Here is a 57,671-nt window from a genome sequence, read left to right on the forward strand (position 1 = left end):
TCTTCTGTCCGCCCGCGTCGGTGCCCTTGGGCGGGTGGTCGGCCTTGGACTTGGCCGTCGTCAGATCGCCGCTCTTGGTCTCGGCCTGGTGCAGGAGCTTGTCGGCCTCGGTCTGCACCGATTCGAGCTCGGTGTAGTACGTCTTCAGGGCGGAGGAGGCGTCGGCGTAGCGGTCGTGCGCCTTGCTGACCGTCTTCGCGGTGTCGGTCGCCTTCTCGGCGAAGGCGCGGCCCGCCTTGGAGTCCCAGCTCTCCAGGTTCCCGAGCCTGCGCAGCGCCTCGGCGGTGTCGGAGATGGTCTTCGCCGTGAGTTCGAACCGGCGGGCGAGCGCGGTCAGTTCCGTGACGTCGCCGGGCACCGGGTCGGCGGGCTCCCCCAGTACCTCCCAGCGCTGGTCCGCGGGCCGGGTCACTTCGTCTTCCCCTTGCCTGTGAGCGCGTCGTACAGCGCGGTGTCGACTTCCTTGTAGGCCTTGCCGGCCTCGTGGGCGAGGGTGCCCAGGCCCTGGATCTCCTCGATCATCTTCTTGCGGTTGTCGTCCCAGCCGTCCGAGAAGTCCTGCAGCCGCTCGTGCAGTTGCTTGTGCCCGACGGTGCGCAGGTCGTAGGCGTCCATGAGTTTGTCGAGCCCGTCGAGCTCGGTCGCCACCGTCCGCAGGCCGGTACCGGCCGTGTGCAGATCGTCCGTGGAGACCTTGAGCTTTCCCTCGTCGCCGCTCACTCCCGCTCCCCCTTCGTCTCTCCGCCCGGGCGCTGCCAGCGCAGGGTTTCGGCCACCGCGTCGAACAGCCCCACCATGGCGTCCGCGATCGGCTCCAACGGCGTGCTGAACGTCAGCATCAACACCTCGTCGCGGTCCGGCACCGGCACGAAGTACTCGACGACGGTGTCCTCGAACTCGGAGCCCAACTTCCGTGCCTGCTTGGTCCGCTGCCGCCGCAGCAGCCGGGCCGCGCGCCCGGCCTCGGGCAGCGTGACCACGCCGACCTCGCCGGTGCCGGCCAGCGCGGCGACGGCGTCGAGGCTGTCGAACTTCCGGTGCAGATGGGAGACGAGCAGCGAGGCGGACAGCGGGATGCCACCGGCTTCGAGGAACGACAGGTACAGCACCACCCCACCCTGCTCCACCCCTGCCTCGGCGGTCCCGCGCAGCTGCTCCTCCGCCTTCCGGCGCAGGATCGGCTGATCGTCGACCCCGGCGAACTGCCGCTTGATCAACGCACTCATGGACGCTTCACGCCGCTCCCGCGGCCGCAAGGGAATCCGATACCAGTCCCCGGGCGTGATCAGCCCGAACACCGGGACCGCCGCACCCGACGCCCCTTCGGACGCCGTCTCCGCGTCCGGCTCCGCACTCGGCACCTGTCTCACTGTCGTTCTCCTGCCCCCGTCATGCCTCGCGCATCTTAGCCATCGACGGCCGAAATCCACCGGGCACTCATCAATCCGTCACGGCTTCCGACGCCGTTCGCCACCGGGCTTGCGCCGAACCCGCCGCGGAACTTATCGTTTATCGATAGCATCGATAAACGATAAGCGAGGCGGTACGGCATGCCCGAGGACCGGAAGCTGCTCGAACCCATGGCCACGGTCGTGTCCGTGGTCCTGCGCACCCTGCTCGCCCTCGTGGCGGCAGGACTGATCCTCAACGTCGTGCACGGCGGCCTGGCGGACGTCAGCGTCTGCGTCACCGACGACTCGACCACCAGCTCGGAGTCCCCCGCCGGTCTCCTCCCCGAGCCCGGAGCGCAGGTCGACTCCGTCCCCCGCTACTGCGCCCAGAACCCCGACGCGACCCTGCGGCTGCTGAACCAGCTCGGCGACCTGCCCTCGACGCTGCTGCTGATCAGCGGTCTCTTCCTGTTGCACCGGCTCCTCCAGGGCGCCGTGCGGGACGGGGTCTACACCGCGCGGACGGCGGCCCGGCTCCGTCTCCTCGGCTGGTGGCTGCTGGTCGGGAGCCTGGTCGCCGAGATCGTCGAGGCCAACGTCCGAGCGGCCGTGCTCGCGGATCTCGCCCAGGCGGCGGATTTCACGGCGATGACCTGGCTGGGTCTGTGGTCGCCCCCCTACCTGGCCGTGCTGACCGGCCTCGGGCTGCTCACCTTCGCCCGGATCACGCGGGCCGGCGCGGCCATGCGCGAGGACCTCGAAGGGGTCGTCTGATGGCGGCCGACGACCACGAGGGGGCCGAGGGCCACGACATCGAGGTGCACCTGGACCGGCTTCTCAGCGAGCGCGGGATGACTCTGACCGAACTCGCCCACCAGGTCGGCGTGACCAACGTCAATCTCTCCGTCCTCAAGAACGGCCGCGCCAAGGCGATCCGGTTCACCACCCTCACCCGGATCTGTGACGTGCTGGGGTGCCAGCCGGGTGACCTGTTGAGTTACCGGAAGGGTTCGTCGGCCTCCTGAGCCGCCGGGTGTCGCACGGTCACCGGTGCTTGCGCGCAGGCGTGCCCTGGTGCCCGTCCGGCCACAGTTGCGGGCTCCGCTTCGCCGCCACGTCCTCCATCCAGCCGAAGCTGACGATGCAGGTGGCGATGAGCATCCAGACCAGCACCAGGACCGGCCACGAGCTCTCCAGCAGCCACGCGTAGTGCTCGCTCAGGACGTCGAAGCCCCACAGCCGGTCCCAGAGGGTCGCGGCGATGAGGATGCAGAGGTTGTGCCACAGATAGATCGTCACCGCGCGGGAGTTGAGCAGGGTGATCAGCCGGTCGAAGGGGCGCAGCAGCCGTGGCCACTCGGTCCACGAGGGGCTGACGTGCAGGAGCAGCAGCACGGTGGCGAAGGACCACAGGGACTGCGCGAACGGGATGTCGTCGAGGTCGTGCCCCGCCTTGAAACCGTGCGTCAGCGCGTACCAGAGACCGAAGGCGGCGACGAACGGCACCAGGGACGGCACCACGTAGCGCGGCAGGCGCTTCAGGATGCCTTCCTGATGGGCCATGCCGAGGATCCAGCACGCCCCGAACGTGCTGAAGTCGGTGACCGCCGAGTCGATCCGCACGCTGGGGATGTGCACCCACCCGAACTCCAGGGCCGCGGCCAGCGCGATGGGCGACAGGATCGTCGACCAGGGCAGCGCCCGCAGCGCCTTGAGGATGAACGGCGACAGGAGTACGAACCAGAGGTACGCGCGGATGTACCAGAGCGGTCCCGCCAACTCCGCGCCCCAGTCCTCGCCGAGGATGTGGTGGAGGCCGGGCAGGCCGTCGGCGTAGGGCGGGTCGCTCAGCGGGACGATCCAGTAGGTGAGGTGCAGCCACCACCAGCCGGGATGCCCCTCCGCGTCGGGCCCCCAGCCCTGGAGCACCATGCCCGTGACGCCGATCGCGCCCAGCAGCCACAGCGGCGGCAGCAGACGGCGCATCCGGCTGCGTACGACCTGGGCGGCCGGGCGCTTGAGCGAGCGCGCCATGAGGTTGCCGGCGAGCGCGAACATCACGCCCATGGACGGGAAGACCACCGGCAGCCAGGACCAGCCCATCAGGTGGTAGAAGACGACCCGGAACAGGGCGACCGCGCGCAGGAAGTCGAAGTAACGGTCCCGGACGGGTGCCCGCTTCGGCGCGGCGTCGGCGGCGGGAGCGGGAGCCTCGGTCGGTGCCGGGTCCGTGCGCAGGGCCGTGTCCGTGAACACGGTGCCGTTCGTGGCCCGTCCCGGGTGCGCCGGGGACGGCGTCAGGCCGAGCGTGGGGCCGCCGGTGCTCGGCGGCCACGGCGACGGTGACTGCGGGGGCAGCGCGCTCATCGGATGGACTCCCGTTCCTCGTGCGCGACGCGTCGGCGCTGTGTCGGCACACCCCCGGGGGTGGCCACCTGTCCGCTGCGGCGGAGTTTCTGCCAGCGCAGCCGGCCGCCGGTGAGGGCGGTGATCCAGGACTGCAGCAGCACGACGTACATGAGCTGGCGGTAGAGGATCTGCTGCAACGGCATGGAGATGAGCGGCGTGAGGCGCTCGCGGTCCAGCGTGAAGGCGTACGCCGCGCACACCGCCTGCAGTGCCAGGACGCCCAGCCAGGCCAGGATCGTCTTCTCGGTCGGGCCGAAGACGACCCCGTAGAACAGGAAGATGTCGATCAGCGGCGCGAGCAGCGGGGCCAGGACCATGAACAGCGACACCAGCGGCAGACCCACGCGGCCGAAGCGGCCCGAGGGGCCCCTCTCCACGATCGCGCGGCGGTGCTTCCAGATCGCCTGCATGGTGCCGTAGGACCAGCGGTAGCGCTGGGACCACAGCTGTTGCACCGACTCCGGGGCCTCGGTCCAGGCCCGCGCCTTCTCGGCGTAGACGACCCGCCAACCGTCGCGGTGCATCGCCATCGTGATGTCGGTGTCCTCGGCGAGCGTGTCGTCGCTCATCCCGCCGACCCGCTCAAGTGCCGAGCGCCGGAAGGCGCCGACCGCACCGGGGATGGTGGGCATGCAGCGCAGCAGGTCGTACATGCGGCGGTCGAGGTTGAAGCCCATCACGTACTCGATGTGCTGCCAGGCCCCGATGAGGGTGTCGCGGTTGCCGACCTTCGCGTTGCCCGCGACCGCGCCCACGCGCGGGTCGCCGAAGGGCTGGACGAGTTCGCGGACGGTGGCCGGTTCGAAGACCGTGTCGCCGTCCATCATCACGATGATGTCGTGACTGGCGTTGGCCAGACCGCGGTTGAGGGCGGCGGGCTTGCCCGCGTTGAGCTGGCGCACCACCCGCACGTTGGGCAGCCCCAGTGCCTCGACGATCCGCGCCGTGCCGTCACTGGAGCCGTCGTCGATGACGATCACCTCGACGGGATGCTCGCTCGCCATCAGTGAACGCACGGTGTTCTCGATGCACTTGGCCTCGTTGTACGCCGGCACCAGCACCGTCACCGGTTCGGTGATCGGCGCTCCCCAGCCGAAGTCCTTGCGCCGCACCCGGCGGGCGTGGGCGCCCGACAGCAGCAGCATCAGCACGAAGCGGCCGATGACCAGGGCGCCGATCACCGCGAGACCGACCACCATCACACCGGTGATGCCGTCGGATGCGCCGACCAGGAAGATCCACGCCTTGCCCTTCCACAGCTCGACGCCGGTGACCGGGGTCGAGGCGCTGGGCGCGTCGAGGGCCTCGGTGAGGTTGTCGAACTCGTACCCCTTCTTCTGCATCTGGGGCAGGAACTCGTCCAGGGCCTGGACCGTCTGGTGCCGGTCGCCGCCGGAGTCGTGCATCAGGACGATGGCGCCCTTGCCGCCCTTGGGGGTGGCGTTGCGGATGATCTGGCGGACGCCGGGCTTGCGCCAGTCCTCGCTGTCGGTGTTGTTGACGACGGTGAGGTAGCCCTTGGTGCCGATGTACTGCGTGATCGGCCAGGACTTGTTGTCCATGGCGTCGGCGAAGGACGAGTAGGGCGGCCGGAAGATCGAGCTGCGGATGCCGGCCGCGCCCGCGAGCGCCAGCTGGTTCTGGGACAGCTCCCAGTCGATTCGCTTCTTCGACTGGTAGGAGAGGTCGGGGTGGTTGAAGGTGTGCAGGCCGACCTCGTGGCCCTCGGCGATCATCCGCCGGACCAGCCCCGGGTAGCGGGAGGTCATGGTGCCGGTGACGAAGAACACCGCGTGGGCGTTGTGCTTCTTCAGCACGTCCAGGACCTTCGGCGTCCAGGTCGGGTCCGGACCGTCGTCGAAGGTGAGGACGAGCCGGTGGTCGGGCACGTTCAGGCTGGTGGTGCGGCCGCTGCGGGTGTCGATGACCGGGCCGCCGTCGAGGATCTTCGGCGGCACCTTGTCGGTGGAGGCCTCCGGCTGGACGCGGTGGTCGGCGAGGATCTCGCTGTGCACGTAGCCGCGCAGCATCAGCATCGCGACGAGCGCGACCAGCAGCAGCATGGGCAACAGCAGGCGCATGGGCAGGCGGCGGCGCGAGGAGCCGTCCGGGGGCGCGGCCCCTTGACGGCGGGTGCGGGATGCCATCAGAGGATGTGCTCCGGGGACGGGGAGTGGGTCGCGGGACCGGACGGGTCCACGGCGATCGGGCTGGGCTCGCTGGGACCGTCGGCGACCGGACCGCCGGGGCCGCCGCCCGCCGTGGACGGGCTCGGATCGGGCGAGGTGGTGGCCGGACCGCTGGGGTCGGGCGACGTGCTGACCGACGGGTCGACCACCGGGTCCGAGGAGACGGGGGCGCTCGGGCCGGTGCCCGGGCCGGTGGTGGTCCTGGTCGCCGTCGGACCGGGGTCGGCGGAGGCGCCGGGACGGGTGCCGTTCCCGCCGCTGGCGGTGCCGGCGCCGGGGGCGGTGCGGCTGGCGCCCGGGGTCGGGACGATGCCGTTGTCCGCGGTCGGGGTCGTGCCGGGTACGACACCGGCGGCGCCGGAGGGTATGACCGACGGCGTGGGCTGCGGCGAGGTGTCGACCTTGCCGGCCGGCTGGTCGTCCTTCTGGCCCGGCACGGGCAGCCAGGGCGCGTCCGAACTGCCGGACAGCAAGGTGACGACGATGACGACGGCGTAGACCGCGCAGGCGAGGCCGACGGCTATGCCGAGGCGGCGGAACCGGCGGCTGCGGCGGCCCGACTCGTCGACGAAGACCGGCCTGTCGGACGCGTCCGCGCCGGCGGCCGAAGCACTGGCCGGGGATGCGTCGGCGGAGCCGTCCGTCTCCTTCAGGCGTCTGCTCTGCTGGAGCGCGACGCCGTCGAGCTGGACGGTCACCTCGTGCGGGTCATGGGTGTGATCGGCGTCGGCCGAACTCCCCCAGGGATCACGCGGAGCGGCCGGACGACCGGCCTCCGGGAGACCTTCGGTGGCCGAAAAGTGGCCCGCCTCTCGGGTCTCCGCGGGCGCCTTCGGCACCGCGGTCCCGTCGGCTTCGGCGAGGCCTCCGCCCCGCCCTCCGGTTCTCCTCGTCTCAGAGATCACCTCAGGGAGATCCGAGAACGTCGTCTCGGGGAACTCCTGGGTGGCACCTGCTGGTTGAGACCCGACGCGGGGCCCTGATGCAGACTCGGGCCACTCCGGTTGGGTGTCTTCTCGCCACTTCTTCACGCGCACACTCATCCCCCCACGGGACTGTTCCGGGTGCGCCTACGACTCGAGCACCCGTCGACCGAACCAGGCCCCCACCCGGTCCGAGCGCCCCCTTTAGCACACGGTGCTCAGGCGGAGAATGTAGCGCACACGCGGGTCCCGTGTTCGCAATGTGTCAATTGTGGGTCCGAACAGTGTACGAATCCATGGCTGGAATCCATCCATCATCTGGCTTGCTCAGCCACCCCTCCGCCGCCGCGAGCTCGCCCGCGGCTCGCCGCAGCGCCGCGAATCCCGGGTGCACCAGCCCCTTCCGCCAGACCAGTGACACGAGTGACAAGGGAACGGGATCGATCAAGGGACGGACCACGGTCCGAGGCATGGCCGGAAAATCCACCACGGCCAGGATCGGATTCCGCGTCTTGGCCATGATCCGCTCGAACTCCTCGTCACCGACCGCGAGGGGCACCGGTGGCGCGATCTGTATGCCCCGCCCTTCGAAGAGCCGGCGCGCGAGATCGGTCCACTCCGGCGTACGGGGATTGCCCGCGCCGGCGTACACGGTCTCGCCCGCCAGCGCGTCGAGCGGCACCTCCGCCAGCGCGGCAAGCCGGTGGTCCTCGGGCAGCACGACCGCCATCGGCTCATACCGCACGGGCTGCTGCTCCAACTGCGCCCGCAGCACCGGATCGAGGCCCGCGAACCGCCCGAAGGACGCGTCGAGCCGCCCGGCGAGCAGCTCACCGGCCGCACCCGTCAGACCGCTCTCGAAGCGGGCCATCAGCTCGCACTCGGGGGCGAGTTCACGGGCCCGGTGCAGCACCCGGCGCCCGGTGACCAGACCCGGGGAGTTCAGATCTACGAGCAGCGGCCGGGCCTCCCCGAACGCGGTGAGCAACGCGTCCTGCGCCTCAAGAACCCGCCGCGCATACGGCAGCAGCCGCTCTCCGTCGGCCGTCAGCGTCACCTGCCGGGTGGTCCGCACGAACAGGTCGGCGCCCAACTCCCGCTCCAGCCGCCGCACATCCCGGCTCAGCGCCTGCTGGGCGACGAAGAGCCGGGCAGCGGCCCGCGTGAAGTGCAGTTCCTCGGCAACGGCGACGAAGGCCCGCAGCAGGCGGGTGTCCAGGTGAGCGGCCATCCGGCGAACCTACAGCGGACCCGACTCACAACGAAAGTGCGTGAATCGGCCCGAAGAAGGTGTTGGACCCACCACCCGGCCGGGGACGACGGTGATGCCCATGCAGCACCAGACCCCACCACCGCCCTGGGACGCCCCGAAGCACCCGGACCCCTCGGATCCCCGGAAGATCCTCTGCACGGTCACCGCCGACGCCCTGGTCGCAGTCGACTTCGGCCCCCGCTTCGGCCACCGCGACCGCACTCGCCCACCCGGCCCCTACCGCCGCCTCTTCGCCGTCCCCGGCGCCCGCGCCTTCACCCTCGGCAACCTCCTGGCCCGCCTCCCGATGGGCATGTTCGGCATCAGCGCGGTGGTGATGATCGCCGGTACGCGCGGCTCGTACGCCCTCGCCGGCGCCGTCACCGCGACGGGCCTGGCCGCCACGGCCGTCGTCGCCCCATGGACCGCGCGGCTCATCGACCGGTACGGCCAGGCCCGGATCGCCGTGCCCGCGACGGCGATCGCCGCACTCGGCTCCCTCGCACTCCTGCTGTGCGTGCACTACGAGGCCCCCGCCTGGACCCTCTTCGCCTCCTACGCCGCCACCGCGACGACCCCGAACACCGGCGGCATGTCCCGCGCCCGCTGGGCCCACCTGCTCAAGGGCGACGACAACGCCCTGCACACCTCGAACTCCTTCGAGCAGGCCGCCGACGAGCTCTGCTTCATGCTGGGCCCGGTGCTCGCGGCCTTCCTCTGTTCGGCGTTCTTCCCGGAGGCGGGCACGCTGGTCGGGGCGGGGCTGCTGCTGACGGGCGTGCTGCTGTTCGCCGCCCAACGGTCGACGGAACCGCCGGTGCACGCGCGCGTGCTGGCCGGCTCTCCCTTCCGTGCTCCCGGCATTCCGCCGCTCCTCGCCGGTTGCCTCGCCATGGGCGCGGTCTTCGGCTCGATGGAGGTCGTCATGATCGCGTACGCGGACTGGCAGGGCCACCGAGCGGCGGCCGGGGTGATCCTCGCCCTCCAGGCGGCGGGTTCGTGCGTGGCGGGCCTGCTGTTCGGGGCCCTGCGGCCGACGGGCCGCGCGGAACACCGCCTCCCCTGGTGCGTGGCGGCGATGACGGCCCTCCTCACGCTCCCGCTCCTGGCCGCCGCCCGCACGGACTCGCTCCCGCTGCCGGCCCTCGCGCTGCTGATCTCCGGCATGGCGACGGCACCGACGATGATCACCACCATGACCCTGGTCCAACAGCGCACGCCTGAAGGCCACTTGAACGAGGGCATGACCCTCGCGGTGACCGGCCTCCTGGCGGGCATCGCCTGCGGCTCGGCGATCGGCGGCTGGACGGTGGACCGCGTATCGCCGACGGCGGGCTTCGGCGTACCGGTGGCAGCGGCGGCGACGGCATTGATGATCTGCCTGACCTGGCGGACTTCCGAATCCACCGAGGGGGCATGACAGAGGCCCCGCCACTCGAAAGTGGCGGGGCCTCTGTCACTGAAAACATGGGATGAGTGGAGATGGCGGGAATCGAACCCGCGTCCACCGGTGCAGAATCAGGGCTTCTCCGTGTGCAGTTCGCTGTGATTTTCTCGGCCCCGGCGATCACGCGAACAAGTCGCCGACGGGCCCAGTCACTGTTTGATTTCCCATCGAACCCCGTGACCGGGCTCGATGGTTTAGTTCCCTAGATTATGCCAGGATCCGGGTCGGGAACACTCCCGGGCTGACACCCTTTTAGGGTCCTTCAGTCGCTGTTATTAGGCAGCGAGGGCGAAGGACTGGGAATCGCTCTTGGAATTGGCGATTATTGGTTGCGACATATGGTTAACGAGATCATTGTCGCTTCCTCGACACGCTTCCCCTGCTTCGACAGCCGCTGTCGAAACCGATCATCCCCATGTTGTTTTTTCAAGTCCCTCGGAAGAGGGGGCCGCACCCGCTGTGGGGTGCAGTTGCCATCGTACGTGACCAACGCACACCGATGCCACCGTATTCCGGGCGGTCACCCGGAGGCCTTCCGGGAGCCTCTCGGCGGCTACTCGCCCCGCTGCCGCCGCTTCGCCGCCGCGATCGCCCGGTCCGACTCCCGCCGGTCCTGCTTCTCGCGCAGGGTCTGGCGCTTGTCCCACTCCTTCTTGCCTCGCGCGAGCGCGATCTCGGCCTTCGCGCGGCCGTCCTTGAAGTACAGGGCGAGGGGCACGATCGTGTGGCCCGTCTCCTCCGACTTGGACGCCAGCTTGTCGATCTCCTCGCGGTGCAGGAGCAGCTTGCGCTTGCGGCGGACCGTGTGGTTGGTCCAGGTGCCCTGGCTGTACTCCGGGATGTGGGCGTTGTGCAGCCAGGCCTCGTTCCCGTCGATCTGGACGAAGCCGTCGGTCAGGGAGGCGCGCCCCTGGCGCAGTGACTTCACCTCGGTACCGGTCAGGACGAGCCCGGCCTCGTAGGTGTCGATGATCGCGTAGTCGTGCCGGGCCTTCTTGTTCTGCGCGACGATCTTGCGCTTGCCGTCCTTGACCTTCGCGGTCCCTCCGCCCTGCTTGGGCTGGGACTCCTTGGGTACGTACATTCCCTTGCTCATAGTGCCGTCCATTTTCGCACTACGGAGGGGGCGAAGGGAAAGCCGATTACGAAGCGTCCCCGAGGCCGCTCAGTACGGTCTCGGCCCGCTCGACGGCCGCCTGTCCCTGGGAGGTGACGTCCAGGTCGGGGGTGATGCCCCGGCCGTCCACGCTGTGGCCGGAGGGGGTGCGGTAGTGACCGACGGTCAGCTCCGCGACTCCGCCGCCGGGCAGCTTGCTCGGCATCTGGACCGAGCCCTTGCCGAAGGTGCGGCTGCCGACGACCACCGCGCGCCCGCGGTCCTGGAGTGCGCCGGTGAGCAGTTCGGCCGCGCTCATCGTGCCGCCGTCGACGAGCGCGACCAGGGGTCTGGTGGTGTCGCCGCCGGGATCGGCGTGCAGGGCGCGCTGCTCGCCGTCCACGTCGTACGTGGCGACGAGGCCGCCGTCGAGGAAGGCGGAGGCGGTGGTGACGGCCTCGGTGACCAGGCCGCCGGAGTTGCCGCGCAGGTCGAGGATGACGCCGGCGTCGGGCGGGGCCTGCTGCACGGCGGTGCGGACCACGTCCCCGGAGCCCTTGGTGAAGGCGGCGATCCTGATGACGGTGATCCCGCCGGCTAGCCGCTCCACGGTGACCGAGTCGGTGGACAGCTTGGCCCGGCGCAGCGTCTCGTTCCACGCGTGCGTGCCGCGCTCCAGGCCCAGCCTCACCGCCGTACCGGCCGCCGCGTCCGTGGCGTCGCCGCGCAGTAAGGAGACGACCTCGGTGACCGGGCGCCCGTCCACGTACGACCCGTCGACACTGCGCAGCCGGTCGCCCTTGCGGATCCCGGCGGCGGCCGCGGGCGACCCCGACTGCACCTTGGTCACCTCGATCCGCCCGTCCCGCTCGCGCCGGGCCCAGAGCCCGACGCCGGTGTACCGCCCGTCGAGGGCCTCCTCGAACTCCTCGTACTCCCCCTCGGAGTACACGGCCCCCCACCGGTCCCCACTGCGGCTGACGGCCCGCTCGGCGGCCTCCATGGGTGACTTGCCGTCAGCCATGGCGTCGGCGGCGGCCTTGGCGACAGCCTCATGGTGACTGGCCGGCGTGGTCGAACGACCCTGCCCGGCAGCGGATTTCCGCTCCCCCTCGGGCAGCGACCCGGTCGCCGCCCCGGCCACCAGCACACTCGCGAACACCAACGTCAGGGCGGCCCCGCGGCGCCTGCGGCGGGGCTGACAGAACAGGTCTCGACCTGACATGCCGGTGAGTCTAGGACAACCCGAAGGACCGTACGGGCGGTTGACCGTACGGCCCTCTTGTCATGCGTCACACCTTCAGGTACTTGCGCAGCGCGAAGAACGCCGCCAGCGCCGGCATCAGCAGGCTCGTGGCCAGGATGAGGGGGAGCTTGGTCAGGACGGCGTCCCAGCCGATGAAGTTGATGAGGTTCAGCTTCTCGGACAGGGCCAGGCCGTGGTCGATGATGAAGTACCGGGCGACCACCAGGAATCCGCAGGCGACCGACCCGCCGATGAGGCCGGCGACGGCGGCCTCCATGATGAACGGGGCCTGGATGTAGAAGCCGGAGGCGCCGACCAGGCGCATGATGCCGGTTTCGCGCCGACGGCTGAACGCGGAGACGCGCACGGTGTTGACGATCAGCATCAGGGCGACGACGAGCATCAGGGCCATCACCGCGCGGGCGGCCCAGTTCATGCCGTTGAGGAGCCCGAAGAGGTTGTCCAGGATGCCCTTCTGGTCCTGCACGGACTGCACGCCGTCACGCCCGTCGAAGGCGGTCGCGATGACCTGGTACTTCTCGGGGTCCTTCAGCTTGATGCGGTACGACTCCTGCATCTGGTCCGGCGTCAGGGAGCTGGCCAGCGGCGAGTCGCCGAACTGCTGCTTGTAGTGCTTGTACGCCTCGTCCTGCGACTCGTACGTCACCTTCTGGACGACCGTGGTCATCTTGTCCAGGTCGGAGAGGATGTCCTTCTTCTGGTCGTCGGTCACCGCGCCCTTGGCGCAGTTGGGGTCCGACTCGGCGTCGCTCTTGTTGCAGAGGAACACCGAGACGTTGACCTTGTCGTACCAGTAGCCCTTCATCGTGCTGACCTGATCACTCATCAGCAGCGACCCGCCGAACAGGGCGAGCGACAGGGCGACGGAGACGATGACGGCGAACGTCATGGTCAGGTTGCGGCGGAGACCGACACCGATCTCGGAGAGTACGAACTGGGCGCGCATGGCGTCTTCTTCAGGCCTTTCCGTGGACGGTCGCGGTCAGTGCTGGTAGCCGTAGACGCCGCGTGCCTGGTCTCGGACGAGGCGGCCCTGCTCCAGCTCGATGACGCGCTTGCGCATCTGGTCCACGATGTTCTGGTCGTGCGTGGCCATGAGCACGGTCGTACCCGTCCGGTTGATCCGGTCGAGCAGCTTCATGATGCCGACCGAGGTCTGCGGGTCGAGGTTTCCGGTCGGCTCGTCGGCGATCAGCAGCTTGGGCCGGTTGACGAACGCGCGCGCGATGGCCACGCGCTGCTGCTCACCACCGGACAGCTCGCCGGGCATCCGGTCCTCCTTGCCGCCGAGCCCGACGAGGTCGAGCACCTGCGGCACGGACTTGCGGATCTCGCCCTTGGACTTGCCGATGACCTCCTGCGCGAACGCCACGTTCTCGGCGACCGTCTTGTTGGGCAGGAGGCGGAAGTCCTGGAACACCGTCCCCAGCTGGCGCCGCATCTGCGGCACCTTCCAGTTGGACAGCCGCGCGAGGTCCTTGCCCAGGACGTGCACCTGACCGTGGCTGGTCCGCTCCTCACGGAGCACCAGCCGCAGGAAGGTGGACTTTCCGGAGCCCGAGGACCCCACGAGAAACACGAACTCGCCCTTCTCCACTTCCAGGGACACATCCCTGAGTGCGGGGCGGGTCTGCTTGGGGTAGACCTTGGAGACGTTGTCGAATCGGATCACGGGTGCACCACGGGTCGCCGGGGGTAGATGAGCGTGACCATACGCGAGTCGGGTGTGCGAGCGCAGGCTCCGGTCGTGGTTGAGGAGGGGTTGTGCCTTTTTGTGCAGACCCAGGGGACGCCCGAAGGGGCGCGGGGCCGTAGAGGCGACCCCCGCGCAGCCTCCGGAGGAACCTGGCAGAGTGGAGACAGGGAACGTTCGGCGAGCGGTCGGCGTTCTCCTCTTGGAACCATTGGGCAAGGAGGGCGCGCATGACGTACGACCGGCTGGTGTGCGCGAACTGCGCGTCGCCCGTGAGTGAGGGCCGGTGCCATGTGTGCCGTGCCAACCGCGAGCGGCTGCAGCAGGAGAACTTCTTCGCGGGACTGAACCCCATGGCGCTGATCGCACTGCTCGCGGTGCTGATCGCGGCGCTCGCGCTGGTGGCGCACCAGACCGCGTAGCGCGGGTCCTCAGACACCCCGAGGGGCCCGGAGCGACACACTCGCTCCGGGCCCCTCGTCGTACGTCGTCACGCACGCTGCGTGAGCGTGCGACTACCGTCAGGCGGCAGCGCCGCCCCGGCCGCCCGCGAGGCGCGGCAGGAAACGGAAGCCGACGCCACCGGCGATCATGGTCGCGGCGCCGATCAGCAGGAACGCGGTCTGGCCGGCACCGGTCTCGGCGAGCTCGTCGCCGCCGCCCTGGGCCGTGGTGTCCGAGCCCGTGTCGGTGAGGGCGGAGGAGCCCTCCTCCTGCACGGAGGTGTCGGAGCCGCCGTTGGGGTCGGCGTTGTTGCCGCCGCTGCCGGTGCCGCTGCTCTCGGTCGGGGTGGCCGTGGTCGGGTCGTCCGTCGGGGGCTCGGTGGGCTCCGTCGGGACCCCGGTGGGCTCGGTCGGATCGTCCGAGGTCGGGGGCGGGGTCGTCGGAGGCTCGCTGGTCGGGTCCGTGGGAAGCCCCGTGGGCGGTTCGGACGGAGGCGGCGTGGTCTCGTCGTCCAGGCCGGTGTTGACGCTCACGTCGGCTCCGTTGCCGTCCACGCTCGCGGTGATGTCCAGGGCGGAAGCGGCACCTGCGGCGGTCAGCGAGGCGCCCGCGGCGATCACCGCGCCCGCGGCTATCCGTGCGACACGGATCCGCGTCTTCTTCGTCATATGCTTGCTACCCCCAGTAGCTGATCGTCGGTGAGGCAGCGCCCGGGGCCGTGATCGACGGGAGTGGCTCAATGGAGGCCCCCCGGTTCACATGCGCCCCAGAGATACGCATGCCACTCTGCACCTTTCCCATTTTTCAAAGCAACGTCAAGGCCGTTGCGAGCGCAATGTCCAACTAAGGGCCCTATGCGGTGGGTTGGCGCCTGTGAGTGTGATGTAAAACCCAGACATAAAGCAACTGCCGCCCTCAGGACGGCAGTTGCTTGGGGGTTGTCAAGTCGACAAAGTTACTTCTCCTGCTGCTTGCGCCAGCGAATTCCGGCCTCCAGGAAGCCGTCGATCTCGCCGTTGAACACGGCCTCGGGGTTGCCCACTTCGTACTCCGTGCGCAGGTCCTTGACCATCTGGTACGGGTGCAGGACGTACGAACGCATCTGGTTGCCCCAGGAGTTGCCGCCGTCGCCCTTGAGGGCGTCCATCCGGGCCTGCTCCTCCTGGCGGCGGCGCTCCAGCAGCTTGGCCTGGAGCACGTTCATCGCGCTGGCCTTGTTCTGGATCTGCGAGCGCTCGTTCTGGCAGGAGACGACGATGCCGGTGGGGAGGTGGGTCAGGCGCACCGCGGAGTCGGTGGTGTTGACGCCCTGGCCGCCGGGGCCCGAGGAGCGGTAGACGTCCACGCGCAGCTCGGACTCGTCGATCTCGATGTGGTCGGTCTGCTCGACGACCGGCAGGATCTCGACACCGGCGAAGGAGGTCTGGCGGCGGCCCTGGTTGTCGAAGGGCGAGATCCGCACCAGGCGGTGGGTGCCCTGCTCGACGGAGAGCGTGCCGTAGGCGTACGGGACGTGGACGGCGAAGGTGGTGGACTTGATGCCCGCCTCCTCCGCGTACGAGGTCTCGTAGAGCTCCGTCTTGTAGCCGTGGCGCTCGGCCCAGCGCAGGTACATGCGCTGGAGCTTCTCGGTGAAGTCGGAGGCGTCGACGCCGCCGGCCTCGGCACGGATCGTGACGACGGCCTCACGGGAGTCGTACTCGCCGGACAGGAGGGTGCGGACCTCCATCTCGTCCAGCGCCTTCTTGACGGAGGTCAGCTCGCTCTCCGCCTCGGCACGGGTGTCCGGGTCGTCCTCCTCCTCGGCCATCTCGAAGAGGACCGAGAGGTCGTCGATCCGGCCGCGCAGGGCCTCGGCCTTGCGGATCTCGGCCTGGAGGTGGCTCAGCTTGCTGGTGACCTTCTGCGCCTCTTCCGGGTCGTCCCACAGGGACGGCGCGGCTGCCTGCTCCTCCAGCACGGCGACATCTGCCCTCAGCTTGTCGAGGTCCAGGACGGCCTCGATCGACTCCATGGTCGAGGAGAGGGACTTGAGCTCTTCGGATACATCGACGACTGCCACGTCCCCCAGCGTAACGGCTGGCGCGAGCGGGGTCTGTCGTGAGGCGCCCTTGAGCTGTGACCGGGGCTTTCGTGGCCGCCTCCTGGGGGCTGCCGCCCCCAGACCCCCGCTTCGGCCTGGACGGCCTCGTCCTCAAACGCCGGACGGGCTGAATTACGGCGACGCCGGTGACGATGTCCTGGTGTCCTGTGGGGTCGCCCCCGCGTCGTCCCCCGACGTCGCCCACCACGCGCCCGCCCCCACCGCCGCGACCAGGACCACCGTGCCCGCGCCCAGGACGATCCGGCGGCGGCGGGCGAGGGCCTTGTGGCGGGCGGAGCCGGGGCGGCGGGCGCCCGCAGGGCGGGGGACGCGGGCCGTGCCGCGGGCGCCGCCGGCGAGTTCGTCGGGGGCGGGGACGCGCATCGACGTATGGGTGTCGCGGTTGGAGTCGGTGGGCTTGGCGCCGGGGACCAGGGGGACCGCGCCGCGGCGGCGGACCGGCTCGTCCGAGGGTGCGGAGCGGTCGCCGGTGGCCGGGTCCGGTTCGTCCTCGGGTTCCAGGTCGGGCTCGTCGACGTCCAGTGGGGGCATCCCGGCGAGCATGGGCAGCAACTCGCGCAGGCGGGCGGCCAGTTCGGAGGCGCGCAGCCGGGAGGCGGGGGCCTTGGCGAGGCACTGGACGAGGAGTTGCCAGAGTTCGTCGGGGATGCCGGGGAGGGGAGCGACCGTCTCCGTGACGTGGCGGCGCAGCACCGCGCCGGGGTGACCGCCGCCGAAGGGGGTGAAGCCCGCGAGGAGTTCGTACAGGACGGTCGCCAGGGCGTAGATGTCGACCGCCGCGCGGGGCGGGAGGCCCTCGACGATCTCCGGCGCCAGATAGTCCGGAGTGCCGATGATCTTCGTCGCGCGGGTGCGGCGCGGGGAGTCGATGAGTTTCGCCACTCCGAAGTCGGTCAGGAGGGCGGGATGCGCGCCGCCGGGGCCCAGGGGGCCCTGCATGTCCAGGAGGATGTTCTCGGGCTTGACGTCCCGGTGCACGATCCCGGCCGCGTGCGCGGCGGCGAGCCCGTCGGCGACGTCGGCCACGATCGCCACCGCCGCCTCGGGTGCCAGGCGCCGGTCGCGGTCCAGGCGGGTGCGCAGGTCGGTGCCGCGGACCAGGTTCATCACCAGCGCGAGGTCGTTGCCGTCGACGACGAGGTCGCGGACGGAGACGACGTTCGGGTGGTCGAGGCCGAGCAGGGCGGTGCGCTCCTGCACGAAGCGTCCGACGAGTTCCTGGTCGGACGCGAGATCCTCGCGCAGCAGCTTCACGGCGACGGGTCCCTCGGGTCCCTCGCCCAGCCACACCGTGCCGGCGCTGCCCCGCCCCAGGATCTGGTTCGCGGTGTACCGGCTGCCGATCTTCCGTGCCAAGACTGCTCCTACCGACGCGTGTTGTCGCTAAAACTACGCGTCCGAAGGGTCAACCTTCACTGCGGAGGCGGAAATCACCCGCCAGATGTCGACAAGTCACCAACCCTGCCGTCGGTTCGTCCAGTTCGACTGATTCGCTCGCCCCGCCGTGGGGCGTTCCGTCAGTTCGACGCGCTTCCGCCGAGGTCTCCGATCCAGCCCGTCACCGTGTCGAACCAGTCGCTCAGCTGCGCCCAGTACCCCTTGCCGGTGCCGATCCAGTCCTGCAGCGGGCTCAGCTCCCAGATCAGCCAGCTCGCGACGAACAGGATGACGATCGTGAACAGGCATCCCTTCAGGCAGCCGAGGCCGGGGATCTTCATCGGGTTGGCGCTGCGCTGCCGCGGCTCCCGGGGCTCGCGCTGGGGCTGCTGCGGCGGCGGGGCGTAGCGCTGGGGCTGCGGCTGCTGAGGGCGCTGCCGCTGAGGCTGCTGGCGCTGGGGCTGCTGGTGCTGGGGCTGCTGGTGCTGCGGCGGGCCGTACTGCTGCGGCTGTTGCTGCTGCGGATAGCCGTAGCCGGGGGCGGGCTGCTGCCGCTGCGGCGGGCGCTGCTGCGGCTGCTGGCCTCGGGAGACCTGCCGCTGGGGGCGGCGGCGCAGCGGGTCCTCGTTCGGGTCGAGGTACTGGACCTGGGTCTGCTCGTTGCGGTCGCGGGCCGCGCGCAGCTGGTTCTGCCAGGGGTGCGGCTGCTCGGGCTGCTGACCCTGCTGGCCCCCCAGTCCAGGCTGCCCCGGTGGCACCGGCGGCAGGACCGCGGTCGGGTCGGCCGCGCCCGTGTTCGGCAGTACGGCGGTGGGGTCGGCGGCGCCGGCCGGGCCGGGTGCGCCGGTGTGCGGCAGGTAGCTGGTCGCCGCGTTCGGGTCGTACATGCCCTGGCCGTGCTGCAGGACCTGGGTCGGGTCGGCCGAGCCGGGGACCGCGGCGGGCATGGCGTCGGGAACCAGCAGGGCACCTACGGAGTCGGCGGCGGCGATCTGCGCGGCGTTCGCGTGCACGCCGACGCCCTCGGCGACGACACGGAGGGCGCGTGCGAGGTTCTCGGCGCTGGGGCGTTCGTCCGGGTTCTTGCGCAGGCAGCGCTCGATGACCGCCCACAGCGGGTCGGGGACCGTGGAGGGGCGGCGCGGCTCGGCGCTCAGGTGCTGGTGCAGCACCTCCAGGGCGGAGCCGCCGGAGAACGGTGGGCGCCCGGTGACCAGTTCGTAGATCAGGATGCCGGCGCCGTAGATGTCGACTGCGGAGGTCTGCGGGCGGCCCTCGGCGGACTCCGGCGCGATGTACGCGGGCGTGCCGACGAACTCGTGCGTGCGGGTGAGCCCCGGGGAGTCGGCCAGGCGCGCGATGCCGAAGTCGGTGAGCATCGGGTGCATCTGGCCGCCCTGGTGGGCGAGCAGGACGTTGGCCGGCTTCAGGTCGCGGTGGACCACTCCGTCGGCGTGGCTCGCGGCGAGCGCGTCGGCGATCTGGGCGGTGAGCAGGGAGGCGCCGACCGGCGAGAACGGGCCGTTCTCGCGCAGGTAGCGGTGCAGGTCGGGGCCGTCGACGAGGTCCATGACCAGGGCCAGCAGATCACCCTCGACGACCAGGTCGCGCACCCGGACGATGTTCGGGTGGGTCAGGCGCAGCAGGACGGAGCGCTCCCGCAGGAACCGCATCACGATGTCCGCGTCGCTCGCGAGCTCCTCCTTGAGGACCTTGATCGCGACGGTCTCACCGGGCTGACCGGCCACGGCCGCCTCGGCGCCCGCGGTCTCCCGCTGGCGGGCTCGCCAGACGGTCCCCGTGGCGCCGCGTCCGAGCGGCTCCTCGAGGATGTACTTGCTGCCTACCGGCCGCACGTCATGCGCTCCCTGTCGATTGCCTACGTTCCGACCCACTGTAGTGCCGACACCCTCGGCACCGACTTCTCAACTTTCTGTGCGTCTTACGTACCGCTTGTCGTACATGTTCGAAGGAAAGACGCTCGACTCGGTCCCTCCGGTTGCCCGATCCGCGCGTGACCGATCTCAAGCGGTCCTCAGTGACGTACCGATCAGGCACTTTTGAGGGCAGAGCCGACCAATCAAGATCACTTCTGGCTGGACCGTGGGCGTGTTGTCAGTGGCAGGTGCGAGGATGCGTGGAGTACTGGCCGACGTGCTCGTGTGGGGTGGGGGGAAAAGTCCGCGCCCGCGCAGACCCGCGCAGAAGGGACCGCTGACGGCGATGCAGATCCGGCTGACCGTCGTAGACCCGCTGGGCCCGCCCGATCGGGTCCGCGGCCGCACCGCGAGCTGCGACGTGCTGGTCACCGCGCCCGCCGGCACGGCCCTTGCCGAGGTGGCGTCGGCGCTGTCGTCGGCGGTCTCCGGCGACGGGAGCGCGCCTCCCTCCGAGCGTGCCCGCGAGGGCGGCGGCCCGGTGGTGCTGTACGTGGGCGCGGAGCGCCTGGACGACAAGCGTTGCACCCTCGGCGAGCCCCCGCTGATCGACGGCGCCGTGCTGTCCCTGGGCGCCCCGGCCGAGCCCGAGCCGCACCCCGAGCTGGACGACGCCCCGACCCAACTGCACGTCATAGCGGGCCCGGACGCGGGCGGCGTCCACCTCCTGCACGGCGGCGAGATCCGCATCGGCCGCTCCGCCGACGCCGACGTCCCGCTCGACGACCCGGACGTCTCCCGGCTGCACTGCGCGGTCACGGTGGGTGCGGACGGCCGCGTCTCGGTCGCCGACCTCGGCTCGACCAACGGCACGCTCCTGGACGGCACCCGCGTGAGCACCCACCCCGTGCGGCTCGCCCCCGGCGCCCTGCTCCGGGTCGGCGAGTCCGCCCTGCGCCTCACCCCGGCCGGCGGGCCCGGCGCGCGCGTCCCGACGGCCCCGGACGGCGAGGGGCACGTGCGCGTGTCCTGCGACGGCGAGCAGCCCGGGACCGACACGAAGGCCGGCTCCCCCGATCCCCTCCACGCACGCGTGGCCGACGGCGGCGACACCTCCACCCCCTCACGGGGACTGCCCGCCCAGAACCACGGCCCGGCCGACCCGCTCGTCCCCGGGCAGGGCGGCGCGCCCCGGATCGAGAGCAGGGGTACGACGGGCCCGGCGGGCGGTAGCGGTGACACGCACGCCGGTCGGTTCGGCGTGGGGGCGTGGACGGCGAACGGTGACGCGGGCGGTGACCGGGACGGGACGGGGACGGGGACGGTCGGTGCGGGATCCGCTTCGGCGAGGAACGCCTCTCCTTTTACAGATGCGGCGTCCTCACGTGCGCCCTCCTCAACCGCGCCCTTCGCGCAGGCGTCCTCCACGACCGCTCACGACACGGCCCCGCACGACGACCCGTCCGGCACGCGCTCGCGTGACGGCATCGAGGGCGCCGGGGTCCGCAAGCGCGGCGGCATCGCCGGGTGGGCGCGGCGGCTGACCGGCGGACGCGGGGAGCACTCCGCGGCCGACCAGGACGTGTACGACACGGACGAGACCGACGACATGGATACCGGCGCCGACCTGGCGGCGGGCTCCGCGTCGACCGCCGACCGTGCCCAGGCCCCGGAGACCTGGCCGGACCTCGCGGCCCTGCTGTTGACGGCGCTCGGCCCGGGACCGCGGCTGTGGGAGCGCGAGCCGGGACACCGCGAGGCGCTCACGGTGCGGCTCGGCACGGCGGACCGCACGGCCCCCGACGGCTCCGGTCTGCTGCCGGCCGTGCCGGTGACGGCGGATCTGCGGGAGGCCGGGGCCCTCGGCCTGGCAGGCCCCCGTACCCGGCTGTCCGGGCTGGCCCGCGCGGTCGTGGCCCAACTCGCCGCGCTGCACTCCCCCGAGGCGCTGGAGATCGTCCTGATCAGCGCGGACCGCGCCCGCCCCGCGGAGGACCGCGGCGCCGAGTGGGCCTGGCTCGGCTGGCTCCCGCATGTGCGCCCCGGCCACGGCCAGGACTGCGGCCTCCTGCTCGCCTACGACCGCGAACAGGCCACGGCCCGCACCGACGAACTCCTGCGTCGCCTGGACGAAACCCCGGCGACCGCGCACACCGTCCCCGCCGCACGGCGGAGCGAGGTCCGGAGCGCGCCCCGGCGGCCTTCCTGGGCGAAGGACGACGGCGCCGAGGAGACCGACGGCTTCGCGGGTCCGTACACACTGGTGATCGTGGACGGTGACACCGGGGGCGCCGCCGTGCGCGAGGCGGTGGCGCGGCTGGCCGTGGAGGGGCCGCGCGTCGGCATCCATGTGCTGTGCCTCGCCGAGACGGCACCGGCGTCGCCCGCGTCTCCGGTGACGGACACGTACGAGGCGGCGTGCGCGGCGGCACCGGCGTTCCGGCAGTGCGGTGCGGTCGCGCTGCTGAGCGGTGACGTGGCGACGGCGCTGCGGCTGATGCGGGTGGCGCGGGGCGGGACGGGAACGCCGGAGGCGGTGCCGGGCACGGGTGCCGGGACGCCCTCCCGGCTCACGCCGAGCACCTCGCCCTCACCTGTTCCCTCATCCCTCTCCACCTTCCCCTCCTCTTCTCCCTCTCCCTCTCCCTCCTCTTCTCCCTCTTCCTCTCCCGACCAGCTCCGATCCGGGTCTGGTACCTCCGACTCCGGCACCCCTGGCTCCAAGACGCCGGGTCCCGTGGGTCCGGGCAGCGTCGCCGCCGTGGACGCCGTCTCCCTCGCCTGGGCCGAGCGGTTCGCCCGGGCGCTGGCGCCGTTGCGGATGGACGGCGCCGGGCGGGACCGGCACGCGCGCGTGTCCCTGCCGTTGCCCCAGGCGGCGCGGCTGCTGGACGAGTTGGGGCTGGCCAGGGCCACCCCGGCGTCGCTGATGGCGCGTTGGGCGGACGCGGCGGACGACACCCAGGCACTGGGCGGCCGGGCCGCCGCCGTGCTCGGGGCCGGCCCGCGCGGCCCGGTCGGCGCGGACCTCGTGGTGGACGGGCCGCACCTGGTGATCGAGGGCCCGACGGGCAGCGGACGCACGGAGCTGCTGCGGGCGGTCGTCGCCTCGCTGGCCGCGGCCGAGCGCCCCGACCGGCTGGGCATCGTCCTGATCGACGGCCGGGACAGCGTGGGCACGGCGGGCGGCCACGGCGAGGGCCTGCGGGTCTGCACGGACGTACCGCATGTGACCACGCATCTGACCGCCAACGACCCAGTGCGGATGCGGGAGTTCGCCCAGTCGCTGAGCGCCGAGCTGAAGCGGCGGGCCGAGTTGCTGGGCCGCGGCGACTTCGCCGAGTGGCACGCGAGCCGGGAGATGTCGGGCCGGTTGGTGTCGCAGCGGGCGTCGGGGCGCGGGTCGGCGGCGGCGCAGGGAGCACCCGGCGCATCTGCCGTTTCCGGATCCGCCGGGGCAAGCGACCTGGACACCGCGCCCAGTTCGACCATGCGGCTGCGCCCGGCGGCGGCGCGGCGGCAGACGGAGGCGGCACCGCCGTTGCCCCGGCTGGTCGTGGTCGTGGACGACCTGGACGCGCTGGTCTCCCCGGCGCTCGGTTCGCCCGGCCGCCCGGCGGCGGGTTCCGTGATGCGGGCGCTGGAGGCGGTGGCCCGGGAGGGCGAGCGACTCGGCGTCCACCTCGTGGCGGCGACGAGCCCCGGCGGCCGTACGGCGGAGACGGAGCCGTCCCGCCGGGCCGCCCTCCGCGTCACCCTGGACGCCCCGACCCCGGGCCCGGACGAACCGTCTCCCGGCCGCGGTCGCCTGACCTGGTCCGACGGCAGGGCGACGCCCTTCCAGGGCGGCCGGGTCACCGGACGCATCCCCCGCACGGCCACCCTGCGTCCCACGGTCGTCCCCGTCGACTGGCAACGCATGGGCGACCCCCCGGCCCGCCGCCACGTCCGCGAACTGGGCAACGGCCCCACGGACCTGGCCCTGCTGGCGAGCGCCCTGGAGCGAGCGACGAGGGAGGTCTCGGCAACGACAGCCCCGTCGCTGCTGTGACCGAGGGGTCGTCTTCCCCGTGGGCCCGGGCATTCTCAGCCCGTCCGGCGTTTGAGTCAGCCCGTCCGGCGTTTGAGGACGAGGCCCTTCGGATCGATGGGGGTCTGGGGGCGTAGCCCCCCCCGGGCCCCGCACCCCCACCGACCCGCACCCACCACCCCGCACCCCCACGGAGCCGCGGCCCAATCACAACGTGGTCACGATCGCCCACTTGACACGGATCGCACTCTTGCCGCCCTCGCACACCCGGCGTAGACCGGATCACACGGGACAGCGCTGAACGTTCGACGAGGCTTGATGAACGGGGCAGTCATGCGCAGCACGTGCAGCAGAATCCGGACACGCAGGGCCGCCAAACCCGCAGCCGCCCTCCTCGCGGCAGCACTCGCACTCGCGCTCACGGGATGCGGCGGCAGCGACGACAAGGACGACAACTCCGGTGCCAGTAGCGGGAGTTCGGAGAGCAGCAGCGGTCTGAAGCTGCCGAAGCTCAACGGCCAGACCCTGGAGGTCGCCGCCGTATGGACCGGACCCGAGCAGGACAACTTCCTGAAGGTCCTGGACGAGTTCAAGAAACGCACCGGTGCCAAGGTCGACTTTGTGCCGACCGGCAACAACACCTCCACGTTCCTCGGCACGAAGATCGAGGGCGGTCAGCCGCCGGACGTCGCGTTCCTGCCCCAGGTGGGCGTGTTGCACCAGTTCGCGGACAAGGGCTGGCTCAAGCCCCTCGGCGCGGACGCCCAGGCCCAGTTGGAGAAGAACTTCTCCAAGGGCTGGGTGGACCTCGGGGCCTGGAAGGGCAAGCAGTACGGCATCTACGCGAAGGCCGCCAACAAGTCGCTGGTCTGGTACAACACCGCGGCCTTCGAGGCGGCCGGCATCACCGGCACCCCCAAGACCTGGAAGGATTTCCTCTCCACCGCGCAGACCCTGTCGGACGCCGGCTCCCCGGCCGTGTCGATCGGCGGCGCGGACGGCTGGACGCTGACCGACTGGTTCGAGAACGTCTATCTCTCGCAGGCCGGCCCGGAGAAGTACGACCAGTTGGCCGCGCACGAGATCAAGTGGACCGATCCGTCGGTCAAGGACGCCCTCACCACGCTCGCGCAGCTGTGGGGCAAGGACGACCTGATCGCGGGCGGCCGCAAGGGCGCGTTGAACACCGAGTTCCCGAAGTCGGTCACCCAGACCTTCTCCGGTGACACCCCGGCCGCGATGGTCTACGAGGGCGACTTCGTCACCGCGAACATCAACGCCGACACCAAGGCGAAGCTGGGCACGGACGCGAAGGTCTTCCCCTTCCCGGCGGTCGGCAGCGAGTCGCCCGTGGTCAGCGGTGGTGACGTGGCCGTGGCGCTGAAGGACGGCGCGGGCGCGCAGGCGCTGCTGACGTTCCTGGCCTCCACGGACGCGGCGGAGATCTGGACGGCGCAGGGCGGTGTCATCTCGCCGAACAAGGCGATGGACCGGGACAAGTACAAGGACGCCGTCACCAAGCAGATCGCCGACGCGCTGATCGCGGCCGGTGACAACTTCCGCTTCGACATGTCCGACCAGGCGCCGGCCGCGTTCGGCGGCACGCAGGGCGTGGGCGAGTGGAAGGACCTGCAGGACTTCCTGCGCAACCCCTCGGACGTGGCCGGAACCCAGAAGAAACTGGAGTCCGACGCGGCCAAGGCCTATGCGACCGGCTGACGCGCGGCCATGACGACCGTAGCGAGTTCGGAGGGCGCCGGCGCACTGCCGACGCCCTCCGCGAAACCGCGCAAGAGTGTGACGGGGACCAGGCTCTGGGTGGCGGTGCTGTTCCTGCTGCCCGCCCTGATCCTCCTCGGCGCGCTCGTGGTCTACCCGATCGGGTACTCGATCTGGCGCAGCCTCTACGACGCCGACGGCTCGGGATTCGTCGGTCTGGACAACTACGGCGACATCTTCTCCAACTCCTCCACGCTGACCGCCGTACGCAACACGGCGATCTGGGTGGCGGTGGCGCCCGCGGTCGTCACCGCGCTCGGTCTGATCTTCGCGGTGATGACCGAACGGGTGCGCTGGGGAACGGCGTTCAAGCTGATCGTCTTCATGCCGATGGCGATCTCGATGCTCGCGGCCGGCATCATCTTCCGGCTGGTCTACGAGCAGGATCCGAGCCAGGGCGCCGCCAACGCGGTCGCCAAGGCGGTGCACGACACCTTCGTGTCGTCGTCGGTGTATCCGAAGGCGCGGCCGAACGCGACGGTGAGCGATCTCAAGGCGTCCGGCGGCGGCTCGTTCACCTCGACGGGCACGGTGCAGGCGGGCACGCCGGCGCTGCTGCCCCTCGTGGGCATCGCCCCGAACAAGCTGCCCGGCACCCCCGAGGACGCGAAGGCGGCGAGCGGTTCCGGTGTCACCGGCACGGTCTGGCTGGACTTCAAGCTGGGCGGCGGCGGGACGAAGGGGCAGGTCGACCCGGGTGAGAAGGCGCTGAAGGGCGTCAAGGTGGAGGCCGTGAAGGACGGCAAGGTGGTCGCCTCCGCCAAGAGCGGCGCGGACGGCGTCTTCACGCTGCCGGCCTCGGCGGACGGGGCCCAACTGCGGTTGCCTGGCTCGAACTTCGCGGCACCGTACGACGGCATCGACTGGCTCGGACCGACGCTGGTCACCCCGGCGATCATCGGCAGCTATGTGTGGATGTGGGCGGGCTTCGCGATGGTGTTGATCGCGGCGGGCCTGGCCGGCGTCGACCGCAATCTGCTGGAGGCGGCCCGGGTGGACGGCGCCAACGAGTGGCAGGTGTTCAGACGGGTCACCGTGCCGCTGCTCGCGCCGGTCCTGGTCGTCGTCCTCGTCACGCTGATGATCAACGTGATGAAGATCTTCGACCTGGTGTACATCATCGCTCCGCAGCCCAGTCAGGACGACGCCAACGTCCTTGCCCTGCAACTGTTCCTGTCCTCGTTCGGCGGGGGCGGCAACTACGGCGTGGGCAGCGCGATCGGCGTCATCCTGCTGCTGCTCGTGCTGCCGGTGATGTTCGTCAACCTCCGGCGGCTGCGGAAGGAGCGTGAGCGATGACCGCCCTCGACACGAGCGTGCGTGGCAAGCGCTCCTTCGCCGCCCGGGTGGCGAGCGGGGCGGCCGGCGGGGCGATGCGGATCTTCCTGATCCTGGTCGCGCTGTTCTGGCTGGTGCCGACCTTCGGGCTGCTGGTCTCCTCGTTCCGCGACCCGACCGACATCGCCTCCTCGGGCTGGTGGAAGGTGTTCACCGCGCCGAGCCAGCTGACCGCCAAGAGCTATCAGACGCTCCTGGAGAAGGACGCGATCACCCACGCGCTGTTCAACACGGTGTGGATCACGGTCCCGGCCACGCTGCTTGTGGTGCTGTTCGGCGCGATGGCCGGATACGCCTTCGCCTGGCTGGACTTCAAGGGCCGGGACTGGTGGTTCCTGGTCGTGGTCGCACTGCTCGTCGTGCCCGTGCAGGTGGCGCTGATCCCGCTCTCCGATCTCTTCGGCAAGATCGGGATCTTCGGCGACATCATCGGTGTGGTGCTCTTCCACGTCGGCTTCGGGCTGCCGTTCGCCATCTTCCTGCTGCGCAACTTCTTCGCGGAGATCCCGCGTGAACTGCTGGAGGCGGCCCGGCTGGACGGCGCGGGCGAGACCCGGCTGTTCTTCACGGTGATCCTGCCGCTGGGCGCGCCCGCGATCGCGTCCCTCGGCATCTTCCAGTTCCTGTGGGTGTGGAACGACATGCTGGTGGCCCTGGTCTTCTCCAACTCGGAGTCGCAGCCGCTGACGGTCGCACTGCAGCAACAGGTACGGCAGTTCGGCAGCAACATCGAGATCCTCGCGCCCGGCGCGTTCATCTCGATGGTGATCCCGCTGGCCGTGTTCTTCGCGTTCCAGCGGCAGTTCGTGTCCGGTGTGATGGCGGGCGCGGTCAAGTAGCCGGAAATCAACAGGAAAGGGGGATTCCGTTCACCCGGAGTCCCCCTTCTGCCGTACGCGACCGTAACCAAGTCACTCCATCGGCCGTTCCCGGGCAAGGCCCGACAGGGCTTATCGCCCGCGTCGACCGACTGGATGTGCCTTGCCCAGGTTCAGTGTCATCGTCCCCGCGCACAACGTTCAGGCCTACCTGCACGCATGCCTGGAATCGGTGCTGTCGCAGTCGCATCCCGACCTCGAACTGATCGCGGTCGACGACTGCTCGCCGGACGGCTGCGGGGCGATCATCGACGAGTTCGCGGCCCGCGACCCGCGCGTGCACGCCGTGCACCTGCCGGAGAACGCCGGTCTCGGCCCGGCCCGCAACGCGGGTCTCGCCGTCGCGAGCGGCGACTACCTGGTCTTCCTGGACGGCGACGACACCCTCACCCCGCACGCGTTGCGCGCGATCGCCGACCGGCTGAAGGAGACGGGCGAACCGGACGTCCTGGTCTACGACTACGCGCGTACGTACTGGTCGGGCGACACCGTCCGCAACCAGGCGTCGGGGCAGCTCACCGAACAGGGCCCGGCGCCCTTCCGCCTGGAGGACCGCCCGGGCCTGCTGCACCTGCTGACGGTGGCCTGGAACAAGGCGTACCGACGGGAGTTCGTGCAGGAGCACGGCTTCGTGTTCCCGCCCGGCTCCTACGAGGACGCCCCCTGGACCTACCCCACCCTGCTGGCCGCCGAGTCGATCGCCACCCTCGACCGCGTCTGCGTGCACTACCGCCAGCGCCGTCAGGGCAACATCCTGTCCACCACCACCAGCCGCAGCCACTTCGACGTCTTCGAGCAGTACGACCGGGTCTTCGCGTACGTCACCGAGCACCCCGAACTGGCGCTCTGGCGGCCGGTGTTGTTCCGCCGCATGGTCGACCACCTGGCGAAGGTCTGCACGCACCGCGACCGGCTGCCCCGCGCGGCCCGCGCCGAGTTCCTGCGCAAGGCCCGTGCCCACTACCGCCGTTACCGCGTCCCGGGCTCCCCCGTCCCGCTCTCCGCACGGCTGCGCCACGCGCTGGTCCGCTGGAGTCTGCACCGCACCTACCACACGCTCCAGTCGGCGTCCACGCTGAACCGCAGGACGGCCAAGCGCACGGTCAAACTCCTGCGTGCCGTCCGGGCGTTCACCCTCCGGCTGCACTACGGCATCCAGCTCCGCCTCCCGCTGCGCGCCGACCGTGCCGTGTTCGCCGCCCACCAGGGGCGCGGCCACGGCTGCCACCCGGGCGCGCTGGAGGAGGCGTTCCGCGCGCACGCCCCGCACATCCGCACGGCGTGGATCGCCCTCCCCGAGCACCACCACGCCGTCCCGACGGGCACCCGCCGGCTGACCCCGGACACGGCCGCGTACTGGACCGCGCTGGCCCGCTCCAAGTACCTCGTCAACAACGCCGACTTCGACCGCCGGATGCGCAAGCGGCACGGCCAGGTCTTCGTGCAGACCCAGCACGGCACCCCGCTCAAGCACATGGGCCTCGACCTCCAGGAACGCCCGGCGGCAGCCCACGACATGGACTTCGAGCAGCTCCTCGTGGGCGTCGAGCAGTGGGATCACGTCGTCTCCGCCAACCGCCACTCCACCCTCACCTGGGAGCGCGTCTTCCCGGGCACCTACACCACCCTCGAATACGGCAGCCCCCGCAACGACGTGTTCCAGAAGGCGACTTCGGCGGACGTCGCCCGGCTGCGCGCCTCTCTCGGCATCCCCGACGACACGGTCGCGATCCTGTACGCGCCGACCCACCGCGACTACCGCCGCACCCAGCGGGCCGACCTCGACCTGGAGCGCGTCCTGCGCCGCCTGGGCCCGCGCTTCGTCGTGCTGGCCCGCGCCCACTTCCGGCACGGCGGCCCGCTCGCGGCGCCCGACGGCCGGGTCGTCGACGTCACCGGCCACCCGAGCGTCGAGTCCCTCTGCCTCGCCTCGGACGCCCTGGTCACCGACTACTCGTCCCTGATGTTCGACTACGCGGGCCTGGACCGCCCGATCGTGATCCACGCCGAGGACCGCGAGGCCTACGAGGCGGCCCGCGGCACCTACTTCGACCTGCGCGCCTTCCCGCCGGGCGCACTCGCCCGCAGCGAGGACGAGCTGATCGACATCTTCGCCTCCGGCCACTGGCGCGGCTCCCGCTCGACCCAGCTGCGGGCCGCCTTCCGCGAGCGCTTCTGCCCGTACGACGACGGACGCGCCGCCGAACGGGTCGTACGCCACGTCGTGTTCGGGGAGAGCGACCTGCCGTCGGTGATCCCGCTGGAAGCGCGCCACCCGGTGCCGTCGACCGCCGCGAGCCGCGCGCATTCCCCGCAGGCGACCGTGCCGCAGCCCGCCGGTCCGCTCACCGTCGCAGACCGCCTCTGAACACCGTTCTCACATCGGGGAGTTCCCATGCCGTCCAGCCCGTCGCGGCCCACACCGACCCGCCCGACCACGTGGCGCCCGACCGGCCGACCGGGCTGTCGCCCCGGCAACTGAGCTCGACAGAACCCTGACAGAAAGAGCAGAATGCCCCGCTTCAGCATCGTCGTCCCGTCCCATGGGGTGGCGGGACGGCTGTCCCTGGCGCTGGACTCGGTCCTCGCGCAGTCCTTCGGTGACTTCGAGCTGATCCCGGTCTGCGACGCCCCCGACGCGCCCGCGGCGCACGTCGTCGCCGGGTACGCCGAGCGGGATTCCCGGGTGGCTCCGGTGCACTCGCCGCCGTCGGCCGGTCTGGCCGGGGCGCGCAACACCGGGATCCGTGCGGCGAACGGCACCCATCTGCTGTTCCTGGACGGCGACGACATCCTCGTCCCGGGCGCGCTCGCGGCGCTGGACGCCCGCCTGACGGAGACCGGTGACGTCGACATCCTGCACTTCGAGCACGAGCGCACCCCCTGGTGGGAGGGCGAGCCGACCAACCCGGCCGCACCGCTGCTGCCCACGAGCCCGCCCGGCGCCTTCTCCCCCGACCAGGTCCCGCAGCTCACCGGCGTCCGGCTGCCGGCCTGGAGCGCCGCCTACCGCCGGGCCTTCCTCACCGAGCACCGACTCGCCTTCCCCGACGGCCACTTCACCGATGTCGGCTTCTGCGGGCTGGCCGCGATGCGGGCGGAGCGGGTCGCCGTGCTCCACTCGGTCGTCGTACGGCATCTGGTGCGCCGCCAGGGCAACCGGCTCGGTCTGCCCGGCGAGCACCATCTCGAACTCCTCGACCAGACCGCGCTGTTGCTCACGCGAGCCGCCCGACAGGACCTGCCCGCGGCCCGGTTGGTCCCGCTCTTCGAGCAGCTCTTCGCCGCCGTGCTGAAGACGGCCGCCCACCCCACGCGCCTCGGCGACACGGGCCGCGCCTTCTTCCGCCGGGCGAGCCTGCTGTACCGCGACCACCGCCCCGCCGGCCACCGCGCCCCGGGCGGCAGCCTCGGCGTACAGCACCGCCTGCTGGCGAAGGGGTCGTACACGGCCTTCCGTGCCCTGCGGGTCGCCAACCGTTCGGCAACGCGGGCAGCCGAGCGCCTGCCGCGCCCGCGCGGCCTGCGCACCCGACTGCTGTACGCCCGCGACCTGCGCCGCCCGCTGGACGAGAACCTCGCCGTGTACTGCGCCTACTGGGGCCGCGGCTATGCCTGCAGTCCGGCCGCGATCCATGCCATGGCGCGCCAACTCGCCCCGCACATCCGCTCGGTGTTCCTGGTCGAGCCGGACGCGGTGGACTCGCTTCCGGAGGGGATCGACCACGCGGTCATCGGCAGCCGCCGGTACTGGTCGGTGCTGGCCCGCGCCAAGTACCTGGTCAACAACGCCAACTTCGCGGAGGGCGTGGTCAAGCGTCCCGGCAGCGTGCACGTCCAGACGCAGCACGGCACCCCGCTGAAGAAGATGGGCGTGGACCAGTCGACGTACCCGGTGGTGGCCGCCGCGACCGGCAGCTTCGCCAAGCTCCTTGGCCGGGTGGACCGCTGGGACTACAACATCTCCTCCAACAGCCACTCCACCCAGATGTGGGAGCGCGCCTTCCCGGGCTCCTACGAGCAGTTGGAGTACGGCTATCCGCGCAACGACGTCTTCCACACGGCGACCGCCGACGACGTGGCGAGGATCCGGCGGGAGTTGGGCGTCCCCGAGGGCAGGACGGCGGTCCTGTACGCCCCGACCCACCGCGACCACCACACCGGCTTCGAGACCGGTCTGGACCTGGAGGCCTTCTGCGAGGCGGCCGGCGAGGACGTGGTGGTGCTGCTGCGCGCCCACTACTTCTACGACCGGGGCCGGGCCCAGGGCAGCGGCCGGATCATCGACGTCACCGCGCACCGCTCCTCCGAGGACGTGTGCCTGGCCGCCGACGCGCTGGTCACGGACTACTCGTCGATCATGTTCGACTACGCCAACCTGGACCGGCCGATCGTCGTGTACGCCGACGACTGGGAGGTCTACCAGGAGACGCGGGGCGTGTACTTCGACCTGCTGAAGGCACCGCCGGGCCCGGTGACCCGGACGCCCGAGGAACTGGCCCGCGTCTTCCGCGACGGCTCCTGGGCGGGCCCCGAGTCGACGGCGGCGCGAGCCGAATTCCGGCGCCGCTTCTGCCAGTTCGACGACGGGTACGCGGCCGAGCGGGTCGTACGGCGGGTGTTCCTCGGCCGGCCGCCGGAGGCGATCCCGTCCGTGATCCCGCTCGCGCGACGCGTCCCGGCCCCCGCCGCCACCCTCGTAAGGAAGTGACCCCCGCAGTGCCCCGCTTCAGCGTCATCGTCCCCGTCTTCAAGGTGCAGGGCTATCTGCGCGAGTGCCTCGACTCCGTTCTGGAGCAGTCCTACCGGGACATCGAGGTGATCGCCGTCGACGACCGCTCTCCCGACGGCTGCGGCGCGATTCTCGACGAGTACGCGGCCCGCGACCCGCGCGTGCGGGTGGTGCACCTGCCGGAGAACGTGGGCCTCGGCCGCGCCCGCAACGCCGGGATGCCGCACGCCACCGGCGACTTCCTGTTCTTCCTGGACAGCGACGACACCCTCACCCCGGGCGCCCTGCGCGCCCTGGCCGACCGCCTCGACGAGACCGCCGAGCCGGACGTCCTGGTCTTCGACTACGCGCGCACGTACTGGTGGGGCGGCACGCGCCGCAACGTCCTGGCGCACGTGCTCGCGGAGGCCGCCGACGCCACCTTCACCGTCGCCGAACGCCCCGAGATCCTCGACCTGTTGATGGTCGTGTGGAACAAGGTCTACCGCCGCGACTTCGTGCTCAAGCACGGCTTCGAGTTCCCGCCCGGTTACTACGAGGACACGCCCTGGACCTTCCCGGTGCTGCTCAGCGCCGACCGGATCGCCACGCTCGACCGGATCTGCCTGAACTACCGCCAGCGCCGCCAGGGCAACATCCTGTCCACCACCAGCCGCAGGCACTTCGACATCCACGACCAGTACGAGCGGGTCTTCGCCTTTCTCAGCACCCGTCCGGAACTGGCGCGTTGGCAGCCCTGTCTGCACGCCAGGATGGGCGAGCACTGTCTGGACATCCTCGCCAAGCCGGACCGGCTGCCGCCCCGCGACAGGGCCGAGTTCTTCCGGCGCACGGCGGAGCTGTTCCGCAAGCACCGGCCCGAGGGTGCCGTCGTGGCCCCCGAACTCCGGGTGCTTGAAGGCGGTTTCGCCGCCTATCGAGCCAAGCGTCAGGCGGCCCGGGCAGGGCGCGAGATCACCCGCCGGGCCGGGCAAATGCGCCGGGCGGCGGGCGTACGACTCGCCCGTGGCCGCTCCGCGCTCGCCGCGCGCCGCCCCCTCGACCCGGACCTCGTCCTCTACTCGGCCTCCTCGCACCGGGGCGTCCTCGGCGACCCCGGCGCGATCCACCGCAAGGCCCGCGAGATCGCCCCGCAGTTGCGCGGAGTGTGGGTGGTGCGGGACGAGGAGGCGGCGGCCCTGCTGCCGACGGACGTCGAGCACGTCCTGCTCAACTCCCCGGAGTACCGACAGGTCGCCGCCCGGGCCGCGTACTTCGTCAACAACGTCAACTGGCCCGGCACGCTCGCCAAGCGCCCCGGCAGCGTCCACATCCACACCCACCAGGGCGCCCCGCTCAAGTACATGGGCGCCGACCTGCTGGAGCGGCCCGGCGCCCGGCACGGCTTCGACGTGCCGCAGATGCTGCGGCGCGCCGACCGCTGGGACCACAGCCTGGTCGCCAACCTGCACTCCGAGCTGGTGTGGGAGCGGGCCTACCCGTGCCACTTCGCGTCCGCGCGCACCGGCAGCCCGCGCAACGACATCCTGGTCAACGCCCGTCGACAGGGCGGCCTTTCGGAGCACGGGCAGGCGGTCCGCGAACGGCTCGGCATCCCGGCCGGGCACACCGTCGTGCTGTACGCCCCGACCCGCCGCGACTACCGCAGGGGCGGCCATGTCGACCGCGTCGACCTGGCCCGGTTCGCCGAGGACCTGGGCGCCGGACACACCCTCGTCGTCCGCCTGCACCCCACCCTCGCCACCGGCCCCGCGCGCGGCCTGGGTCTGGCCGAACTGCACCGGCGGGGCGTGCTGATCGACGCGATGGACGAGCCGCACGTCGAGGACGTGATGCTCGCCTCCGACGTGCTGGTCACGGACTACTCGGCGGTGATGTTCGACTACGCCAACCTGGACCGGCCGATCGTGGTCCACGCCGACGACCTGGGCGCGTACAGGGCGAGCCGCGGCACCTACGTCGACATCACGGCGCAGGCGCCTGGCCATGTGTCTCGCTCCTACCGGGAGTTGGCGTGGCTGATGACCTCCGGGACCTGGCAGGACGAGGAGTCGGCGCGGCTGCGGGCCGGATTCCGGGCGCGCTACTGCGAGTTCGACGACGGCCGCGCCGCCGAGCGGGTCGTCCGCACCCTGCTGCTCGGTGAGGAGATGCCATCTCCGGCGGCCACCCGGATCCCCGCCCCTGCCGCCGGACACGAGCTGCTCGCCCGGTCGTGAGGCCGCGCACCTGGGTGCTGGTCCTGGCCGGGGTGTTCGCCGTGCTCCAACTCGCGAACGTCACCGGCCGGGACACCCCGGACACCAAGAACTACCTCTCCTACGCCCTGAGTCTGCGCGGTGACGGCAAGGAGGAGGCGGCGGCCACCACGATCGACTACGTCTGCGCGGGCAGGGCGTCGATCGCACGCCGCGACCAGGGCGTGGACGTCGTCCGCTTCCACGCGCCCGACCCGACCGCGCGGGTCATGGGGGAGTGCCGGGACGCTGAACTGCCGAGGGTCCAGGCGCGGTTGAGGGCCGGGCAGACGGGCGGGTCCACCGTGCCGTTCATGCCGGAGCGGTTCATGCGGATCTTCGAGGTGCGGCCCGGATATCCGCTGTTCCTGGTGCCGTTCGTCACGGCGTTCGGCGTGACGTGGGGGCTGTGGGTGTCGGGCGTGGTGATCACGGTCGCGGGCGGGGTGCTCGCGTTCCTGATCCTGCGCACGCTGTCGGTCCCGGTGCCGCTCGCCCTGACCGGACAGGCGCTGTTCCACGTCCTGCCGTGCGGGGCGACCGCGATGCGCCCGATGACCGAGGGCCTGATGCTCGCGCTGACCCTGGCGGCGCTGTGGGGCTGCGCGCTGGTCCTGGAGGGGCGGCGGGCGCGGGCCGGCCTCGCGCTGGTCGGCGGCTCGCTGCTCGCGCTGTTCACGGTGAAGCACTCGCAGGCGCTGTTCCTCGGGCTGTGTCTGGCGACGGCGGGCGCGCTGATCGCCGTACACCGGCGCAGGCACGGCCGGTCGCCGGGGCGGCCCCTCGTGGCGGTCGCGTGGATCGGCCTGGGAGCCGCGCTCGGAACGCTGCTCCTGGCGAAGGCACTCACCTACCCCTCCGAGTCGGAGAGTCTGCAGGATCTGCTCACCGACCACTTCGCCCGGCCCGACCGGACGCGGTTGTGGCCGGAGTTCCTGCATCTGGAGTTCAACTTCTGGGTGGAGTGGCTGCGTCGGCAGCTGTGGGAACCGCTGTTCCTGACGGCGCTGGCGGCCGGGATGTGGGGCGCTCTGCGGCGGCCGGCGTTCGGATGCTTCCTCGCCGCCGCCGCGTTCACCGGGATCCTCACCCAGGCCGGGCACCCCGACATCACCATCTGGGGCGACCGGCTGATCGTGCCGGCGTGGCTGCTGCCGGTGGTGGGGGTGCCGTTGCTGCTCGATCGGGTGGAGCGCGGGTGGGCGCGAGTGCCGGGGCAGGGCTTCGAGGAGCCGGCGGTTCACTCGATGAGGTGATCCCGGGTGGCGTCGTCGACGCAGGCGGGAACACACGGCAAATGCCCCAACCCTCTGCTCCCCGACCCTCCACTCACCGACCCCCTGCTCCCCGACCCTCCGCTCACCGGTGAGCACCGCTCTCGCCACCCGGCGCCTCGTGCGCGGCGCGACGGCCCTGCGCGGCGGCCGGACCTGGCGCCCCACCCCCTACCAGGCCTTCGGTTTCCTGTTCTGGCTGGTGATGTCGCTGGCGTTCTGGCGGGTGCCGCTGTGCTGCGACGCCGGCCAGCACGCGGCGGTCGTCGAACGCCTCAAGGCGAGCCTGCTCCACCCGCGCCACCCGATGGCCGACCTGCCGGGCGCGGGCAGCCCGTACTACTCGCCGTACGCGGTGGCCGAGGGTGCGTTCGCCCGGCTGACGGGTCTGGGCGGCTGGGAGGTGCTGCGGCTGGCCGGTCCGCTGAACCTTCTCGTCCTGCTGACCGGCATCGGCCGCTTCACGCGCGTGCTGACGCCGAGGCCGTGGGCCCCGGTCCTCGCGGTCGCCGCGATGACCCTGCTGTGGGGCACCGAACGGGCCTGGTGGAGCGGCTATCTCGGACTGATGTCGATGACGGGCAACCTCGGCTACCCGTCGACGTTCGCGATCGGCCTCGCCTTCTGGGCCTGGGCGCTGACGGGCGCGCGGGCGCGGAACGCGGAGCGGGTGCGGTTCGTCGGCCCGAGCGGGCTGCCGGGGCCGGTCGGGTACGCGGGGCTCGGCGCGCTCTACGGGCTGATCCTGCTGATCCACCCGATCACCGCGGTGGCGGCGGTCCTCGGCGCGGTGGCGTTCGTGGCGGGGTGGCAGCGCGGTGGGGGGCTCGCCGCGGCGGGGCGCTGGGCGCTCGCGGGCGGGACGGCCCTGCTGGTGGCGGCGGTGTGGCCGTACTTCGACGTGTTCGCGCTGGCCGCGGACGGCAGCGTGGACGCGATGCACCGACGGCTCTACCGGGGCCCGGCCGGCCATTTCTGGCTGGCGCTGCTGGGGTTGCCTGCGCTGTGGCTGCGGGCGCGGCGGGCACGCGACACGACACCGGGGGCCGCGTGGTGGTCGGGGGCGCGGGATCCGCTGGTGCTGATGTTCGGCCTGGAGTGCCTGGTGGTGGCGTACGGCTGGCTCAGCGGGCACTACACGTACGGCAGGATTCTCGGGCTGACGCTGGTGCCGCTCCAGTTCGCGCTCGCGGTGGAGCTGGCGGCGCCCCGGCCGTGGTCGGTGCGACGGCGGATGCTGGGCGAGATCGCCGCGGTGGCCGCCTGCGTCGGCTTCGTGACCGTGCAGGCGGGGGCGGTGGTGCCGCGGTCACTGGATCCGGTCGGCTTCGCGCAGCCGCCGCGCTGGCCCTCGTACGCGTGGGCCGCGCGGCACATCGGGCCCGGCGAGGTGGTGATCACCGACGGCTACTACGCCGTCCACGCGATCGCGGGCTACGGCCCGAACCTGGCCGCGCCCGCCTGGCCGGACCCGGCCCTTGACGAACGGGAGCGGCTGCGTCGGCTGGCCGACGTCCAGGACTGTCTCGCCCCGGACTCGACCCGCGCCGAGCGCGCCGCCGTCGTCCGCCGCTACCACGTGCGCTGGCTGCTGCTGACGCGCCGACACCCCGTGCCCGCGGAGGCCGTGGTGGTGGCGTGGAGTCCGCGGACGGGGGAGGTGCTGGCGCGGGTCGGATGAGGTCGTACCGCTCGATCGCTCGGCGGACCTACTCGACGACGAGGGTGACCTCGATGTTGCCGCGGGTGGCGTTGGAGTAGGGGCAGACCTGGTGGGCGGCCTCGACCAGCTTGTGGCCGGTGGCCTCGTCCACGGTGTCGGGGAGCTCGACGCGCAAGGTGACCTTCAGGGCGAAGCCCTCGCCCACCTTGCCTATGCCGACCTCGGCGGTGACGGCCGCGTCGCTGACGTCGACCTTCGCCTGGCGGCCGACGGCGCCGAGGGCGCTGCCGAAGCAGGCCGCGTAACCGGCGGCGAAGAGCTGCTCCGGGTTGGTGCCCTGACCGTTGCCGCCCATCTCCACCGGGAACGCCAGCGGGACGTCGATCCTGCCGTCGGAGGAGACGGCACGGCCCTCGCGGCCGTGGGTGGCGGTGGCGACGGCGGTGTAGAGCGCGTCCATGGAAAACCATCCCTCTCAAAGTCAGCTGTGCCGGCGGCTTCGGCTTCTTCGGCCGCCTGACGGACTCAAGTAGAGCACACAATTAAATTGCGTACAACTAAATGGCTCGCAAAGGCTATCCTTGACCCATGACCACGCCCACTCCCACTCCACCCACCACCGACTGGCTCCGCCTCGACCAGCAGATCTGCTTCTCCCTGAACGCGGCCTCGCGCGCGTTCGGCGGTGTCTACCGCGTGATCCTCAAGGATCTCGGGATCACGTACCCGCAGTACCTGGTGATGCTGGTGCTGTGGGAGCACGGAGAACTGCCCGTCAAGAAGCTCGGCGAGCACCTGCGGCTCGACTCCGGCACCCTCTCCCCGCTGCTCAAGCGGCTGGAGGCGGCCGGTCTCGTCCACCGCGAGCGCAGCGCCCGCGACGAGCGCTCGGTGGAGGTGGGGCTGACCGAGGAGGGCGCCGCCCTGCGCGAGCGCGCCCTCGCGGTGCCCCGCCGCATCTCCGCCGCGACCGGCTTCGACGTGGACGAGATCCGCGCGCTGCGCTCCCGCCTCGACGACCTCACCGCGGCGCTGGACGCGGCGACGCTGGAGGAGACGTCGGAGTGAGCGGGGGGTCAACTGCCGTACCCGACTCGCCCGTCGGTCCGCCCGTGGCCGTGGGACCGAGCCCGACTGCCGCACCCGGCCCCACCGTTGGGCCGAACGCGTCCGGCCGTCTGACGTAGAGCCGGAGGCCCACGCCCCCCGGGGCGTACCGCGTCCGCTGAGCACCGGCGGGCACGAACTGCTCCTCCACGGCGTCGAGTTTGGCGCGCTCGGTGGGGTCGCCGGGGTACCAGGGTGTGCGCAGGGCGTAGGGCTCGGTGACGACCCAGAGGCGGTGCACGCGCGCGAGTCTACGGCGCAGTTCACCGGCGCCGACCTCACGGCCGTAGAGCGTGCCGGACGGTGGGCCGGGCTCGCCGAGCGCGATGTCCCAGGCCCGCCGGAACCCCTTGGGGTACGCGAGTGCCGAGCGCCGGCCGATCGCCGGGAGGTACACCACCGGGTCGCCGGGCCGCAGTTGGCGGGCGGCGAGCGCGGAGACCGCGGCGAGGTCGTCGGGGCGGTGGGCGGGGGCGCGGTCCTGGCGGTGGGCGGGGAGGGCGTGGAGGAAGGCCAGGGCGATGGCGAGGGCGCCCGCGGCTCGGGTGTACAGCAGGCGGCGGTGCAGCGCCGGCCGGCCCGCGTCGGCCGAGACCACCCGGTCCGCGCCGGCCGCCGCGAGCAGCGGCACTCCGGCCAGGGCGTACAGCACGTACCGGTCGTCGTACATCGGCCGCACCTGCGAGACCGTCATCAGCAGCGCGGGCGGCACCACCGCCAACGGCAGGGCGACGGCGGCGACTTGACGCACCCTCAGCCCCAGCACGACCAGCATCAGGCACACCCAGAACACCACCCCGGTGGGCCCGGCCGCGAAACCGCGCACCAACCGTTCCGCACTCCCCCACCCCGGGACCGGCAGCCACTCCACCTGCCCGGACTGCGCGCGCGACACCATCACGAGCGGCAGCAGCACGAGGCCCACCGCGCCCGTCGCGCGCGCCCAGCCCCACCACGCCCGCTTCGGCGCCCGCGTCCAGGCCAGCGTGACCGCGTGGGCGCCCAGCACGAGGACGGCCAGTTCGTGCAGCAGACAGGTGGTGGCGAGGGCGAGCGCGTACGGCCACCAGGACCGTCCGTCCAGCGCGCGCACCAGGAGCAGGGTGGCCGCCGCCACGCCGGCCGCGACCAGGGCGTACGAGCGGCCCTCCTGCGCGTAGTGCCCGACCAGCGGGGTCACGGCGTACAGCAGTCCGGCCCACAACCCGACGCGCGCCCCCGCGAGCCGGACCCCGAGCGCCCCGACGAGGCCCGCCGTCGCGGCGGCGGCACACACCGAGGGCAGGCGCAGGACGACCTCGCCGGAGTGGACGGCGAGGACGGCGTGCATGACCAGGTAGTACAGACCGTGCACCGCGTCCACGCCGTGCAGCAGCCGCCAGATCTGCGGGATCGAGCGGCGCGCGACCTGAAAGGTGACGCCCTCGTCGCGCCATATACCGCCGCGGTCGAGCCCCCACAGCCCGATCACGAGCATGACGACCGCGGGCACCGCCACGGCCACGACGTCCTCCGGCGGCTTCCGGTTTCCCGCTCTGGTGCCTGCACCCGCGTTCCTCACGCGAGTCATTTTGTACTACTAGTTACCCATTCTTGCTGATTGACGATGTACAGGACCTGCTTCACTGATACGCGGGACATATCGACGAGGGGACGGACGCACATGACCTGGCTGATCACCGGTGGCGCCGGCTACATCGGGGCGCATGTCGTCCGCGCGATGACCGAGGCGGGCGAACAGGCCGTGGTGTACGACGACCTGTCGACCGGCATCGCCGAGCGCGTGCCGGACGGGGTGCCGCTGGTGACCGGCTCCACGCTGGACGGCGAACGGCTGGCGCGCACCCTCGCCGACCACGAGGTCACCGGGGTCGTCCACCTCGCGGCGAAGAAACAGGTCGGCGAGTCGGTCCACCTCCCCCTGCACTACTACCGCGAGAACGTCGAAGGCCTGCGCGTCCTCCTGGAGGCCGTCACGACGGCCGGTGTCCCGTCCTTCGTCTTCTCCTCCTCCGCGGCCGTGTACGGCATGCCGGACGTGGACCTGGTGACGGAGGAGACCTCCTGCGTCCCCATGTCCCCCTACGGCGAGACGAAGCTGGCCGGCGAGTGGCTGGTCCGTGCGACCGGCCGCGCGACGGGCCTGTCCACCGCCTCCCTCCGCTACTTCAACGTGGCGGGCGCGGCGGCCCCGGAACTGGCCGACGTCGGCGTCCACAACCTCGTCCCGATGGTCTTCGAGAAGCTCACCGAGAACGCGCCCCCGCGCATCTTCGGCGACGACTACGACACCCCGGACGGCACCTGCGTACGCGACTACATCCACGTCGTCGACCTCGCCGAGGCCCACGTCGCCGCCGCCCACGCCCTGCGCGCCGCCCCCGGCCGCGACCTCACCCTCAACATCGGCCGCGGCGAGGGCGTCTCGGTCCGCGAGATGATCGACCACATCAACACCCTCACGGGCTACGACCGTCCCCCCACCGCCCTCCCCCGCCGCCCCGGCGACCCCGCCCGAGTCGTCGCCTCCGCCGACCGCGCCGCCACGGAACTGGGCTGGAAGGCCAAGCACGACGTCCAGGACATGATCACGTCGGCTTGGGAAGGGTGGGTACGGCGGCATCCGGGGGCGGGGCGGGGGTAGGGGGCGGGGCGGGGTCGCTGAAGACAGGGCGGCGCCGGGTCCGCCGGCACGCGCGCGTGGTCTACCGATTGTTCAGATACGCCAGCACCGCCAGCACCCGGCGATGTCCGCTGTCGCTCTGCGGCAGGCCCAGTTTCAGGAAGACGTTGCCGATGTGTTTGTGGACGGCGCGTTCGGTGACGACGAGGGTTTTCGCGATGGTCGCGTTGTCGTGGCCCTCGGCCATCAGCGCGAGGACCTCGCGCTCGCGCGGGGTGAGGGAGTCGAGGGGAGAGTCCTTGCGGCGGGTGAGGAGTTCGGTGACGACCTCGGGGTCGAGGGCGGTGCCGCCGGCGGCGACCCGTTCCAGGGCGTCGAGGAACTCCTCGACCCGGCCGACCCGGTCCTTGAGGAGGTAGCCGAGCCCGCTCGCGCCGCCGGTCAGCAGCTCGGCGGCGTAGGACTCCTCGACGTACTGGGAGAGGACCAGGACCGGGAGGCCGGGGATCCTCTCGCGGGCCTCCAGGGCGGCGCGCAGGCCCTCGTCGCGGAAGCCGGGGGGCATGCGGACGTCGAGCACGGCGGCGTCGGGGCGGTGTTCCAGGAGGGCGGGCAGGACCTCGGGGCCGGTGCTCGCGACGGCGACCACGTCGTGTCCCGCGGATGTCAGGAGGAGGACGAGGCCTTCCCGCAGCAGGGCGTTGTCCTCGGCGATCACGACTCTCACGGCAGTCCCGCCTCAACTCCGGTCACCGTGCGCACGGCGATGTCCCCTCGGCCACCGGCGGCCTGATCACCGCAGCCTACTCACAGCGCCTTGATCGCCTCCGCGGTGGCCCGCGCCAGCGCGCCCAGGTATCCCTTGGGCAGCTTCGGGCTGCGGATCACCACCGAGCGCCAGTACAGGGGCCCGGAGATCAGGTCGAGGGCCAGGTCCTGGTCGAGGCCGCCGCTGACCTCGCCGCGCTGTGCCGCCGCCACCACGATCTTGCTGGCGACACCGTCCTGCCCCTCGCGCAGCGCCTTCTGCATGGCCTCGGCGATCTCGGGGCTGCGGGCCGCCTCGGCCTGCAGGTCCGGGATGATCTGCGAGGCCACGGGGTGCCGCAACGCGCGCGAGGTGAACTCGTACAGCAGTCGCAGGTCGCCCTCCAGGGAGCCCGTGTCGGGCACCGGCAGGCCCTGCACCGCGAGCGCCGAGACGACGTCGAGCACCAGGTGCAGCTTGGAGCGCCAGCGGCGGTAGACCGCGGTCTTGCCGACGCCCGCGCGCCGCGCGATCCCCTCGATGGACATCCGCGCGTAGCCGACGGCCGCGAGCTCCTCGAAGACGGCGGCCCGAATGGCTTCCGTCACATCCGGACGGAGCACGGCCGCTCCGGCCGGTGTGCGGCGGCGCGGACGGGTTGGGGGCTCGTCGGCGTTCGTCGTCATACGGCCCAGCATAGGGCGTTGCGACGATACGGTCCCGTCCCCACGCAACACGTCACGACGGAACGGTTCCGTCCCGGCGACGAAACGGTCTCGGCCCGGCGAAGGACGTGACGACGGAACGGTTGCGTTCCGACGCGGATTCCGCCTACGCTCGCGTTGCGACGATACGGTCCCGTCCCGACGTAAGAGAACGTGAAGAGAAGCGTAAGGAAACGCCGGGTGACGGACCGGCCGGCCGACGGGCCGGTTCGCCCGCGCCCCCACCCCCCGAACGAAAGCAGCGGATGTGAGCCAGGTACTCCACACACCGCCCCCGACGGCGACTGCGGCCGACGACGATCTCGCGGCCCTCGCCGCGCGACACGGCCTCACGGTCAGCGGCGCCCGTCCCTCCCTGCCCGAGTACGTCCGTGAGCTGTGGGCCCGGCGTCACTTCATCGCCGCCTTCTCCACCGCCAAACTCACGGCCCAGTACAGCCAGGCGAAGCTCGGCCAGGTCTGGCAGGTCATGACCCCGCTGCTCAACGCGGCGGTGTACTACTTCATCTTCGGCGTGCTGCTCGACACCAAGCGGAGCGTGCCGGACTACATCCCGTTCCTGGTTACGGGCGTGTTCATCTGGACGTTCACCCAGAGCTCGATCCTGACCGGCACCCGCGCCATCTCCGGCAACCTCGGCCTGGTCCGCGCCCTGCACTTCCCGCGGGCCGCGCTGCCGATCTCCTTCTGCCTCCAGCAGCTCCAGCAGCTGCTGTTCTCGATGTGCGCCCTGGTCGTGATCCTGCTCTGCTTCGGGATCCCGGTCTCGTTCTCCTGGTTCCTGGCGATCCCGGTCCTGGTGCTGCAGTTCACGTTCAACACCGGCATCGCGATGATCATGGCCCGGCTGGGCTCCAAGACGCCGGACATCGCCCAGCTGATGCCGTTCGTGCTGCGCACCTGGATGTACATCTCCGGTGTCATGTGGAGCATCGACAAGCTGACCAAGCAGCACAGCGACCTGCCCAGCTGGGTGGCTCCGGCGCTCAAGGCCAACCCGCCCGCCGTCTACATCGACCTGATGCGCTACTCCCTCATCGACAGCTTCCACGCGAGCCAGCTGCCGCCCCACGTGTGGGCGCTCGCGGTCGGCTGGGCCGTGCTCGCCGGCGTCTGCGGCTTCATCTACTTCTGGAAGGCCGAGGAGACCTACGGCCGTGGCTGAGCACACCGAAGTGACCGAAGAGTTCGCAGACGGGATCACCGACCGCATGACCGACCAGGCCACCGAGCAGCCCACCCGCAGCGACATCCCCACGGTCGTCGCCGACGGCGTCGACATCGTCTACCGGGTCAACGGCACCACCGGCGGACGCGGTTCCGCGACCGCCGCCCTCAACCGCATGCTGCGCCGCAAGCAGGCCGACCAGGAGTCGGGCGTCCGCAAGGTGCATGCCGTCAGGAACGTCTCCTTCGTCGCGTACAGGGGCGAGGCCATCGGCCTGATCGGCACCAACGGCTCCGGCAAGTCGACCCTGCTGAAGGCCGTCGCCGGCCTGCTGCCCGTGGAGAACGGCCGGATCTACACCGACGGCCAGCCCTCCCTGCTCGGCGTCAACGCGGCCCTGATGAGCGACCTGACCGGCGAGCGCAACGTCTACCTCGGCGGCCTCGCCATGGGCATGTCCCGCGAGCAGATCAAGGAGCGCTACGCCGACATCGTCGACTTCTCCGGCATCAACGAGAAGGGCGACTTCATCACCCTGCCGATGCGGACGTACTCCTCCGGCATGGGCGCCCGGCTGCGCTTCTCCATCGCCGCCGCCAAGGACCACGACGTGCTGCTCATCGACGAGGCGCTCGCCACCGGCGACGCGGCCTTCCGCAAGCGCTCCGAGCAGCGCATCCGCGAGCTGCGCAAGCACGCGGGCACGGTGTTCCTGGTCAGCCACAACAACAAGACGATCCGCGACACCTGCGACCGCGTCCTGTGGCTGGAGCGCGGAGTGCTGCGCATGGACGGTCCCACGGAGGACGTCCTCGCGGAGTACGAGGCCTTCACCGGCGACAAGAGCGACAAGGCGAAGCCCAAGGCCAAGCCGAAGCCGAAGCCCGCGGCGGCTGTGACGGCGTGACTCACCTCGCTGCCTGACCGACCTGACCGTCGGCTCATCCGATGGAGGAGGCCCGGACCGCTTGACGCGGTCCGGGCCTCCTCCATGTGCTCTACCGACGGTTACGTGTGCGCCCGCAGCAGCGTCCGCATCGTCCGCATCGCCACCGACAGGTTGGCGAGGTCGAACGCCTCCGAGCCCTGGATCTCGTCCAGTGTCGTGCGGGCGCGGCCGAGGATCGGCGCGTTCTTCTCCTCCCAGGCCTTGAAGCGCTGTTCGGGGGTCGAGGTGCCGTTGCCGACGGCCAGGACGTCGGCGGTCAGCGCCGCGTGCGCCGCGTAGAGGTCCTCGCGGATGGAGGCGCGGGCCATGGACTGCCAGCGGTCGGCGCGGGGCAGCTCGATGATGCGGTCCATGAGCTGCGTGATGTGGAGGCGGTCGGCGAGGTCGTAGTACACCTCGGCGACATCCATCGGCTCCTTGCCCATGCGGTCGGCCACCGAGACGATGTCGAGCGCCGGGAAGGCAGAGGAGAACCCGGCCACGCGCGTGGCCAGTTCGTCCGGGACGCCCGCGCCGGTCAGCTCGTCGTGGATCCGCTGCCACCACTCCTGGTCCGCGCCGCGCAGCAGCTTCGGCAGCTGCTGCCAGACCAGCTCGACGCGCTCTGCGAAGAACTCCACCGTCTCGGCGAGCTGCAGCGGCTGGCGCCGGTTGTTGAGCAGCCAGCGCGTACCGCGCTCGACGAGCCGGCGCGAGTGCAGCCGGATCCTGGTCTGGACGGCGGCCTCGACCTTGTTGTCCAGAGCCTCGACCGCGTCCCACACCGGCGCCGAGCTGAAGATCCTGCGCGCCACGGTCTGGGCCCGGACGATCTCCTCGAGCGACGCCCCGGTCTCCTCGCGCAGCCGGTGCAGATACGTCGTACCGCCCGTGTTGACCGTGTCGTTGACCAGCACGGTCGTCACGATCTCCCGGCGCAGCGGGTGCCTGTCCATGTACTCGGGGTACGCCTCGCGCAGCGCCGTCGGGAAGTACGCGTCCAGCAGACTGCGCAGGTAGGGGTCGTCCGGCAGCGTGGTGTGCAGCAGCTCGTCGGCGACCGTGATCTTCGTGTACGCCATCAGCACGGCCGTCTCCGGGCTGGTCAAACCCTGGCCCTGGGCGAGCCGTTCGCGGATCTGGCGGTCGGTCGGCAGGAACTCCAGGGCCCGGTCGAGGTGGCCCTCGCGCACCAGGTGGCGGATGAACCGCTGCTGGGCGTGGAGCATGTCCTTGGACTGGGCGAGCGCGTTGGCGATCGCGGTGTTCTGCGCGTAGTTGTTGCGCAGAACGAGGCGGCCGACCTCGTCGGTCATCTCGGCGAGCAGCTTGTTGCGCTGCTTGACGGTCATGTCGCCGTCGGTGACCAGGCCGTTGAGCAGGATCTTGATGTTCACCTCGTGGTCGGAGGTGTCCACGCCCGCGCTGTTGTCGATCGCGTCCGTGTTGATCTTGCCGCCGGCCAGCGCGAACTCGATCCGGCCCAGCTGGGTCAGGCCCAGGTTGCCGCCCTCGCCGACGACCTTGACGCGCAGGTCGGCGCCGTCGACGCGGATCGGGTCGTTGGCCTTGTCGCCGACGTCCGCGTGGGTCTCGGTGGACGCCTTCACATACGTACCGATGCCGCCGTTCCACAGCAGGTCCACCGGCGCCTTGAGGATCGCCTTCATCAGGTCCGCCGGCGTCATCTTGGCGACCTTGTCCTCGATGCCGAGGGCCTCGCGGATGTGGGCGTTGACCGGGATGGCCTTGGCGGTACGGGGGAAGACGCCGCCGCCGGTGGAGATGAGGTCGGTGTTGTAGTCGGCCCAGCTGGAGCGGGGCAGGTCGAAGACGCGGCGGCGCTCGGCGTAGGAGGGGGCCGACTCGGGCTTCGGGTCGATGAAGATGTGCCGGTGGTCGAAGGCGGCGACCAGGCGGATGTGCTCGGACAGCAGCATGCCGTTGCCGAACACGTCACCCGACATGTCACCGATGCCGACGACCGTGAAGTCCTCGCTCTGGGTGTCGACGTCCAGCTCCCGGAAGTGCCGCTTGACGGACTCCCAGGCGCCGCGGGCGGTGATGCCCATGCCCTTGTGGTCGTAACCCGCCGAACCGCCGGAGGCGAAGGCGTCGCCGAGCCAGAAGTTGTACGTCTCCGCGACCCCGTTGGCGATGTCCGAGAACGTCGCCGTGCCCTTGTCGGCAGCGACCACGAGATACGTGTCGTCCTCGTCGTGCCGCACGACGTCGGCCGGGGGCACGACCTCGCCGGCCACCATGTTGTCGGTGATGTCGAGCAGGGCCGAGATGAACGTCTTGTAGCTGGAGATGCCCTCCGCGAGCCACGCGTCTCGGTCCACGCTCGGGTCCGGCAGCTGCTTGGCGACGAAGCCGCCCTTGGCGCCGACCGGCACGATGACGGTGTTCTTCACCATCTGCGCCTTGACCAGGCCGAGGATCTCGGTGCGGAAGTCCTCCTTGCGGTCCGACCAGCGCAGCCCGCCGCGCGCGACCTTGCCGAAGCGCAGGTGCACGCCCTCCACCTGCGGCGAGTACACCCAGATCTCGTACGCCGGTCGCGGCGCCGGCAGGTCGGGGATGGCCTGCGGGTCGAACTTCATGGACACGTACGCGTGCGGCTTGCCGCCCGCCGCCTCCTGGAAGAAGTTCGTCCGCAGCGTCGCCTTGATGACCGTCAGGAAGGACCGCAGGATCCGGTCCTCGTCGAGGGAGGCCACCTGGTCCAGGGCCGCGTCGACCTCTTCGAGGAGGGCGTCGACGATCTCGTGGCCCGCGCGCTGGCGGTCCGGCGACATCCGCGCCTCGAACAGGGAGACCAGCAGCCGGGTGGTGTGGACGTTGTTGCGGAGGGTGTCCTCCATGTAGTCCTGGCTGAAGGTGGAGCCCGCCTGCCGCAGGTACTTGGCGTACGCCCGCAGCACCATGGCCTGGCGCCAGGTCAACCCGGCGCTCAGCACCAGGGAGTTGAAGCCGTCGTTCTCCGCCTTGCCGGTCCAGGTGGCGGCGAAGGCGTCCTGGATGCGCTCGCGGCCGTCGTCGCCGAGGTAGTCCGCGCTCCCGTTCTGCGCCTTGGGCATGCGCAGGCCGAAGTCGTAGATCCAGGCGATGCTGCGGTCCGAGCAGCGCAGCTCGTAGGGCCGCTCGTCCATCACCTCGACGCCGAGCCGGTTGAGCACCGGCAGCACCGCGGAGAGGGTGATCGAGGCGCCCTTGCGGTAGATCTTGAACCGGCGCTCCTCGGGCGCCGCGCCCACCGGCTCGTACAGGCTGAGCGCGAAGTCCTTGCCGCTCTCGGAGTGGTCGTCGCTGAGCTGCTCCAGGTGGACCAGGTCGGCGACCGCGGCGCGCGGGGAGTGGTCGGCCTTGTAGCCCTCGGGGAAGGCACTGCCGTACCGGCGCAGCAGTTCGGCGGCCTTCTCCTCGCCGCACTCCGCGTTCAGCGCCTCGCCGAACGCGTCCGCCCAGGAGCGGGCGGCCTCGACCAGGCGGGCCTCGATGCGGTCCTTGTCGGCGTCGGACAGCTGCGGCAGCTCGGTGCCCTGCGGGACGCGGACCACGAAGTGCAGCCGGGACAGGATCGACTCGGTGTTCCAGGCCGTGAAGTCGACGCTGGTGCCGCCCAGTTGCTCCTTGAGGATGTCGATGATCCGCAGCCGGACGCCGGTGGTGTAGCGGTCGCGCGGGAGGTAGACGAGGGCCGAATAGTAGCGGCCGTACTCGTCCTGGCGCAGGTAGAGGCGCAGGCGCCGGCGCTCCTGCAGATAGAGCACCGAGGTGACGATGGACTGCAGCTCGTCGACCGGGGTCTGGAAGAGCTCGTCGCGCGGGTAGGTCTCCATGATCTGCAGCAGGTCGCGCCCGTCATGGCTGTTGGGCGAGAAACCGGCCCGGTCCAGGACCTCTTCGACCTTGCGGCGGATGACCGGAACCCGGCGCACCGATTCGGTGTACGCGGCGGACGAGAACAGCCCCAGGAACCGGCGCTCACCGATCACGTTGCCGTCCGCGTCGAACTTCTTGACGCCGATGTAGTCCAGGTACGACGGCCGGTGCACGGTCGAGCGGCTGTTGGCCTTCGTCAGCACCAGGAGCTTGTGCTCGCGGGCCTTGGCGCGCGCGTCGGCCGGCAGCCGCTCGAAGGACGGGCTGACCGGGTGGCTGTCGTCGCCCGCGTGCTGCGGGTCGGAGCGCAGGATGCCGAGGCCGGTGCCGGGCACGGCGGCCAGCGAGTCGTCGTCGCGCAGCTGGTACTCGCGGTAGCCGAGGAAGGTGAAGTGGTCGGCGGCCAGCCAGCGCAGCAGCTCGCGGGCCTCCTCGACGTCCTGCGCGCGCAGGTCGGAGGCGACGGGCTCCTTGGGCAGCTCCTCGGCCATGCGCAGTGCCGCGTCCCGCATCTTGTCCCAGTCCTCGACGGCCTCGCGGGCGTCGGACAGGACCCGCAGCAGGTCGGCGGTGATCTGCTTGAGGTCGTCGCGGTCGGTCTCGCGGTCGATCTCGACGTGGATCCAGGACTCGACGTGCCCGTCGTGCGGCAGCTCGCCGGCCGACTGCGCGGTGAGCACCTCGATGAGCTTGCCGGTGACGTCGCGACGGACGACGACCTGCGGGTGGATCACCACGTGGATACCGCGGCCCTGGCGGGTCAGTTCGTTCGTCACGGAGTCGACGAGGAAGGGCATGTCGTCCGTGACGACCTCGACGACGGAGTGGCTGCACGTCCAGCCGTTCTCCTCGACGGTCGGGGTGTGCACCCGCACGTTGGCCGTGCCCTGCGGGCGGTTCTCGGCCAGCCGGTAGTGCGAAAGGGCGGCTCCGAAGACGTCGACCGGCTCGCGGTCGCTCAGGTCCTCCGGGGCCGTGTGCAGGTAGTAGCGCTGGAGGAACGCGAGTACGGATTCGCTGTCCGGGGTGTCCGGATCGCCCTCGTCCGCCGTCCCGGTCGGTAGGTTCCCCCCGACCGGGCTGTTCTCAGCTACCCGAGCGGCCCTCTCCAGCAGCTCGGCCTTGGCTTCGTCCAGCTTGGTCTGCATTGTCCTCTGGCTCCTGTCGCGCGCCGTTGCGTGACGTAGAAGGAAGTACGGGGTCTTCCCCTGCGGCTCGACGCCACGGCCCGGGGTCTCCGGTCTGTTCCGACGCTATGCCGCAAGGTGAGAAGAGCGGGGGGTTATCAGCCAATGTTGGCGCCCCTGCCGGGTGTGACGCTGCTCTCGGCGGCGCCTCTTCCCGGGGGGTGCGCGGCGCCTCGGCGGCGCTCACGCCTCCGTCCCGCCCGCGCGGACCAGCGACCGCCGCCCGGACACGGATGTGGTCCGTGTTCACCGGGCGCAGGGCAGGGGCGACAGTGCCCCCGCGAGCTATCGCGCTGATCACGCCACCCAGGCTATCGCTCCCTGCGGGGGCCCCGTCATGAGCCGTATGTGTACAAAAGCAGGGGTGGAAGTTTGACGTTCTGCACAGGAGCGAAGTAGGCGCCGAGGGCGTATTCCGCGCGACGGCGGACGGTGCGGACGGCGCGGACAGTACGGACAGTGCAGACAGCAGTGACGGTGTGCGGTGAACTCCCCCATGAACTCCCTTCCTTCTCCGTTCGGCGCACGCCCCCTTGGCAAGCGCGCCCGACGGGGGCACGTTGCCGACATGACAGCCAAAATCCTGATCGTCACCGGCGACGCGGCGGAGTCCCTGGAGGTCCTGTACCCCTACCAGCGGCTCCGCGAAGAGGGCTACGAGGTCCACATCGCGGCCCCCACGCGCAAGCAGCTCCGGTTCGTCGTCCACGACTTCGAACCCGGCTTCGACACGTACACCGAGAAGCCCGGCTACACCTGGCCCGCCGACCTCGCCTTCGCCGACGTCGACCCCGGTCAGTACGCCGCCCTCGTCATCCCCGGTGGCCGTGCCCCCGAGTACCTGCGCAACGACCCCGAGCTGCGCAAGATCCTCAAGTCCTTCTTCGACGCGGACAAACCGGTCGCCCAGATCTGCCACGGCCCCCTCCTCACCGCGGCGATCGACAGCCTCCGTGGCCGCCGGGTCACGGCGTACCCCGCCCTTGAGCCCGACATGCAGGCCGCCGGAGCCACCTTCCAGGACACCGAGGCGGTCGTCGACGGCACCCTGGTCTCCTCCCGAGCCTGGCCGGACCACCCGGCGTGGATGCGGGAGTTCCTGACGGTGCTACGAGCGAAAACACCGGTGACCTAGGCGGTCGGCTGGGGCGGGGGTGGGTCGGCGGGGCCGGGGGTTTCTGGTCGGCGGGGCCGTTGGTTTCACCCCGCTCCCCCCGGAGGGCTACGCCGCTATTCGTTCCGCCTCCGCGACCGCTTCCGCCAGTGTGTCCACCACCGGTACGCCCACCGCCTCCAGGCTCGCCCGGCCGTGCGAACCGCCGGTGTAGAGCACGGCTCGCGCACCGACGTGCAGCGCGGCCACGGCGTCGTCGGCGGCGTCGCCGATCACCACCGTGCGCGCGGGCTCCACCAGCTCCAGTGCGCCCAGGTGGCGGACCATGTGCTCGGCCTTGCTGCCGCCGGAGGGCCCGATCCGCCCTTCGACGCGCAGGAAGTGCGGCTCGATGCCGAACCCCCGGACCAGCGGGACCAGTTCGGCGTGCCCGTACATGCTCAGGAGCGACTGACTGCGCCCCGCCGACCGCCAGCCGGCGAGCAGCTCCACCGCGCCGTCGGTCAGCCCGCACCCCACCCGGTGCTCGGTGTAGTACCGGTGGAAGGTCTCGTCCATGACCTCCCACTCGGCGTCGGTCGGCAGCCGCCCGAGCAGCCGCTCGTAGAACTTCGGCACCGGCACGCAGTACAGCGCCCGGTACCGCTCCATCGTGATCGGCTCCAGGCCCAGCTCGGCGAAGGCCGCGTTCGTCGCCCCGATGATCGCGTCGTTGTCGTGAAACAGCGTCCCGTTCCAGTCCCACACGATGTGGGCCCCTGTCTGCGTCCCCATGCCAAAAACGTACCCGTAGCCACTGACAATCAAGAGCCCGGCCACCGCCGGGGCCTTAGGGCCTGTCCGGCGGATCATCCCGGCGTCGCGGGCCTTGGCACGCACTCCCCCACTGCCTCAGAGGCGTGGGGGGGGACCCTCAGCCGCGTTGTCGTCGGTCGCCGACTCCCCCAGCCTCGGCTTCGCTCGGCCGGGGGACCCCCATCGCGTCGCCGCCCTCCTCCGCCTTGCAACCGCACGCACCAGACCCCGCTCGGCTCGGCCAAGAAGCACCGCACCTCACAGCCGACCCGATCCGCCGGACAGGCCCTAGTCCCCGAGCCCGACCAGGCTCGGGATCTCCTGCGTCGCGAACCACAGCAGCTCGTGGTCCTCGGCCCCGTCCACCACGAACTGCGCGTCGTCGTCCCCGCCGTCCGCCGCGCCGACCGCCTCGGCCGCGAGGGTCACATCAGTCTCCGCGTCGTCCGCGTCCACGTGCACGGCGGCCGCCTTGGCCAACGCCACGGTCCCGGCGACCCGCACCTCGCCCAGCGCCGCCGGATCGAGCCCGCGGTCGGGGTCGGCGACCGCCGCGCCGTCCGGCACATCGAGGGCCACGACGACCCGGCGCCGTACCGCCGCGGGATCCGCCGCCAACTGTCGCAGGGAGGCCAGCGCGGCCCGGTTCAGCGCCGCGTACTCCAGTTCCTCGATGTCGTCCGAGAGGTACCACTCGCGCAACGCGGGGGTGACGGCGTAGGCGAGGAACGGTCCGGTCGCCAACTCGCCCGTCTTGTACGCCTCGGCGAGACCGGAGAGGGTCAGGGGGACGTAGACGCGCATGGCCGGCTGCTTTCGGTCGGTGGGTTCCGCAGGGGTCCCGGGGAGGGCTGAGCGGCGCTTCCCGGAGGGCCTTCAGGATACGTGCGGGACTCGCGCCGGACTCGGTTGGAGTCCCCTTTCGAGTCCCCACCCGCACCGCGAAGGGCGTCCACCCCGGTCCTCGGAACTCACCCGGTGCACCCCGCAGATCACGGGGTTTTCCGCCCCCTCGATCACTCGGATAAGTGAACCTCCCGGCCACCCCGACCCGGGCCGACGCTTCCTTGCCCCGGCCGCCTCCGCCGCCGTACAAGATCCCCATCGCCAAAGTTACCGCCCGGTATGAACTGGGCCGAGCGAACGGGGACTCCCATGCACAAGGTCATGACCAGGGCACAGCACCGAACCGCCGGCCGCCCACCGGCCCGCCGCGACCCGAGCCGCCCCGGCGGCACCCCGCCCCGCACGCCGGGCGGAACCGCACCCCTCACGGCCCCCGACGGCGACCGCCCGCCGGGCTCCCGCGGAGGCACCCTCTCCCCGCGCACAAGGCCGACGGACGGCCGCCCACCGACGGGCCCGGGCAGGAGCACCACGACCGCCCCGGGCGCCGTCAGGGGGCCACGGGACACCACTGCTGCGGGCACGGTCACGCCCTCACAGGACACCGTTGCTTCGGGCACCGCCGCGCCGACCCGGGACGCCGTCGTGCCGAACCCGGCGACGCCGTCGCGGGACATCACGAGGGTGCCCACGGCGCGCACCGCCACCAACCCCGGCTCCGGCTCCGGCTCCGGCTCCGGCGCACGTCTCGCCACCCGCTCCGCCGCACACACCGCCACCGCCCTCCCCACGCACACCACCCCCGGCGCCGCTCCCTCCGCGCGCACCCCGGCCCACGCCCCGCCAGGCACCGTCCCCGCCCAGGCCCGGCGCCGGCCGCCCGCTCCGCAGCCCCGCCCCACCGACGTCTTCGCCGACCGGCTCCTGGCGGTGTTGAGCGGTCAGCGTCCGGTGCACTGGATGCTCCGGTACACCGCAGGCCGCGCCTACGACGAACTCGCCCTGCTCGCCGACCGCACGCCCCTGCGCACGCGTGGCGCCCGCCCCGTCGTCCGCGACATCGGCTACTTCGTCCCGCGCGAGGGCGCCATCGAGGCCTTCGCCCGGATCGGCGCCGGCGACCAACTGCGGGCCATGGCCTTCCGCCTGGAACAGGGCGCGGACCTGCGCTGGCGCTGCACGGCGGTGGAGATGGGCGGCCCGCGTCCGACACACCTCACGGACGACGACTGACCTCCGGTCCAGGGGCGCCATGCCCTGCCACCCGGCCCAGAGGCTCCTTGCCTCGCCCCCCGGCCCTGCCCTCGCCCCCGGCCCGACGCCGTGCGCCCCCCACCGCACGGCGAAGGGCCGGGCACCCTGGGGTGACCGGCCCTTCCTGCGTCACAGCGCTCCAAGCGCCGTCACATACTGCTCGTGGCTACTTCTTGCGGCGGCTGCGGCTGCGCGACTGCTTGCGGCGCTCCGCGCGCGTGAGGCCGTCCGCCTCGGAGCGCACCGGCTCGTCGTCACCGGCGAAGTCGCCCTCGATGGTGCCGCCTTCGCCGTCCACCGTCGGAGCGGAGAAGTGCAGGTTCCGGCGCGCCGGGGCGTCCAGGCCCTTGGCGCGGATCTCCGGACGGCCGTTCGCCTGGGCCGGCACCGCGTCCTGCTTGGCCATGTCGACCGGCGCCGCGTCCTCGACCGGGACCTCCTCGACCTGCTGCTCGACCTGGACCTCCAGGTTGAACAGGTAGCCGACGGACTCCTCCTTGATGCCCTCCATCATGGCGGTGAACATGTCGAAGCCCTCGCGCTGGTACTCGACCAGCGGGTCCTTCTGGGCCATCGCGCGCAGGCCGATGCCCTCCTGGAGGTAGTCCATCTCGTAGAGGTGCTCGCGCCACTTGCGGTCCAGGACCGACAGCACGACCCGGCGCTCCAGCTCACGCATGATCTCGGAGCCGAGCTGCGTCTCACGGCTCTCGTACTGCTCGTGGATGTCGTCCTTGATGGACTCGGAGATGAACTCGGCGGTCAGACCGGCCCGGTCACCGGCCGCCTCCTCCAGCTCCTCGACGGTGATCTTCACCGGGTAGAGCTGCTTGAAGGCGCCCCACAGCCGGTCGAGGTCCCAGTCCTCCGGGAAGCCCTCGGCGGTCTCCGCGCCGACGTACGCGTCGATTGTGTCGTCCATGAAGTGCACGACCTGCTCCTGCAGGTCCTCGCCCTCCAGGACGCGGCGGCGCTCGCCGTAGATGACCTCGCGCTGGCGGTTGAGGACCTCGTCGTACTTGAGGACGTTCTTGCGGGTCTCGAAGTTCTGCTGCTCGACCTGCGACTGGGCGGACGCGATCGCGCGCGTGACCATCTTGTTCTCGATCGGGACGTCGTCCGGCACGTTCGCCATCGACATCACGCGCTCGACCATCTGGGCCTTGAACAGGCGCATCAGGTCGTCGCCGAGGGAGAGGTAGAAGCGGGACTCGCCCGGGTCGCCTTGACGGCCGGAACGACCGCGCAGCTGGTTGTCGATACGCCGCGACTCGTGCCGCTCGGTACCGAGGACGTAGAGCCCGCCGAGCTCCTTGACCTCCTCGAACTCGGCCTTGACCGCCTGCTCCGCGTTCTTCAGGGCGGCGGGCAGGGCCTGGGCCCACTCCTCGATGTGCTCCTCGGGGTCGAGGCCGCGCTGGCGCAGCGCCGCCTCGGCGAGGTCCTCGGGGTTGCCGCCGAGCTTGATGTCCGTACCACGGCCGGCCATGTTGGTGGCGACCGTCACGGCGCCCTTGCGGCCGGCCTGGGCGATGATCGGGGCCTCACGGTCGTGCTGCTTGGCGTTCAGCACCTCGTGCTGGATGCCGCGCTTGGAGAGCTGCTGCGAGAGGTACTCGGACTTCTCGACCGACGTCGTGCCGACGAGGATCGGCTGGCCCTTCTCGTGCTTCTCCGCGATGTCGTCGACGACCGCCTCGAACTTGGCGACCTCGGTGCGGTAGATCAGGTCGGACATGTCCTTGCGGACCATCGGCCGGTTCGTCGGGATCGGGACCACACCGAGCTTGTAGATCTGGTGGAACTCGGCGGCCTCGGTCATCGCCGTACCGGTCATGCCGGACAGGCCGGGCAGCTCCTTGCCCGACTGGTCGTGACGCTTGTAGAGGCGGAAGAAGTTCTGGAGGGTGATCGTGGCGAGGGTCTGGTTCTCGTCCTTGATGTCCACCCCTTCCTTCGCCTCGATCGCCTGGTGCATGCCCTCGTTGTAGCGGCGGCCGGCGAGGATACGGCCGGTGTGCTCGTCGACGATCATGACCTCGCCGTCGAGGACGACGTAGTCCTTGTCCTTCTTGAAGAGCTCCTTGGCCTTGATGGCGTTGTTCAGGTAGCCCACCAGCGGGGTGTTCACCGACTCGTAGAGGTTGTCGATGCCCAGCCAGTCCTCGACCTTGGCGACCCCGGACTCGTGGATCGCGCAGGTGCGCTTCTTCTCGTCGACGTCGTAGTCGCCGCTCTCCTCCTCGCCCTTGAGGGGGTTGCCCGCCTCGCCGCGCTTGAGGCGCGTGACCAGCTTGGCGAAGTCGCCGTACCACTTGGTGGCCTGGTCGGCCGGGCCGGAGATGATCAGCGGCGTGCGGGCCTCGTCGACCAGGATGGAGTCGACCTCGTCGACGATGGCGAAGTTGTGGCCGCGCTGGACGAGCTCGTCCTTGGCCCACGCCATGTTGTCGCGCAGGTAGTCGAAGCCGAACTCGTTGTTCGTGCCGTAGGTGATGTCGGCCGCGTACTGCTCGCGACGCTGGGCCGGCGTCATGTTGGCGAGGATGCAACCGACTTCCAGGCCCAGGAACTTGTGGACGCGGCCCATCATCTCGGAGTCGCGCTCGGCCAGGTAGTCGTTGACCGTGATCAGGTGAACGCCCTTGCCGGACAGCGCGTTCAGGTACGCGGGCAAGGTGCCGACGAGGGTCTTGCCCTCGCCGGTCTTCATCTCGGCCACGTAGCCGAGGTGGAGGGCGGCGCCGCCCATCATCTGCACGTCGTAGTGCCGCTGGCCCAGGACGCGCTTGGCGGCCTCGCGCACGGTGGCGAACGCTTCGGGAAGCAGGTCGTCCAGACTCTCACCATCGGCGTACCGCTGCTTGTACTCATCGGTGAGGGCCCGCAGCTCGGCGTCGGAGAGGTCGATGAAGTCCTCTTCGATGGAGTTGACCTGGTCCGCGATGCGGTGCAGCTTGCGCAGGATCTTGCCTTCGCCTGCACGCATGATCTTTGAGAGGACGGACACGGGGGTTGGTCTCCTTGCCGGTCGGGCCTGGCAGAGTCGGTTTCCTTGGACTTACTGAGCAACGGCCATCGTATGCGAGGACACCGCCAAGCCGGGAGGCCTGTCGCGACGACGACCTCTCAGTGCTTCGCGGGCTGCTTCAAATCTTCTTCAAAGGGAACAACGGCCGGGCCCCGCCGATGGTGCCGCGCCCCGCCGACGAATTGCGCGAATTGTGATCACCCGCTCACGGAGCGCTAAAAGATGGCGCTCTCGCGGGCGTTCCGAGCAGAATCGGCCGATGGAACCCGTGACACTCACGACGGCCCGCCTGCTCCTGCGCACGGTCGGTCCGCAGGACACCGACGCCGTGTACGCGGCCGCCCAGGACCCCGACATTCAGCGCTGGACCACGATTCCGTCTCCCTATCTGCCCGAGCACGCGCGGAGTTTCACGGAACAACTGGTCCCCGACGGCTGGGCGAACTCCTCCATGTTCACGTTCGGCGTCTTCCTTCCCGAAGGCGACCTGGTGGGCATGCTCAGTCTCTCGATGCGCTCCCTGGGGGTGGCCGAGGTCGGATTCTGGGGCGCCAAGGAGCACCGCGGCCACGGCTACACCACCGAGGCCGCCCTCGCCGCCTCCCACTGGGCCTTCACCCAGGTGTCGATCGACCGCGTCGAATGGCGCGCGGAGGTGGGCAACACGGGCTCCCGCGCGGTGGCGGAACGGGCGGGCTTCGTCGTCGAGGGCACGCTGCGCTCCTCGATCAACAACAAGGGCGTACGACGGGACTGTTGGGTGGGTTCCCTGCTGCCGTCGGACCTGGGACTGCCGTCGACGGCGCCGTATCTGCCGTCGCCCGCGTAGGACCGGTGCCTTCGTCGGGGCTGTGCTG

General features: G+C 71.1%; 43 protein-coding genes and 1 other RNA gene (1 of these 44 running past the window's edge). 20 read left to right on the forward strand and 24 right to left on the reverse strand.

Annotated elements, in window-relative coordinates; translation table 11 throughout:
* The 3 genes in view from ACIQI8_RS16700 to ACIQI8_RS16710 are tightly spaced (each overlapping or abutting the next) and all read right to left on the reverse strand, a layout consistent with a single transcriptional unit that may run on beyond the window.
* Nucleotides 1-412: the 5' end (the start) of a putative T7SS-secreted protein gene (locus tag ACIQI8_RS16700; protein ID WP_402350181.1), read on the reverse strand. It extends 980 nt beyond the left edge of the window; only the first 412 of its 1,392 coding nucleotides appear in the window; it begins with the start codon at nucleotides 410-412; the stop codon falls past the left edge of the window.
* Entirely contained in the window at nucleotides 409-720 is a 312-nt protein-coding gene (locus ACIQI8_RS16705; protein WP_402350184.1) for a hypothetical protein, read from the reverse strand. Before ACIQI8_RS16705 ends, ACIQI8_RS16700 begins: the two co-directional genes overlap by 4 nt.
* On the reverse strand, nucleotides 717-1,226 hold the full coding sequence (locus ACIQI8_RS16710; protein ID WP_402350187.1) for a hypothetical protein: 510 nt from the start codon (nucleotides 1,224-1,226) through the stop codon (nucleotides 717-719). Before ACIQI8_RS16710 ends, ACIQI8_RS16705 begins: the two co-directional genes overlap by 4 nt.
* 324 nt (nucleotides 1,227-1,550) lie before the next feature.
* Between ACIQI8_RS16710 and ACIQI8_RS16715 the strand changes: the two genes are divergently transcribed.
* On the forward strand, nucleotides 1,551-2,165 hold the full coding sequence (locus tag ACIQI8_RS16715) for a DUF2975 domain-containing protein (RefSeq protein ID WP_402350190.1): 615 nt from the start codon (nucleotides 1,551-1,553) through the stop codon (nucleotides 2,163-2,165).
* Nucleotides 2,165-2,416, forward strand: a complete 252-nt coding sequence (locus tag ACIQI8_RS16720) for a helix-turn-helix domain-containing protein (RefSeq protein WP_402350193.1) — start codon at nucleotides 2,165-2,167, stop codon at nucleotides 2,414-2,416. Before ACIQI8_RS16715 ends, ACIQI8_RS16720 begins: the two co-directional genes overlap by 1 nt.
* Before the next feature lie 19 nt (nucleotides 2,417-2,435).
* On the opposite strand, the gene ACIQI8_RS16725 is transcribed toward ACIQI8_RS16720, so the two are convergent.
* From ACIQI8_RS16725 to ACIQI8_RS16740, 4 genes are all read right to left on the reverse strand, one after another.
* Nucleotides 2,436-3,758: an acyltransferase gene (locus ACIQI8_RS16725; protein WP_402350196.1), complete on the reverse strand. Its 1,323-nt coding sequence runs from the start codon at nucleotides 3,756-3,758 to the stop codon at nucleotides 2,436-2,438.
* Entirely contained in the window at nucleotides 3,755-5,947 is a 2,193-nt protein-coding gene (locus ACIQI8_RS16730; RefSeq protein ID WP_402350199.1) for a glycosyltransferase, read from the reverse strand. The genes ACIQI8_RS16725 and ACIQI8_RS16730 overlap by 4 nt, the downstream gene beginning before the upstream one ends.
* Nucleotides 5,947-6,828 carry a hypothetical protein gene (locus tag ACIQI8_RS16735; protein WP_402350202.1) on the reverse strand — a complete coding sequence of 294 codons (882 nt, stop codon included), beginning with the start codon at nucleotides 6,826-6,828 and terminating at the stop codon, nucleotides 5,947-5,949. The genes ACIQI8_RS16730 and ACIQI8_RS16735 overlap by 1 nt, the downstream gene beginning before the upstream one ends.
* 349 nt (nucleotides 6,829-7,177) lie before the next feature.
* On the reverse strand, nucleotides 7,178-8,143 hold the full coding sequence (locus ACIQI8_RS16740) for a LysR family transcriptional regulator (protein WP_402350205.1): 966 nt from the start codon (nucleotides 8,141-8,143) through the stop codon (nucleotides 7,178-7,180).
* 94 nt (nucleotides 8,144-8,237) lie between these two features.
* On the opposite strand from ACIQI8_RS16740, the gene ACIQI8_RS16745 reads away from it, so the two are divergent.
* Nucleotides 8,238-9,584, forward strand: coding sequence for an MFS transporter (locus tag ACIQI8_RS16745; RefSeq protein WP_402350208.1), 1,347 nt, complete (start codon nucleotides 8,238-8,240; stop codon nucleotides 9,582-9,584).
* A 54-nt stretch (nucleotides 9,585-9,638) separates the two neighbouring features.
* Here ACIQI8_RS16745 and ssrA read toward each other — a convergent pair.
* The 5 genes from ssrA to ftsE all read right to left on the reverse strand — a co-directional run bounded on the left by ssrA (nucleotide 9,639) and on the right by ftsE (nucleotide 13,646).
* Nucleotides 9,639-10,026, reverse strand: a transfer-messenger RNA (tmRNA) gene (gene ssrA / locus ACIQI8_RS16750).
* 138 nt (nucleotides 10,027-10,164) lie between these two features.
* Nucleotides 10,165-10,695 (reverse strand): SsrA-binding protein SmpB, encoded by a 531-nt coding sequence (gene smpB, locus ACIQI8_RS16755; RefSeq protein ID WP_402350515.1) that lies wholly within the window; start codon nucleotides 10,693-10,695, stop codon nucleotides 10,165-10,167.
* Between the two features lie 58 nt (nucleotides 10,696-10,753).
* Nucleotides 10,754-11,932 carry a S41 family peptidase gene (locus ACIQI8_RS16760; RefSeq protein WP_402350211.1) on the reverse strand — a complete coding sequence of 393 codons (1,179 nt, stop codon included), beginning with the start codon at nucleotides 11,930-11,932 and terminating at the stop codon, nucleotides 10,754-10,756.
* A 67-nt stretch (nucleotides 11,933-11,999) separates the two neighbouring features.
* Complete coding sequence (gene ftsX / locus ACIQI8_RS16765; RefSeq protein WP_402350214.1) at nucleotides 12,000-12,920, reverse strand: permease-like cell division protein FtsX; 921 nt, start codon at nucleotides 12,918-12,920, stop codon at nucleotides 12,000-12,002.
* A 36-nt stretch (nucleotides 12,921-12,956) separates the two neighbouring features.
* Entirely contained in the window at nucleotides 12,957-13,646 is a 690-nt protein-coding gene (ftsE, locus tag ACIQI8_RS16770; RefSeq protein WP_020132390.1) for a cell division ATP-binding protein FtsE, read from the reverse strand.
* Nucleotides 13,647-13,897: 251 nt separating this feature from the next.
* Between ftsE and ACIQI8_RS16775 the strand changes: the two genes are divergently transcribed.
* Complete coding sequence (locus ACIQI8_RS16775) at nucleotides 13,898-14,089, forward strand: hypothetical protein (protein ID WP_280881989.1); 192 nt, start codon at nucleotides 13,898-13,900, stop codon at nucleotides 14,087-14,089.
* A 99-nt stretch (nucleotides 14,090-14,188) separates the two neighbouring features.
* Here ACIQI8_RS16775 and ACIQI8_RS16780 read toward each other — a convergent pair whose 3' ends face one another.
* From ACIQI8_RS16780 to ACIQI8_RS16795, 4 genes are all read right to left on the reverse strand, one after another.
* The gene (locus ACIQI8_RS16780; RefSeq protein WP_402350219.1) at nucleotides 14,189-14,779 is read right to left on the reverse strand and encodes a hypothetical protein; all 591 of its coding nucleotides are present in this window, start codon (nucleotides 14,777-14,779) and stop codon (nucleotides 14,189-14,191) included.
* A 287-nt stretch (nucleotides 14,780-15,066) separates the two neighbouring features.
* Nucleotides 15,067-16,173, reverse strand: coding sequence for a peptide chain release factor 2 (gene prfB / locus ACIQI8_RS16785; RefSeq protein WP_402350222.1), 1,107 nt, complete (start codon nucleotides 16,171-16,173; stop codon nucleotides 15,067-15,069).
* 153 nt (nucleotides 16,174-16,326) lie between these two features.
* A complete protein-coding gene (locus ACIQI8_RS16790; RefSeq protein WP_402350225.1) occupies nucleotides 16,327-17,571 on the reverse strand; it encodes a serine/threonine-protein kinase in 1,245 nt (414 codons plus the stop codon).
* 161 nt (nucleotides 17,572-17,732) lie between these two features.
* A complete protein-coding gene (locus ACIQI8_RS16795) occupies nucleotides 17,733-19,448 on the reverse strand; it encodes a serine/threonine-protein kinase (RefSeq protein ID WP_402350228.1) in 1,716 nt (571 codons plus the stop codon).
* A 367-nt stretch (nucleotides 19,449-19,815) separates the two neighbouring features.
* Here ACIQI8_RS16795 and ACIQI8_RS16800 point away from each other — a divergent pair, with 367 nt between their 5' ends.
* From ACIQI8_RS16800 to ACIQI8_RS16840, 9 genes are all read left to right on the forward strand, one after another.
* A complete protein-coding gene (locus ACIQI8_RS16800) occupies nucleotides 19,816-23,520 on the forward strand; it encodes an FHA domain-containing protein (RefSeq protein WP_402350519.1) in 3,705 nt (1,234 codons plus the stop codon).
* A gap of 312 nt (nucleotides 23,521-23,832) precedes the next feature.
* The gene (locus tag ACIQI8_RS16805; RefSeq protein ID WP_402350231.1) at nucleotides 23,833-25,218 is read left to right on the forward strand and encodes an ABC transporter substrate-binding protein; all 1,386 of its coding nucleotides are present in this window, start codon (nucleotides 23,833-23,835) and stop codon (nucleotides 25,216-25,218) included.
* Nucleotides 25,219-25,227: 9 nt separating this feature from the next.
* Nucleotides 25,228-26,577: a carbohydrate ABC transporter permease gene (locus tag ACIQI8_RS16810; RefSeq protein ID WP_402350234.1), complete on the forward strand. Its 1,350-nt coding sequence runs from the start codon at nucleotides 25,228-25,230 to the stop codon at nucleotides 26,575-26,577.
* Nucleotides 26,574-27,455, forward strand: a complete 882-nt coding sequence (locus tag ACIQI8_RS16815) for a carbohydrate ABC transporter permease (RefSeq protein WP_402350237.1) — start codon at nucleotides 26,574-26,576, stop codon at nucleotides 27,453-27,455. Before ACIQI8_RS16810 ends, ACIQI8_RS16815 begins: the two co-directional genes overlap by 4 nt.
* Before the next feature lie 142 nt (nucleotides 27,456-27,597).
* Complete coding sequence (locus ACIQI8_RS16820) at nucleotides 27,598-29,862, forward strand: CDP-glycerol glycerophosphotransferase family protein (RefSeq protein ID WP_402350240.1); 2,265 nt, start codon at nucleotides 27,598-27,600, stop codon at nucleotides 29,860-29,862.
* Nucleotides 29,863-30,006: 144 nt separating this feature from the next.
* On the forward strand, nucleotides 30,007-32,205 hold the full coding sequence (locus ACIQI8_RS16825; protein WP_402350243.1) for a CDP-glycerol glycerophosphotransferase family protein: 2,199 nt from the start codon (nucleotides 30,007-30,009) through the stop codon (nucleotides 32,203-32,205).
* Nucleotides 32,206-32,213: 8 nt separating this feature from the next.
* A complete protein-coding gene (locus ACIQI8_RS16830; protein ID WP_402350522.1) occupies nucleotides 32,214-34,445 on the forward strand; it encodes a CDP-glycerol glycerophosphotransferase family protein in 2,232 nt (743 codons plus the stop codon).
* Nucleotides 34,442-35,719 (forward strand): hypothetical protein, encoded by a 1,278-nt coding sequence (locus ACIQI8_RS16835; RefSeq protein WP_402350246.1) that lies wholly within the window; start codon nucleotides 34,442-34,444, stop codon nucleotides 35,717-35,719. The genes ACIQI8_RS16830 and ACIQI8_RS16835 overlap by 4 nt, the downstream gene beginning before the upstream one ends.
* A 109-nt stretch (nucleotides 35,720-35,828) precedes the next feature.
* Complete coding sequence (locus tag ACIQI8_RS16840; RefSeq protein WP_402350249.1) at nucleotides 35,829-37,418, forward strand: hypothetical protein; 1,590 nt, start codon at nucleotides 35,829-35,831, stop codon at nucleotides 37,416-37,418.
* Nucleotides 37,419-37,446: 28 nt separating this feature from the next.
* On the opposite strand, the gene ACIQI8_RS16845 is transcribed toward ACIQI8_RS16840, so the two are convergent.
* Nucleotides 37,447-37,860, reverse strand: coding sequence for an organic hydroperoxide resistance protein (locus tag ACIQI8_RS16845; protein WP_402350252.1), 414 nt, complete (start codon nucleotides 37,858-37,860; stop codon nucleotides 37,447-37,449).
* 128 nt (nucleotides 37,861-37,988) lie between these two features.
* On the opposite strand from ACIQI8_RS16845, the gene ACIQI8_RS16850 reads away from it, so the two are divergent.
* The gene (locus tag ACIQI8_RS16850) at nucleotides 37,989-38,468 is read left to right on the forward strand and encodes a MarR family winged helix-turn-helix transcriptional regulator (protein WP_402350256.1); all 480 of its coding nucleotides are present in this window, start codon (nucleotides 37,989-37,991) and stop codon (nucleotides 38,466-38,468) included.
* Here the strand turns inward: ACIQI8_RS16850 and ACIQI8_RS16855 are convergent.
* On the reverse strand, nucleotides 38,422-40,068 hold the full coding sequence (locus ACIQI8_RS16855; protein ID WP_402350259.1) for a hypothetical protein: 1,647 nt from the start codon (nucleotides 40,066-40,068) through the stop codon (nucleotides 38,422-38,424). The genes ACIQI8_RS16850 and ACIQI8_RS16855 overlap by 47 nt on opposite strands.
* A 102-nt stretch (nucleotides 40,069-40,170) precedes the next feature.
* Between ACIQI8_RS16855 and galE the strand changes: the two genes are divergently transcribed.
* Nucleotides 40,171-41,151 (forward strand): UDP-glucose 4-epimerase GalE, encoded by a 981-nt coding sequence (galE, locus tag ACIQI8_RS16860; protein WP_402350262.1) that lies wholly within the window; start codon nucleotides 40,171-40,173, stop codon nucleotides 41,149-41,151.
* Between the two features lie 61 nt (nucleotides 41,152-41,212).
* Here galE and ACIQI8_RS16865 read toward each other — a convergent pair whose 3' ends face one another.
* Both ACIQI8_RS16865 and ACIQI8_RS16870 read right to left on the reverse strand, forming a co-directional pair.
* A complete protein-coding gene (locus tag ACIQI8_RS16865) occupies nucleotides 41,213-41,857 on the reverse strand; it encodes a response regulator (RefSeq protein WP_402350265.1) in 645 nt (214 codons plus the stop codon).
* Nucleotides 41,858-41,937: 80 nt separating this feature from the next.
* Nucleotides 41,938-42,564: a TetR/AcrR family transcriptional regulator gene (locus tag ACIQI8_RS16870; RefSeq protein ID WP_402350268.1), complete on the reverse strand. Its 627-nt coding sequence runs from the start codon at nucleotides 42,562-42,564 to the stop codon at nucleotides 41,938-41,940.
* A gap of 286 nt (nucleotides 42,565-42,850) precedes the next feature.
* On the opposite strand from ACIQI8_RS16870, the gene ACIQI8_RS16875 reads away from it, so the two are divergent.
* A complete protein-coding gene (locus ACIQI8_RS16875; RefSeq protein WP_402350271.1) occupies nucleotides 42,851-43,768 on the forward strand; it encodes an ABC transporter permease in 918 nt (305 codons plus the stop codon).
* Between the two features lie 46 nt (nucleotides 43,769-43,814).
* Nucleotides 43,815-44,678 carry an ABC transporter ATP-binding protein gene (locus ACIQI8_RS16880; protein ID WP_402350525.1) on the forward strand — a complete coding sequence of 288 codons (864 nt, stop codon included), beginning with the start codon at nucleotides 43,815-43,817 and terminating at the stop codon, nucleotides 44,676-44,678.
* Nucleotides 44,679-44,779: 101 nt separating this feature from the next.
* Here the strand turns inward: ACIQI8_RS16880 and ACIQI8_RS16885 are convergent, their stop codons facing one another.
* Nucleotides 44,780-49,735: an NAD-glutamate dehydrogenase gene (locus tag ACIQI8_RS16885; RefSeq protein WP_402350274.1), complete on the reverse strand. Its 4,956-nt coding sequence runs from the start codon at nucleotides 49,733-49,735 to the stop codon at nucleotides 44,780-44,782.
* A gap of 607 nt (nucleotides 49,736-50,342) precedes the next feature.
* Here ACIQI8_RS16885 and ACIQI8_RS16890 point away from each other — a divergent pair.
* Nucleotides 50,343-50,909 (forward strand): DJ-1/PfpI family protein, encoded by a 567-nt coding sequence (locus ACIQI8_RS16890; protein WP_402350277.1) that lies wholly within the window; start codon nucleotides 50,343-50,345, stop codon nucleotides 50,907-50,909.
* A gap of 87 nt (nucleotides 50,910-50,996) precedes the next feature.
* Here the strand turns inward: ACIQI8_RS16890 and ACIQI8_RS16895 are convergent, their stop codons facing one another.
* Nucleotides 50,997-51,662 (reverse strand): HAD family hydrolase, encoded by a 666-nt coding sequence (locus tag ACIQI8_RS16895; protein WP_402350280.1) that lies wholly within the window; start codon nucleotides 51,660-51,662, stop codon nucleotides 50,997-50,999.
* Between the two features lie 309 nt (nucleotides 51,663-51,971).
* Nucleotides 51,972-52,487: a DUF6912 family protein gene (locus tag ACIQI8_RS16900; RefSeq protein WP_402350282.1), complete on the reverse strand. Its 516-nt coding sequence runs from the start codon at nucleotides 52,485-52,487 to the stop codon at nucleotides 51,972-51,974.
* A gap of 363 nt (nucleotides 52,488-52,850) precedes the next feature.
* On the opposite strand from ACIQI8_RS16900, the gene ACIQI8_RS16905 reads away from it, so the two are divergent.
* Nucleotides 52,851-53,762, forward strand: coding sequence for an Rv3235 family protein (locus tag ACIQI8_RS16905; protein WP_402350285.1), 912 nt, complete (start codon nucleotides 52,851-52,853; stop codon nucleotides 53,760-53,762).
* 187 nt (nucleotides 53,763-53,949) lie between these two features.
* On the opposite strand, the gene secA is transcribed toward ACIQI8_RS16905, so the two are convergent.
* Entirely contained in the window at nucleotides 53,950-56,793 is a 2,844-nt protein-coding gene (gene secA, locus ACIQI8_RS16910; protein ID WP_402350288.1) for a preprotein translocase subunit SecA, read from the reverse strand.
* 280 nt (nucleotides 56,794-57,073) lie between these two features.
* Here secA and ACIQI8_RS16915 point away from each other — a divergent pair, with 280 nt between their 5' ends.
* Complete coding sequence (locus ACIQI8_RS16915; RefSeq protein ID WP_402350290.1) at nucleotides 57,074-57,643, forward strand: GNAT family N-acetyltransferase; 570 nt, start codon at nucleotides 57,074-57,076, stop codon at nucleotides 57,641-57,643.
* Nucleotides 57,644-57,671 lie beyond the last annotated feature (28 nt).

This window comes from Streptomyces sp. NPDC092369, assembly GCF_044755245.1.
GTDB lineage: Bacteria > Actinomycetota > Actinomycetes > Streptomycetales > Streptomycetaceae > Streptomyces.

Excerpts from the sequence above, each read along its gene's own strand:
- ACIQI8_RS16745 (WP_402350208.1), top strand. The coding sequence starts at position 8,238 with ATGCCCATGCAGCACCAGACCCCACCACCGCCCTGGGACGCCCCGAAG.
- ACIQI8_RS16740 (WP_402350205.1), bottom strand. The coding sequence starts at position 8,143 with ATGGCCGCTCACCTGGACACCCGCCTGCTGCGGGCCTTCGTCGCCGTT.
- ACIQI8_RS16710 (WP_402350187.1), bottom strand. The coding sequence starts at position 1,226 with ATGAGTGCGTTGATCAAGCGGCAGTTCGCCGGGGTCGACGATCAGCCG.
- ACIQI8_RS16845 (WP_402350252.1), bottom strand. The coding sequence starts at position 37,860 with ATGGACGCGCTCTACACCGCCGTCGCCACCGCCACCCACGGCCGCGAG.
- ACIQI8_RS16880 (WP_402350525.1), top strand. The coding sequence starts at position 43,815 with ATGACCGACCAGGCCACCGAGCAGCCCACCCGCAGCGACATCCCCACG.
- ACIQI8_RS16715 (WP_402350190.1), top strand. The coding sequence starts at position 1,551 with ATGCCCGAGGACCGGAAGCTGCTCGAACCCATGGCCACGGTCGTGTCC.
- ACIQI8_RS16760 (WP_402350211.1), bottom strand. The coding sequence starts at position 11,932 with ATGTCAGGTCGAGACCTGTTCTGTCAGCCCCGCCGCAGGCGCCGCGGG.
- ACIQI8_RS16905 (WP_402350285.1), top strand. The coding sequence starts at position 52,851 with ATGACCAGGGCACAGCACCGAACCGCCGGCCGCCCACCGGCCCGCCGC.
- ACIQI8_RS16895 (WP_402350280.1), bottom strand. The coding sequence starts at position 51,662 with ATGGGGACGCAGACAGGGGCCCACATCGTGTGGGACTGGAACGGGACG.
- ACIQI8_RS16800 (WP_402350519.1), top strand. The coding sequence starts at position 19,816 with ATGCAGATCCGGCTGACCGTCGTAGACCCGCTGGGCCCGCCCGATCGG.
- ftsX (WP_402350214.1), bottom strand. The coding sequence starts at position 12,920 with ATGCGCGCCCAGTTCGTACTCTCCGAGATCGGTGTCGGTCTCCGCCGC.
- ACIQI8_RS16810 (WP_402350234.1), top strand. The coding sequence starts at position 25,228 with ATGACGACCGTAGCGAGTTCGGAGGGCGCCGGCGCACTGCCGACGCCC.
- ACIQI8_RS16885 (WP_402350274.1), bottom strand. The coding sequence starts at position 49,735 with ATGCAGACCAAGCTGGACGAAGCCAAGGCCGAGCTGCTGGAGAGGGCC.
- smpB (WP_402350515.1), bottom strand. The coding sequence starts at position 10,695 with ATGTACGTACCCAAGGAGTCCCAGCCCAAGCAGGGCGGAGGGACCGCG.
- ACIQI8_RS16730 (WP_402350199.1), bottom strand. The coding sequence starts at position 5,947 with ATGGCATCCCGCACCCGCCGTCAAGGGGCCGCGCCCCCGGACGGCTCC.
- ACIQI8_RS16725 (WP_402350196.1), bottom strand. The coding sequence starts at position 3,758 with ATGAGCGCGCTGCCCCCGCAGTCACCGTCGCCGTGGCCGCCGAGCACC.
- galE (WP_402350262.1), top strand. The coding sequence starts at position 40,171 with ATGACCTGGCTGATCACCGGTGGCGCCGGCTACATCGGGGCGCATGTC.
- ACIQI8_RS16890 (WP_402350277.1), top strand. The coding sequence starts at position 50,343 with ATGACAGCCAAAATCCTGATCGTCACCGGCGACGCGGCGGAGTCCCTG.
- ACIQI8_RS16780 (WP_402350219.1), bottom strand. The coding sequence starts at position 14,779 with ATGACGAAGAAGACGCGGATCCGTGTCGCACGGATAGCCGCGGGCGCG.
- ACIQI8_RS16915 (WP_402350290.1), top strand. The coding sequence starts at position 57,074 with ATGGAACCCGTGACACTCACGACGGCCCGCCTGCTCCTGCGCACGGTC.
- ACIQI8_RS16805 (WP_402350231.1), top strand. The coding sequence starts at position 23,833 with ATGCGCAGCACGTGCAGCAGAATCCGGACACGCAGGGCCGCCAAACCC.
- ACIQI8_RS16900 (WP_402350282.1), bottom strand. The coding sequence starts at position 52,487 with ATGCGCGTCTACGTCCCCCTGACCCTCTCCGGTCTCGCCGAGGCGTAC.
- ACIQI8_RS16815 (WP_402350237.1), top strand. The coding sequence starts at position 26,574 with ATGACCGCCCTCGACACGAGCGTGCGTGGCAAGCGCTCCTTCGCCGCC.
- ACIQI8_RS16850 (WP_402350256.1), top strand. The coding sequence starts at position 37,989 with ATGACCACGCCCACTCCCACTCCACCCACCACCGACTGGCTCCGCCTC.
- ACIQI8_RS16775 (WP_280881989.1), top strand. The coding sequence starts at position 13,898 with ATGACGTACGACCGGCTGGTGTGCGCGAACTGCGCGTCGCCCGTGAGT.
- ACIQI8_RS16825 (WP_402350243.1), top strand. The coding sequence starts at position 30,007 with ATGCCCCGCTTCAGCATCGTCGTCCCGTCCCATGGGGTGGCGGGACGG.
- ACIQI8_RS16870 (WP_402350268.1), bottom strand. The coding sequence starts at position 42,564 with ATGACGACGAACGCCGACGAGCCCCCAACCCGTCCGCGCCGCCGCACA.
- ACIQI8_RS16720 (WP_402350193.1), top strand. The coding sequence starts at position 2,165 with ATGGCGGCCGACGACCACGAGGGGGCCGAGGGCCACGACATCGAGGTG.